Origin of the sequence: Limibacillus sp. MBR-115, from assembly GCF_040549425.1 — a bacterium.
Lineage (GTDB): Bacteria > Pseudomonadota > Alphaproteobacteria > Kiloniellales > CECT-8803 > Limibacillus > Limibacillus halophilus.
In genome coordinates this window covers 1-48,505 of record NZ_JBEPTJ010000012.1, presented here as the reverse complement: position 1 = coordinate 48,505, position 48,505 = coordinate 1, and the positions used below count along the sequence as shown (strand labels likewise).

Genomic DNA, 48,505 nt, shown 5'->3' with positions numbered 1-48,505 from the left:
AACAAGCACCTAGCCCACGCCTGCTCCACCGATTCCACCCCGACCTCGGCCAACCAGGAAGATCACGTCAGCATGGCCGCCCATGCCGCCCGGCGACTGCACCGTATGAACGCCAACCTGAACGTCATTCTTGGCGTGGAGGCCATGTGCGCCGCTCAAGGCATCGAGTTTCGCGCGCCGCTAAACACCAGCACCACGCTCCAGGGCGTGATGGGGCGACTGCGCAGCGAAGCGCCTCGCGTTACCGAAGACCGCTACTTGGCCGATGATATCGCCAGTGCTGCGGCGATGATCGCCGACGGTCGCCTCACCCACGACCTCAGTTTGCCGGAGCTTGGGGGATGAGCAGTTCCGTTTTCTTTGGCCAACCAACTCAGCAAAACATCGCATCCGCAGCATCGGCCTACAGCGAACCTGATCGGAGGACAGCATGACCAACCCTCGCCACAACGTCCGCGACATCTTTCCCGCAACCGGAACCGAGATCACCGCAAAAAGTTGGCTGACGGAAGCGCCGCTTCGGATGTTGATGAACAACCTGCATCCCGATGTCGCGGAGAATCCGCACGAGTTGGTGGTTTACGGCGGCATTGGCCGTGCGGCGCGCACTTGGGACGACTTCGACCAGATCGTCGCATGCTTGCGGGACCTGGAGGATACCGAGACCCTGCTCGTGCAGTCGGGCAAGCCTGTCGGCGTGTTCCGCACGCACAAGGATGCGCCGCGCGTGCTGATCGCCAACTCGAACCTGGTCCCGCATTGGGCAACCTGGGAGCATTTCAACGAGTTGGATAAGAAGGGACTGGCCATGTACGGCCAGATGACCGCCGGATCGTGGATCTACATCGGCACCCAAGGTATCGTGCAGGGCACTTACGAGACATTCGCCGAAGCCGGTCGTCAGCACTACGACGGCGACCTGACGGGCAAATGGATTCTGACTGCGGGCCTTGGCGGCATGGGGGGTGCGCAACCTCTGGCCGCGGTCATGGCAGGGGCTTGCTGTCTGGCCGTCGAGTGTGACGAAACACGGGCCGATTTCCGCATCCGCACCCGCTACTGCGACGCCAAGGCGCAAGACCTCGACGCCGCCCTGTCGATGATCGCGGACTGGACTGCCAAAGGCGAGGCGAAGTCGGTGGCCCTCATTGGAAACGCCGCCGAGATCTTTCCGGAACTCGTCCGCCGCATGAAGGCAGGCGATGCTTCGGTCCCCAATGGACGCCCAGATATCGTCACTGATCAAACCAGCGCCCACGACCCGGTCCATGGATACCTGCCTTTGGGTTGGAGCGTTTCGGAATGGCGCGCCAAGCAGGAAAGCGACCCCAAGAATGTTGAGAAGGCCGCACGCGCCAGCATGAAGGCGCACGTTGCTGCAATGGTGGATTTCTGGAACGCCGGCGTGCCGACACTCGACTACGGCAACAACATCCGTCAGGTGGCCAAGGAAGAAGGCTTGGAGAATGCCTTTGCCTTCCCGGGGTTTGTCCCGGCTTACATCCGGCCTTTGTTTTGCAAAGGCATCGGGCCCTTCCGCTGGTGTGCGCTTTCCGGCGACCCCGAGGACATTTACAAAACCGATGCGAAGATGAAGGAGCTGTTTCCCGACAACGGCCACCTGCACAACTGGCTCGACATGGCGCGCGAAAGGATTGCCTTCCAAGGCCTGCCGGCGCGCATCTGTTGGATTGGGCTCGGCGACCGGCACCGCGCCGGACTGGCCTTCAACGAAATGGTGCGCAAGGGCGAACTGAAGGCACCTGTCGTAATCGGCCGCGACCATCTGGATTCGGGTTCCGTGGCCTCGCCCAACCGAGAAACCGAAGCCATGAAGGACGGCTCCGATGCGGTTTCGGACTGGCCGCTGCTCAACGCTCTGCTCAACTGCGCAAGCGGCGCGACCTGGGTCAGCCTGCATCATGGCGGCGGCGTCGGCATGGGATTTAGCCAGCACTCGGGCATGGTGATCTGTTGCGACGGCAGCGAGGACGCCGACCGGCGCATCGGCAACGTTTTGTGGAACGACCCCGCCACTGGGGTCATGCGCCATGCCGACGCAGGTTATGACATCGCCATCGATTGCGCGCGTGAGCACAAGTTGAACCTGCCAGCGATCCTGAAGTGATGGTGAGATTGCGCGCTTGTCCCTGAAAGGCGGGAAAGTCCGGATCACAAGCCGGCTACTATGACTGTGGATCAGGGATCGTTCTGAGAACGCCGCTCGCGCGGACGCTGGCAAGCCCTGCCGCCGATACTAAGCCTGTAAAAGGTTGAGGTGCTTGAGGAAGGACTGCTTGACGCCATCGATATGTGCCGCCGTCAAGGCAGCGGCTTCCTCGGCATCACCTGTTTCGCAGGCTTCGAGAATGCCAAAATGCTCGCTATTCGCCTGCTCCATCCCATTGCTCAATACGAGCTGCGCTCTCAGATAGCGGTCCAACCGGTTCATCGCGTTGTCTGCGACTTCAAGATGAAATTTCAGCTTACTGGCGTTGTATATTTCCGAGTGGAACGCCCGATTCAGGTCGCCCCAACTCATTGGTTCGGTGGATTCGGAGAAGGAAACGCAGCATTCACGGGCTTTGTGCAAAACTTCCGGTGACAACAAAGGAACGGCACGGCGAATTATCTCCGGCTCGACCAACAATCGAAGATCGAACAGTTCTGTCGCCTCCTCGGCAGACAGTCCGGAAACGACCGCTCCCCTGTATCTTTGGGTTCTGACGAGACCTTGAACCTCGAGCCGCGATAACGCTTCACGAACGGGGATCCGGCTTACATTGAACAATCCGGCAATTTCATCTTGCCGCAATGCCTCGCCAACAGCCAGATCACCTTTGATGATTGCTCTTCGGAGCTCTTCGAAAACAATCGAAGATGCCGACGCCGTTTTTGAAATATCGACAGGATTTAGTTTCATCACCTATGGCCCTCTTTACGATCTAACAATACAGGATCCAAATGAAGAGAGGAACGGATCTTATATATTGATTATTGTATCCAATCTGCGAGACTAAGTGCGCATAATTTGCGAAATAGCAATGAACTGGGAGGATTCGATGCAACTCAAAAAATTGCTCACGCTAACAGCGATACTGCTGACAGCCGGCACCGTGGCTTCCGCCGACACCTTGGATGAAGTCATTGACCGCGGCACTCTGAGATGTGGCGTGGTTCTGGATTTCCCACCAATCGGATACCGAGACGCTAACAACGAGCCTGCCGGGTTCGATGTGGACTATTGCAAAGACCTCGCAACTGCTCTTGAGGTTGATCACGAGATTCTTCCATTGACTTGGGCTGAGCGCCTGCCGGTCATTGTGACGGGCCGTGCAGACGTCGTCTTCGGCGCGACATCGGATTCCTTGGCGCGCGCGCGCACGGTCGGCTTTTCCATCCCCTACGCCATCTACTACGCTCAAGGCGTTGTCGGCAAGGACACGGGCATCAAGACTTTTGAGGACATCCGCGGCAAGCGGGTCGCCGCCGCGGTCGGGACGGTGCCCGAACAGGAGTGGCTGAAGATCGCCAAGGAATGGGGCGAAGAGAACCTCTACCAAGGCTATCAGTCCGAAAACGAGGTCTTTCTTGCCGTCGCACAGGGCAAGGCCGATATCGGCATCACCACCAACACCGCGGTGAAGCCAATCACGGAGCAATACGAAAGCATTGTTGCCGGGCCGCGGATGCCCTGGACCACGGATTACACCTCGGTGGTCGCGAACAGGAAGGATGTCAGCTGGCTCAACTATTTGAACCTGTTCGTCACCCATCAGGTTCGCTCTGGGCGCTATCAGGAGCTTTGGGCCAGTTATGTCGGCGGCGAGGCTCCCGAGCTTCGCATCCCCGGCGTAATGTACTGATCACGTCTCGTTGTTACCCCCGCCTGAGGAATTAGGCGGGGGTAACTGACGCAGAGCCGCACAATGTTCGAGTACAATTTTCACTGGCGCCCAGTGATGAAGAACTTGCCCGACTTGCTCGAGGCAGGCTTGGTCACGCTTCAAGTCGCTTCCCTGGCCATGGTGTTGGGGATTCTGATCGGGCTGGGGCTGGCCTTGATCGGGCTCAATGCGAAGGGCCCTCTGCGCTGGTTCGCTTCCAGTTGGATCCAGCTGGCGCGCAATACCCCGGCGCTCTTCCAACTCTTCTTCTTCGGTTTCGGGCTAGGTGCGTTCGGCCTGCACCTGACCCCCTACACCATTGTCCTTTCCGCCTTGACGTTCAACTGCGCCGGTTACTTGGCCGAGAACTTCCGTGGCGGTTTTCAGGCCATTCCCCAAACGCAGATCAAGGCGGCCCGCTCACTCGGGATGACGGCTACTCAGGCCTACACGCGCATCGTCATTCCGCAAGTCCTGCGGATAGTCTACTACCCAATCACCAACCAAATGGTCTGGGCGGTGCTGATCTCGTCGCTGGGTATGTTGGTCGGTTTTCGCGAACTTTCCGGCGAGACACAGTTTTTTGCCTCTAGAACCTATCGAATCTTTGAGTACTTTGCCGTCACGGCCGTCATCTACTACGTGATCGTCAAGATCATTCTCCTGGCATCGCGCCTCCTCGCCACCAAGCTGTTCAAATATTAGGGGCGCGCGCAATGGAACCAACCATTCAGTTCTTCAGTGGCTTTAACGCAAACGACTTCGTGTTCCTAGCCGAGGCTGCCTGGCGCACCTTGCTGATCTCTGCCGTATCGATCGCGCTTGGGACGTTTTTCGGCGTCGTATTCGGCTGGATCCTTTACGAAGGAAAGCTACTGGCCACGGTTTTGCTGGCGCCGATCCTGGATGTTTTCCGCTCCGTGCCACTGATCATCCAACTGGTGCTGTTCTACAACTTCGCGCCGATTATCGGCCTCAACATGGACCCCTTCGCGTCGGGCGTTGTCGTCCTGTCGATCTACACGGCCGCTCTAGTGGCCAGTGTCGCGCGTGGCGGCATTGAAGCGGTCGGCACGCCAATGCGGCGCGCGGCGCGCAGCTTGGGCATGACCTACTGGCAAGACCTCCGGTACGTCGTTCTGCCAATCGGCGGGCGTGCGGTGTTCCCCTCCTGGGTAGGGGTTGCTTTGGGGGTGATGAAAGACAGCGCGTTGGTGTCGGTCCTGGGATACATCGAGCTTCTCAAGGCCAGCCAGATACTGATCACACGCACTCAAGAACCGTTTTTGATTCTGAGTTTCGCCGGCGCATTTTATTTCGCTTTGTCATATCCGGTCTCGCTCTATGCCGAGAAACTAGAGAAAAGGTGGGCGCAATGATCGAGATTGTTGATCTACACAAGAATTTTGGCGACCTCGAAGTGCTCAAGGGGATCAACCTCGAAGTCAAGAAGGGCGAGGTGCTATCCGTCATTGGCGCGTCGGGATCGGGAAAATCCACCCTGCTTTACTGCATCAACGGTCTAGAGCCGATCCAGAGCGGCTCGATCAGAGTCGACGGTGTCGAAGTGCACGCAAAAAGCACCAACCTGAATATATTGCGTCAAAAGCTCGGTATGGTGTTCCAGCAATGGAACAGCTTTCCGCATCTGACAACGCTCGAGAACGTCGCCGTTTCGCCAAGGATTGTCAGGGGGTTATCCAAGAAGGATGCCCGTGATCTGGCCCTCAAACAACTTGAGCACGTCGGGCTTAGCGATAAAATTCATAGTTATCCGGGTGCCCTCTCCGGCGGACAGCAACAGCGTTTGGCGATCGCCAGGGCGCTGGCAATGGAGCCGGACTATATGCTTTTCGACGAGGCTACCTCAGCCCTCGATCCGGAGTTGGTGGGTGAGGTGCTCGATACTATGCGTTTGCTCGCTGAAGAGGGCATGACGATGATTTGCGTCACCCACGAAATGGGCTTCGCAAGGGACGTTTCCGACCGCGTTGCCTACTTCCATGAAGGAATCATGGAAGAGATTGGGCCACCTCAACAGATCTTCAGCGATGCTCAGTCAGAGCATACAAGGAGATTCCTGTCCAAGATTCGTTAGAACGCCCGCGCGGCACCTCGGGCTTGCGGGCAACAGGCAGATTAATGGCAGCGGCGCGTATCGCTGAAAACAAAGTTAGCAAAAGAGGACTACGTGATGGACAACAAGATTTTCACGGGCTGCATTCCAGCGTTGATGACCCCCTGCAACGCAGATCGCAGCCCCGATTTTGACGCCCTTGTCCAACGGGGACGGGAGCTGATCGCCGAGGGCATGTCTGCGGTGGTCTATTGCGGGTCGATGGGCGACTGGCCGCTGCTGACCGACAGTCAGCGCCAGGAAGGCGTGACCCGCCTCGTCGAAGCAGGGATCCCGACGATCGTCGGCACCGGAGCAGTCAACACGGCCAGCGCCACGGCTCATGCCGCGCATGCCGCGCGTGTCGGCGCTCAAGGCCTGATGGTGATTCCGCGTGTCCTTTCGCGGGGCTCCTCGGTAGCGGCTCAGCGGGCGCACTTCGAGAGCATCCTGAACGCGGCCCCGGAGATTCCGGCGATCATTTATAATAGCCCCTACTACGGGTTTGCTACGCGTGCCGATTTGTTCTTCGAATTGCGCGCCAAACATTCGAACATGGTGGGCTTCAAGGAATTCGGCGGCGCTGCAGATATGCGCTACGCGGCCGAGAACATCACGTCGAAGGACGGCGATTTAATCCTGATGATCGGCGTTGATACCCAGGTTTACCACGGCTTCGTGAATTGCGGCGCGAAGGGCGCGATTACCGGGGTCGGAAACGCCTTGCCGAAAGAAGTGTTGCACTTGGTGGCGCTTAGCGAGAAAGCCGCGGCGGGTGACCCGGAGGCTCGCGTCAAGGCGCGTCAACTGGACGATGCACTGCATGTTCTCTCCACCTTCGACGAAGGCCCGGATCTGGTACTTTATTATAAGCACCTCATGGTTCTGGAGGGTCATGCGAACTATGCAACGCACTTCAACGAGACCGACGCGCTGACCGACAGCCAGCGCAAGTATCTGGAGCAGCAGCACCGCCTGTTCAGAGATTGGTATGCGGCCTGGGCCAGATGAAAAAACACGATGGCGGCGTCATAGCCCCGTCCGCGTCCAACCCGACCCGCTCGCACCTAGCTTGCGGACGACAAGCAAGGCACTCCACATGGCACAGCTGATCGTTCCCGCTGCGGTCGAAGGCCCGGTTTTGACCTGCTCCGATGGACTGAGTTTCTGGGGTGGAGTCGATCCGGAAACAGGCCGTGTTATCGATGCCCACCACGACCAACACGGTCAACTTCTAACCGGGTGTGTCGTCCTGATGCCTACCAGCCGCGGCTCCTGTACGGGCAGCGGCGTCCTGCTGGAACTCACCCTGAACGGCAATGCGCCTGCAGCGCTGGTCTTCAAGGAGGATGAGGACATCCTCACCCTGGGGGCGATGATTGCCGGGAGAATGTTCGAGCGCCCCCTGGCGGTCTTACGAGTCCCCGAGCGGGAGTACGAGGCCCTATCCAAGGTTCCATATCTTCGCATAACCGAAACCGCCGTCGAGGGCGATGGTATTTCCTTGCCGCTCGCGCCTCTGTCCGCGTCAGATCTGAACCTGACAGCGGGCGATCGCTCCCTCCTGAGTGGCGCACGCGGCCCGGCGGCGAAGTTCGCCATGGAGACATTGTGTGCCATGGCGGCCTTACAGGGTGCTGATCGGTTGATTGACGTGACCCGTGTCCACATCGACGGCTGCATTTATGCTAGTCCCGCCAACCTGCGTTTCGCCGCCGCAATGGCGGAGATGAATGCAAAGGTCGTCGTACCAACGACTATGAACGCGATCTCGGTGGACTACGCCAATTGGCGGAGCCAGAAGGTGCCGCCCGAGTTCGGGTTGCCGGCCAGTCAGCTGGCCGACGCTTATGTGCGGATGGGCGCACGGCCGAGCTTCACCTGCGCACCCTACCATTTGGATGACAAGCCGTTGGAAGGCGAGGACATCGGTTGGTCGGAGTCGAATGCGGTAATCTATGCCAACAGCGTGCTCGGCGCGCGGACGGCAAAGCATCCGGACTTCCTGGACCTCTTTATCGCTCTGACCGGGCGGGCGCCGCACGCCGGTGTCTATCTGGAGACGAACAGGGCAGCGCGCCGCAAGATCGAGGTTGAACTGCCCGTAGGATACGACGATGCCTTGTGGCCGCTGCTGGGATGGCTGGCCGGACAGCTATCACCCGATAGGATTCCGGCCCTGAAGGGCCTGGAAGCCACCGCGCCGTCGGAAGATGACCTGAGAGCCCTTTGCGCGGCATTCGGCACCACCTCGGCGGCACCGATGCTTCATGTGGCGGGAATCACTCCCGAGGGTAACCGTCCCGCAACGGACGATGCCGATTGTGTTCGTATTACCCGCGCCGATCTCGCCCGCGCCTGGAAGGGATTTAATGCCGGTGGTGGAGACGTCGATCTCGTGTCTTTGGGAAGCCCTCATTTTTCTTTGGCCGAGACTCGCAAGTTCGCCGCGCTTATGGAGGGCCGTCGGTGCCACCCCGCAGTTTCGGTGATCATAACCCTAGGTCGGGAGACCCTTGCTACGGCACGAGATCAAGGTCTTGCCGCCCGGTTGGAGAAGGCAGGCGTTCAATTGATCCCCGACATTTGCTGGTGTTCCATCTCTGAACCCGTTTTTCCGCCGCAAGCGCGCGTCTTGATGACCAACTCCGGCAAGTACGCTCATTACGCTCCAGGCCTCTGCGGCCGCGACGTGCGCTTTGGCGGCCTTGCGGACTGCGCACTTGCAGCCCAAAACGGCAAGGCGCCAGCCGACCTGCCAACTTGGCTGAAGTAAACGTCCGCCGGAACGCCGCCAATGCGGCCGAGCGGTCCTGCTTGAAGGCTTCGCGGGAGGGAATGTGACGGTCGAACAGGATTTCCTCCACCTTGCGGAGCGATAGCGGATATCGGATATACAGCATAACCATCAGGCGGATCACTTCCGGCGATGAGTTGAAAGAGCGGAACGGATTGTTCATCCGCTAAGGCTACAAACCCACCTCACGTCGGCTCAAGCAAGTTGGATCCGGCGTACAAAGCCGGAGTTCAGCACGAGGTCGGACATGGTTTTGATCCTTCGGGAACGGCGTGGGACGGCTGTGTCCGCGTTCAGTCCGCCTTGGGTGCTGCGGCCGCGCCCGCCAGCAACCCGCCGTCGACAGTCAGTTCCGTTCCGGTCATGTAGGCGGCCTCGTCCGAGGCGAGCAGAAGTGCGATGGCCGCGACCTCTTCGGGCGTTCCGAACCGGCGCATCGGCGTGTCCGCGACAAAAGCTGTCATGCGGGCTTCGCGGTCCGGTCCATTGCCCAGCATCGGCTCCCACATCGGCGTCAGGATGGCGGCGGGGTGGATCGAGTTGCAACGGATGTTGAGGCCCTGTTCGGCGCAATAGAGTGCAACCGACTTCGTGTGGTTTCGCACGGCGGCCTTGGACGAGGCATATGCGGCCGCCGCCGGGATCCCCACAAGGCCGGAACGCGACGATATGTTGATGATCGATCCGGCTCCCCTGGCGCGCATCGCACCGATCGCGTAGCGGCAGCCGAGGAAGGTGCCATCAAGGTTCACCGCATGGACGGCCCGCCAATCCGCCAACGTGGCATGCTCGGGATCGTGCGGACGGATGACTTCCTCGAAGCCAGTGATCCCAGCATTGTTCACCAGCACGTCGCAAGCGGGCCAAGCTGCAGCAAGTTCGGCCCAGTCCGCCTCTGATGCCACGTCGAGCCGCAGATGAACCCCGCCGATCTCCCTCGCAACCAACGCGGCGAGGTCTTCGGCCTTGTCAGTCACGACCACCCTTGCCCCTTCGCGGGCGAAAGTCCGCGCGATAGCCGCGCCGATCCCTCGACCGGCGCCCGTAACAATGCAAATTTTATCGTCTAATCGTGCCATAAAATTTAGCTGTGTCTGCATAACCGGTTGGTGCCGGCGTAGGCCAGCGTAGTATGACAAGGAGCTTCCGGTTTTCCGGGGGTTCCCATGCTGTCTACAGAGGCCAACCGCATTGTCGATGCGTTGGGCCTGATATCAGTGGCGCAACTTCAGCGTCTGACAATACCCATTATAGCGCTAAATGGCGGAGGAGGCAGTCAGGAGCGAACTCGTCTTTGCAAGAATCTCCCTGACACCAGGGGAAATTTTGCGCGAGCAGGGAACTGACTTGTGATTGCAGGGAATGCGGACGTTCCGCGCTTGTCCGTTGAATCCGATCCCCACAATCCAATTCGGAGCGGCGATTCGCCGTCTCGCCGCGAACATCGGCAGATGGCCCCTAGCCTATCTCTCCCCGTGGTCGTGGTGGAACCTCCACCAGTAGGACAATTGAACAATCTTACCTGCGCCGATAGCGTATCCGTCTAGAGGCTTGGAAACTGAAGGGGACGAGGCGGTCATGCCGGGAATGAGTGTTCTGATCGCGGGCGGCCGGGTGTTTACAGCGGACCCGGAAAGGCCTTGGGCGGAAGCGGTCGTGATCCAGGACGGCAAGATCGTCTATGTAGGCGATTCGGACGGGGCAACATCGGCGGCAGGGGTCGATAGCAAACGGATCGATGCAGCGGGCGGTCTGATTTTACCGGGGTTCGTGGATGGCCACGCTCATCTCGCGATGACCGGCGCGGCGATGCGCAAGGCGCAGCTGCGTGGCGCGGGAAGCCTTGAGGAGATCCGCCGTCGAGTACGCCAATGGGCCTACGAGAACCCCGATGCGCCAAGAGTTCTTGGCACCGCCTGGGTTCATGGCGATGTGCCAAACGGTCGGCCTGACAAGACAATGCTCGACGATATTGTCCCGGATCGGCCGGTGTACCTAGACGCGTTTGACTTCCACTCGACTTGGGTGAACTCGGCGGCGCTTGAGGAACTCGGCATCAATGACGAGACGCCCGATCCTGTCGGCGGCGAGATCGTGCGCGATCCCGAAACCGGCGAGGCTACCGGCTGGCTGCAGGAGACGGTGACGTCGAACATGGTTTGGCCGCTCCTGAACACCGTGTCGGAAGATGAACTCGACCAGCAGGTATTGGAAGCTCTCAGCGCGTTCGCTCGGGCTGGAATCACTTCGATTGTCGAGATGGCCCTCGAAGAGCAGGTGCTTGAATCCGTGGCCCGCTTGCAGGCGGCGGGCAAACTTTCGGCACGGGTCATTGGCCATATCATCATGTGGCGGACTGGGAACTTGGACGAGGAGTTGGCGCAGGTAGCGCGTGCTGCGGAACTCGCCGGGCAGCACCAGGGAGACATACTGCGGGTCACCGGCATCAAATTCATTGGCGACGGAACCATCGACGGCTGCACGGCAGCGCTGAGCCAACCCTATACCGACGGCACCAACTGCGAAGCAATCTGGCCTGCAAAGGCTCTGACGTCGATGGTCGCGGCGGCCGACAAAGAAGGATTGCAAGTTGCCATCCACGCCATCGGCGATGCGACGATCGACGACGCCATCAATGCGATCGAGAACGCAGCGAAGGTCAACGGAACGTCCGGTCGACGCCACCGGATCGAACACCTGGAGTACGTTCGGGAAGACCAGATTGTGAGGATCGGCAGGCTGGGCATCACCGCGTCGATGCAGCCGGTTCATGTCGACCCGGCTTACCTAGACAACTGGTTAGAGAAGTTGGGCCCTGAACGAGGCGCCAACGGGTTCGCGTGGCCGCTATACCTGAAGGCTGGTGCGCCGCTGGCATTTGGTACGGACACGCCGACGGCACCGTACGAGGCGTTACCGAACATGTACATCGCGTCGACCCGCAAGTCTCCTAGTGACGATGCGATCAAGCCGCATCGGCCCGATTGGGCTTTGCCTATAGAGGAGGCGATCCGCCACGGCACCCGTGAACCCGCCTGGTCGGCACACCTTGAAACCATCACCGGCACATTGAAAGCGGGAATGGCTGCGGACATTGTCGTGCTTGATCGAGATTTCTTTGCCGAAGGCCCGGGGGCTCTTCTGAGAACCGACGTTCGTCTCGTGATGATGGACGGCAAAGTCATCTACTCAGCTTAGCCCTCCGAACTCTGTCTGCCGCTAGAGCAATGGCCCGCTTCAGACGAATGTGAAAGTTGCAGAAGTTTACCGACATCCACGCCGCCTTCTACAACCTCTACAACAAGGGAACGCAGCCTTTCCTCTCGAGCCACTTTCAAGCTAAGCCGTGCTGCTGCTCTAGCCGAGTGGCGCGGCCTCATCGCTGCTTGAAAAGTAGCTCAGTCGTGCTCTATCGAGACTGGTTCGCGTTTATCTGACACCTCCCTAGCAACTGCCGATTCAACTCGAAGGGTGAGTTAACACTGTCAGTGCCCAGGACATTGGTCCAGGCAAGCTATCGCAAATCCGTCTTCCTCTGGACGGGTGTTCTCAGAGTGGGCCGAGCCGTCATTGCCCAGTAAGCTTCTCGTAGTTGTTTTGTGACCGGCCCTTCGACGCCATTGCCATAGATCCGATCATCGACGCGCACGACAGGTACAGGCCCGCCGCCGGATGTCGCCGTGAAGATTTCGTGCGCCTCCAGGAAATCGTCGAGGGGGACGTCGCGAATCTCCACCATGATTCCGGCCTCTGCTGCTGCTTCCAGCACAGTCATTCTTGTGATGCCTTCCAGGCAGTTCCGGGCAGGGGTGACCAGCTTGCCCTCCTTCACCGCGAAGACATTGAAGCCCGGGCCTTCAGCTACCGTCCCGTCGGCAGCAGTCAGAAGAACAGTGTCCGCACCCTGATCGTAGGCCTCGAACAGCCCGGCGGTAAAGTCCCCCCAGTGGTAGTTCTTTACGCGCGGATTGACGGCATCTTCGCCTATGCGCCGCACAGACTTGGCAACCCAAAGGTGAGCCCCTCGGGTCGCTACATCCTTTGGAATGACATTCACGTAGGGCACGCACCAAGCAAAAAAATGATTGCCGCAGAGACGTGGATCTCGGATGCCGGGAATCTCAGGAGCTCCCCGCGAACAGACCATAGAAACATAGGACCAGGTGAGCCCTGAAGCTGCGACGATGGTATGCAACGCACCGCGAATAGCCTCGCGATCTTCGGCGGGTTTTAGACGCAACGCGGCCATGGAGGCCTCAAACCGATCGAGATGATCCTCAAGGCGGAAGAACGCGTCATCGATCACCATGACCACATCGTAGGTGATGTCCGAATGCGTGAGCCCCCAGTCGGTGACACCGATGGAAGCCTCCCCGACGGGAATCAGTCGCCCGCGCTGCCAAGCCGCTCCCTGATGGAATTTCATGCTCTGCTCCTACTGGCCGCGAGGACAATGAGATCCTCAGCTAGGCATTGACACGATAACTCGGCAACACGAGAGCAATCGCTTCTCGCCATTTTATCCTAGGCAGCTTTGCAGGCACCAGCCCATACCGCGAATGCATTGGATCTTAGGATCTTGTAGCTGGGTCGACTGAGGAGATGACGTTGACAGTTGAAGGTGTTGTAGGTGGCGGCGTGAACGGATAGGCCAAGATCGGCGAAGGCTTTTGATAGGAGCGCAACCTATCCGTCACGATACTGGGCGGCGATGCGCCGCCAACCCTCCTACGGCAGCACCTCCAGCAGGGCATTCCGTTGAACTGGTCAACCCAACGTAAGGCCCATGATTCCTTAGAAAATCCGGCCTGAACGTCGCCTGGAACACAAGCCCCCCGAAAGCCAAAGCGCACCGCCAAAAGACATCGTAGAGAAAGACGGTCCTTTACCGCCCAAAAGAGCAGCCACTACTCAAAGGTCAGCGCCATCAACATCCACTCCGTGAAGCTGAAAGGCTGACTTGGCAAGATCAATCCCGAGGGCGCTTTCAGGGCAAAATGGCAAAGCTTGGTGAGCGTCCTTGAGCTTGGTGAGTTAAAGTGTGAATTCCCCCTCGATTGTATGGGATGCTATGCGCCTGTTAGGCATAGCCTCTGGGTAGTTAGGATACTCTTTATAGCGACATTGCCACACTTTTAACGATTCCTATTCTGGCCCTGATAAAGTACAAAATTAGCATGTCACAGATTCCCAGCAGGCCTTCCCTGAATGGCAACGAGCCTCACCCAATCGACGAACGCCTTTTCATCGGCGGGGTTCAGAAAGCTTTGCTCGTACTCCGAGCCTTCTATGACCAAACGCAAGCACTGAGTTTGAGCGAGATTGCCAAATCAACCGGTATCGGCAGAAGTGCGGCTCAGCGGTTCCTTTATACATTAAAGGTTCTAGGATATCTGAGGCAGGACACAGCAACGCGCCGATACACACTATCGCCGAAGGTCCTGGATTTTGGCTTTGCCTATCTGCGCAACGATGCTCTCATTGAAAAAGCCTTTCCCTACATCCTAGAAGCGAGCAAGACGACACGAGAGACCGTCAACCTCACGGAACTGGATGATACGGAAGTGATTTACGTCTCCCGGCTTCCTAGCAGAAACATAATCAGCGTCGATGTCGTGCTTGGCCAACGGCTTCCCGCCTACTGTACGGCGCCCGGACGTGCAATGCTCGCTGCCTTGCCAGATGAGATAGCCGCTGAAATTGTGAATCGCTCTCACCGAATCAAGCGAACTAAGTATACCATCATTGAGCCAGAAAAGATTCTGACGCAGCTCAATGTCATTCGCGCGAAAGGATACGCGATAAGCAATCAAGAGGCCTTCATGGGCGATATTTCCATCGCCGCTGCAGTCCGGAATCACAAAGGCGGCGTCATCGCAGCTGTGAATATTGCTGTGCCACATCCCAGGTGGTCGCCGAAAAAGGCAGAACAAACTTTTGCGCCCGTCGTCATGGAAACCGCACGAGCCATCGGAAAAACCCTGGGTGGTGCGTGACAACAGGATTTAACGCAGTTCCGCCGCTTCCAAGAGCATACGGCCGATAACGATATCCGCAAGAGCAACACCTGGAAACAAGAAGGCAATCCTTGCCTCGGCATCTACTCTGCCTGCAACCCGGCCCGTGGCTAAATCTCCCAGGTCGCCGGTGAAATCGGCCGCCTCAAAGGTTGGATTGCTCGCACGCAGCGTTAGGCTTTGCTGATTGTCGTCCGTGAAGGTCTGATCAAACCCTCGAAGGCAGTCGCTCCGCCAAGAACGGCCCAGGTCTACCATCGCTGCAAATGCGCCAGGCGCTAGGCGGTCCGCCCTTAGGAAGGGCTTGAGCCCGGGTTGTTCGGGGATCGAACTAACCACAATATCAGCGTCCGTTATGGCCTCGTCTGCCTCTTTGCAAAGCCGCGGCGCGATGCCTCGCTCCGACGCTTTCTCGGCAAAGACGTTCACGGCTTCCAGCCTGCGCCCGTAGATCGCCACTTGTTCGAGTGAAAATTCCGAAGCTAGAGCTTCTAGATGGGTCCAGGCCTGCAGCCCGCAGCCTATGACCGCGAGCCTACTAGCATCAGTTTTGGCTAGGTAGCGGGCCGCAAGTAATGTCAGGCCCGCAGTTCGCAATCCAGTCAGGTGGTTGGCTTCCATGACCGCTAGCGGTCGGCCGCTCTGCGGATCGGACAGCACCAGCAGAGCGTTGATATGTGGCAATCCCCGGGCGCTGTTACCAGCGGCTCCACCCACCCACTTAACGCCCGCCGCCATTCCCGGCACAAGAGCGGGCATGGCATGAAAGAAGGTATCATTCCCGACCGTCGTCAGTTTGGTTTTCGTAGGCATGGCAATTTTGCCTGCAGCGCGCAGCTTGAAAACGTCCGCCAGAGCGTCGGCAAGCTTAGGTGCGGGGGGTGCAAGCGCTGCCACCTCGGCCTCATTGAGGAACAGCAAGCGGGTCATCCTAAATTCCCAGGATGGCTTTCCACGGAATCGCCCTTCGATCCTCTGATGAGCCCGTGCGTCGCGAAACGCTCTGGACGAAAGGGATGAATATTGATCGGCGGCTCTTCCCCGGCGACCAGGGCGGAAACGATATTCGCCGTTGTTGCACTAGCCGTCAAACCTGTATGTCCATGACCGAAGGCAAAGATCACATCTCGGTTCAACTGGGAGCGGCCGATAACAGGCAAGGTGTCGGGTAAGGTCGGCCTTGAACCCACCCAATGGCGCGGTCGCGTCCGGTTGAGATTTGGAATATAACGAGTGGCAAGTCGCTCAAGCATTGCAATGCGGCGCCCGTTGGGCGCTTTGTCGATGTTCGTTGTAAACTCTGCCGTGCCTGCGACGCGCAGCCCCTGGGCCATGCTGTTGGCCGCCAGCTTTTCCTCGGCAAACATGATTGCGTTGTGGAGGGTAATTCCTGGCTCTGCGTACATGATGTGGTAGCCACGTTCGGCAACCAAGGGAAAGGCATGACCCAGGCCTAGCGCCAGTTGTGCCGACCAAACGCCCGCAGCCAGGACGAGGGTGTCGGCATTGATCGTCTCCTCTTCGGTGACGATTGAGACGCCTCTCTCTGCATTCTGCGAAAGCGCCCGAACTTCGCGTTGCAGGATGCGACCCTGTCGATGTTCAAAATCGGACGCCAGTGCCTTCACAAGACCACCAGGGTCTAGAGTTCGGCCGTGACCACTTAGAAGCACCCCGTTAGTAAAGCCAGCAGCGAGCGCAGGCTCTGCTTCGCGCAGCTCTCCCGCACTCAGTTCTTCGATCGACATGCCCAGTTCACGTCGCAGCTTCCAGACATTGCCGTCTTTGGCATAAGCTTCCTTGCGTCGGTATACATGCAGATAGTTACAGCGCTGAACCAATTGCTTGCAGTTAGCGGCTTCGGCTTGCGCAAGGTGATCTTCAACTGCCTTTACATGAAGGGCATGCAAAGCCTGCCCCACCTTCATGACCCGGTTCGGCGTGGCCGCTCGCTGTGCGGTAGCGAACCAGGGCAGCAGCGTCGGGAGACTGCGCCAATCGACTGCCAACGGGCCGTCGCGCGCTAAAAGCAATCCGGGGACTTGCTTCCAGGTCCCCGGGAGAATCTGTGGCACGCAGGAGCTTGTCGAGATGACACCCGCATTGCCATGAGAACAGGCCTCACCCGGCGAAAGCCTGTCGATCAGGGTCACCTGATAACCCTTCTCCTGAAGCCGTCGCGCTACGGAAACCCCTACGATTCCCGCACCCACCACCACAATCTTCTTTCCTTTGCCTGACCCCAGCATCGCTACAGCCTCTCGTCTTTTAAAGCATACCATTTCATCGCTGCGCGCTGCCCTAATCGCCTGAAGGCCGCCATTGGGTATTTCGGCAGGGCAGCGGTAAGAGGCGTCGGCAGCGACACCTGCTGGCCAGTGATTTTCTCGGCGATACGGCGTCCTGCATGCAAGCTGCAGGATACGCCGCTTCCGATGTATCCCAACGCGTAATGCAAGCTTTGATCATCTTCCGCCGTGGTGATATGGGGAAGGGAATCGGGGGTCAGGGCAACCCAGCCTCCCCAGAAATATTCGACTGAAGGCGCCTTCATGAAAGGAAACTTACGTTCGATAACCCGAAGAAGTTCTTGCCTGTGTGCCGCCATTTGGCGAGGCGTGGCTCTGACCGGCCCCTTACCCCCCAGCATGATGCGATCGTCCGGCAATCGCCGGTAGTAGTGCAGCAATGTGCGGGCATCACTCATGCAATCGCTAGTCACAAAATTCCCCGCCTGTTTTTCCTCCAGCGTCATTGGTCGGGTGACAACGATGTTGGACATGACAGGTAAAAGACGGTGGCGCAATTTTGGAAACAAACCCTCGACGGTATAGCCGTTGGTACTGATGACCAGGTGCCGAGCACGTACCAAGCCGCGGGGCGTAGAGATCACGTGCCTGCCTCCATCTTTATCCAGGCCAAGCGCAGGCGTATCGCGGAATATCACTGCCCCCTGGCCACGCGCCGCGCGGACGAGCCCATAGACCAGTTTCAAAGGATGCATCGCAAAGGATAGTGGCCATCTGAGGGCGCCATAGCCATCACCGCATGCAACATGTTCGGCAGCCAGACGCTTGGCATCCAAAAACTCAACAGCCATGCCATAACGGTTACGCAGTAAGTCGCCTTCTCGTTGGAGCGCGGCGACCCGCCCGGCCCGATGGGCAATCTTTAACCAACCTTCCGGCATCACATCGCAGTCGATGTCGGCTTCCTGAATTACATTACGCGCCGTCTCAAGGGCGGCAAGGGCTTCCGCAAACATCGCGTCCGCGATCTCAGCACCCCATTTCCTCTCCCAATCCGCGTGGGGAACCCGGCCAATAGCCGGACGCGCAAAGCTTCCATTGCGCCCACTACAGCCCCATCCCGGTTGGTTCGCCTCGATCACCGCAACGCTGGCAACCCGCAGCTTGGTGAGGTGATATGCGCAGGAAAGCCCTGTGTAGCCCCCGCCAATGATGGCTACATCGCAATCTAAATCGCTCTCTAACCGACCATCGTCATCGGGCGCTGTCCCCGCCGTCGCTTGCCAGTAGGTGGGTGTGACGGGTTGAGCGGTGGGTGGCCGACTCATCCCCAAAGGGTCAGGGTAGGAAGGAGCGTCGATCACCGCATCCTCTCGCCGCGCCGTCTTAGATATTCCGAAGTCAGGATAACAGCAGTCATGAAGACCAACACCATCGCCGCGACGGCAGCCAGTGCTGGTGAAACCTGCAATAGCGCGTTGTCCCACATCTGCCTGGGCAAGGTCGTCGTATCGCCCCCTGCAACGAAGAGCGCTATGGTCAGTTCATCAAAAGAAATGACAAAGGCGAACATGAAAGCTGCAATTAGGCCAGACTTGAGCAGAGGCAGCGTTACATGACGCAACGTGCGCGCCTTGTCGGCGCCTAGCGTGTAGGCGGCATGGTCAAGCCGTTCGTCATATTGCTTGAGCACGGCCACCATAGTGACCACAACGTAGGGGACCGCCAAAACAGTATGTCCTATCGCCAATCCTGCAGTGGTGGCGACCAGCCCGATGTCCGCAAAAAGATAGAACAAGGCAACCGCGATAATGATGTTGGGCATGATGATCGGCGACACCAGGAATCCGATAAGTGCGGTCTTAAAGCGTGCACGCCGCACAATATAGAAGGCAGCAGGGACACCGAGTAGCAATCCGGCCAGACCAGCAAGCGTCGCTACGACGAAGGACCTTATCGCCGCCTCAACCCAGAGCACATTGTCAAAGACCGACCCGTACCATTGGAACGAAAATCCTTCCGGGGGCCATCCGAGGAACTGCCCCTCGGTAAAACTAACTGGAATCACGAAGAACGCCGGACCCGCCAGGAAAAAGAGAATCAGCAGTACACCCATCCAGAGCATTCGGCGTCCTACATCCGGCCTGCGACGGTCGGCCCGAATCGGTCTGATCTTCTCAAGGATTTCGGCAAGGAGTTCACAAATGAACGCTGTACACTCGACCAGGAGAGAGCCGAGGCGGCGGCCAACCCAACCAATGGGATTGCGCCAGACCGAACCGTCCTGGCGCATAGCGCCTCCCGACAACGTCGACAGTCCTACCAAGCGATCGTAGATCAAAAAGATGACCAGCGCCACGAGCAGCAAGGCGACGGCTATGGCCCCGGCGAAGCTCCAGTTCAGCAGGTCTTTGATTTGGAAGATAATGAGTTGCGCAATCACTGTCTCCCGCTCGCTCCCGAGCAAGGCCGGGGTGATGAAGAAACCGAGCGCAGTGATGAAGACTAGGAGGCCGCCTGCCGCGACACCCGGCAATGACAACGGCAGGTAGACCCTCAAGAAGGCCTGGGCCGGGCGGGCCCCAAGAGTGGCAGCAGCCCTAGAAAGGTTGCGGTCGATGTTCTCCATGACGGACAGCATCGTGAGCACGGCAAGCGGCATCAGTGCATGCACCATACCGATCATGACACCGGTGAAGTTGTATAGCAGGCTGGGTGGGTCCGGCAGCCCCAGCGCCGACGCCAATTGGCTGACGGCGCCGTTTCGCCCCAACAGCACGATCCAGGCAAAGGTGCGCACCAGAAAGCTGGTCCAAAATGGCATCAGGACCCAAATTACCCAGAAATTCCTCTGGTTCTTCCCAAGCGTTGAAAGAAGATAGGCTACGGGAAATGCCGCCGCGATCGATATGAATGCTGTCCAGCCCGCGATTTTGAATGTGATACCTAGAACCCGACCAACGACAAAGGAATCCTGGAGTTTTAGATAGTGCTCGAAGGTGAGTTCGTTGCCCGAACCAGTCACACTGAGCGACAGCAAAAGCACCACCGGGAAAACGAATGTCACACCAAGGAACAAGATTACCGGAAGGATAGGCCAAAACTGCTGGGCCTTTCGAATTACGCTTCTGTTAGAACCAGTGAGACTTGCCATGACGGTCCTCCCTTCAATTATCGGGGAGGACAACAGCGCGCTCGGCGGACCACCCGAGATGAACATGACGGTCACCCGATTGTGCGCCAACCGGCCCGCTTGTCAGGGACTTTGCAATTATCTCCAATCCGCTGGCAGCTCTGCAGAAAGTCTGGGTCATGCCACCGGTCATGATCACATCCGTGACCCGCGCTTCAACCCGGTTGTCCAGTATCACGTCGACATCTAGGCTGACAGTTTCCGGCCGCACCATGACACTGACTTTCTGACCCTTAAGGAGCGAATGATCGCTAACTCCCAGGACACGCGTGCCGTCGGTCAACTCGACTGCGACTCTTTCCGAATCGCACCCGACAACCTGCCCTGCGAGCAGATTGGCTTCACCAAGGAAATCCGCGGCAAAGACTGACTGCGGCCTGAAGTATAGATCGTCGGGTGTACCAATCTGCTCTATACGACCATCGCGCATAAGGCAGATTCTGTCGGACATCACCAGAGCCTCTTCCTGATCGTGAGTGACATAAAGGACAGCGATGTTGTGCTCCTGGTGTAATCTCTTGATTTCGAGCTGGAGTTGGTCGCGCAGCTTCTTGTCAAGTGCGCCGAGTGGCTCGTCCATCAGGATCACCGAAGGTTCGTAGACCATGGCACGGGCCAGCGCGATTCGTTGTTGCTGACCACCGGATAACTGTCGGGGGTAGCGGCTAGCCAAATGTGGGAGTTGGACGACCTCAAGAACCTTCTCGACCGCCTCGCGTATCTTAGCCGCGGGCCATTTGCGCATCTTGAGCGCGAAAGCGACATTATCAAAGATCGTCATATGCGGAAACAGGGCATAGTTCTGAAACACCATGCCGATGTCACGTTTAAAGGGTGGTAGGTAAGTCGCTAGCTGCCCGTCGATTCGTATCTCACCACCATCCGGTTCATTCAAACCGGCAATCGTAAGCAGCAAAGTTGTCTTGCCCGAGCCTGACGGTCCTAGAAGGGTCAGGAATTCCCCATCCGCAAGATACAGATCCGCACCTTCGAGAGCGACAAAATCCCCATAGGTTTTGCGCAAAGCGCGCACTTCCAGCTTTTTCTGATCCTGTAGTGAGGTCATAGGCAGATTCCAGGTTTGACGCGTCAGTCGACAAGTGCTTGACGCAAGAAGCCTTGGGGGAAGCAGCAGCTCCGGTCGCCGTAGCGACCGGAGCTACCTGCATTTTATCTATCAGGAAATCAGGAGAGCAGCCATTCGTTGAAACGCTGCTCGGCCGCTTCCTTATGCTCGCCCCACCAACCCTGGTCGGCAAGGACCATACGTTCAATGTTCTGCGGAGCCGTCGGCAGAGACTTCGCCCGCTCAGCAGAAATAAAATTGTAGGCCTTCGGGTTCGTCGGCCCATAAGCGAGCTTGTTGGTGAAGGCTGCCTGGCGTTCAGGGTCGGCGCAATAGGAGATGAACTTCCGGCCGAGATCAGCCTTCGGGTTCCCCTTGGGAATTGCCCAACCTTCCATCGAATAGAGACCTTGGTTCCACTCTATGGACACTGGCGCACCACCATCAATGACGGTTTGTGCACGCCCATTCCAAGTTGGCAACATATCTACTTCACCAGTCTGCAGAAGTTGGCTTGTCTGGGCGCCACCTGTCCACCAGACATCAATGTGGCCTCTTATATCGTCGAGCTTGTTCAGAGCGCGTTCGATATCGAGCGGATAGAGATCCTTCGGATCCACGCCATCCGCCAACAGAGCAATCTCTAACGTGTCAATAGGGCTGCGGCGCAATGCCCGACGGCCGGGAAAGCCCTTCACGTCCCAAAAATCCGCCCAGGAGCGAGGCTCTTTACCCTTGAGGGTATCTTGCCGGTAGGCCAAGGTCGTCGCATAAACGTCCGTACCCATCCAGTTTTTGGCGCGAGCCTCAGGCATAATGTCCTGCATGTGCTCACCGGACCAATCCAGATCCTCTAGCAGATCACGCGCACCCAGCAACACTTGTCCTGCCAACGTGACAGTTACAACGTCCCAGGTATAAGACTTGGTCTCTACGATGGCCTGGATATGACTGGTGGGCTGATGTTCTCGCGCAATGTTCGCGACTGTGATTCCCGAGGCTTTTTCGTAGGGCCGGTAAAAAGCCTCCCCAAAAGCGTCCTTGAAGGGACCACCCGGATCCGCAACCGTGATGCGCTCGGCGGCAAGCAATTTGCTCGGCAAGCCCATGGCGCCCACTGATGCAACTCCCGCACCTGCAGCCAACAACAAATCCCTTCGCGTGACCTTCATATTTCCACTGTCGTACTTCATCGGCATGTTCTCCTCCCTAGTTGCCACTCTTCTACAATGGCGTTTCAATAAACTTCCGCAGGAGCCTTGAGCCGCGCCAAGGCCGCACCAACTCCGATTACGTCATTGACAACGATGGCTCCTGCGCGTTCTAAAGCGGCGCGCTTCCCGGGGACGTTTTCTTCAGGGGAACCAAGGATGGCGCCCGCATGCCCCATTGTTTTGCCAGCTGGTGCGTGCAGGCCCGCGATATAGGCCACTACGGGCTTTTTCATGTGCCGCGCGACCTCAGCCGCCTGCAGTTCACTCCGCCCCCCAATCTCTCCTATCAAGACCACTGCCGTGGTGTCTGGGTCTGCGTCGAATAGGTGCAACGCATCGGCATGGGACATTCCAATGATGGGGTCGCCACCAAGGCAAACGACGCTGCTTTGACCAAGGCCCTTCGCATTGAGAGAATCGATGACTTCATAGGTCAGCGTTCCACTTTTTGAGACGATTCCAATCGGCCCGCGCCGCAACAGTTTCCCATTGAGGTCCGAAAGATTTGCCAGCCCCGGGCTTATGCAGCCCGCAGCATTTGGTCCTATGAGATTCACCCCTCGATAAGCCGCATAAGCGGCAATGCGCGCGGCGTCTTGGACCGGGACGCCTTCGGCATAGACGACCATGGTTTTGATCCCGGCATCAATCGCCTCAAAGGCGGCCGCACACGCTTGCCCTGCCGGTACCGAAAGGAACGCGCAGTTAGCGCGGGCGATGGCAACTGCTTCATGGCACGAGGAAAATACCGGCAGACCGGAAACCGTTTCGCCACCACGCTTAGGCGAAACCCCGCCAACCAGAGGCGTGCCCTCAGAAAGGAGCTTATCCGCCAAGTTTCGCCCAGTATGGCCTGTAATGCCTTGAATCACGATCCGGCTATCGCCATTCACCAGTATCGCCATCAACTGCGCCCCTTATAATGCGTGACCGCCTCTATGGCCGCACTGAGGTCTTCGAATACTTCAAACCCTTGTTCAGTGAGCATGGCCCGTCCGCTTTCACTGTTACGTCCCTTGAGCCTGATCACGACCCGGCCCCGCAACGGCGCTATCTTTTGCGCTTCTACCAGCATCCGCGCCAGCTCATCGCAAAGCGCTGTATGCAGGTAAGCATTGAAGAACGTGATGAGGGGGTTAGCGTCGGATACCGCCTCGAAAACGCGGCCAAGCGCCTCGCCGCCGGCTAGCACTGACCCGCCTAGATCTACAACACCGCGTACCGACAGTCCCCTTTCGGATAGCAGATCAAGCGTGGCCATCATCAGACCGGCGCCGCTAACAACGGCCATGATCTCGCCGCCGGTGTTTATTTCGATTCCGGTTGCACCGGCAGAAGCGACGCCCGTTTCAAACGGGCTGCGGTCGTCCGCCGAATCTTGCTGCATTTGTTCCAACGCTTCTCGCCGAAAGGCTGCGTTATTGTCCAAAGTCACTTTGGCGTCGGCGGCATAGACCTCGCCCGATACAGTCAGCACCAAGGGATTGATTTCGGCCAGCGTCGCATCTTCAGCAACGACCAGAGCGTAAAGAGAAGTTAGAGCTTCAGCGACAGGCACCTCGAGGGTAGCACTCAAATCAAGATGCTTAACCGCCGCCCTCACATGGTATTCCCGCAGACCGACCAAAGGGTCAATCGGCAACCGAAGCAGTTCTCCTGAACTAGTCTCCTCTATGTCCACACCTCCATTGGGAGACGCCAGAATCACTAGGCTCTTGCGATCCCGGTCAAGGGCTATGGCCAGGTAAATTTCCCGCGCGATATCCAAACGCTGTTCTACATAGACACCCTTGCAGCGCTGGCCATCCAGAGTCAGATCGGTGAGTCGGGGCGCCATTTCCTCAACGGCTGCAATACTGTCGGCAAACTGGATAGCGCCGCGCTTACCGCGCTTGCCCGTCGCCATTTGGGCCTTGAGTACATAACCTCCGTCCCAGTCTGGTCGATTGGGCCAAAGAGTGCCGTACGGCACGGGAATCCCGTGCCGCGCGAAGAGCGCTTTACCCTGGTGTTCCAGAAGATCCATCGCTTCGTTGCTCCTCAGGCCGACTGCTTGCGCCTGGCACGGGTGGCAAAGAATTCTTCCATCATTCGCTGAGGCTCACCGCTGGCGTATGCTTCTTTCTGATTCCGGCTACCTGCTGCGACAGCGTCCTTAAATCCCGCGTCGGTCATTTCCGCAAAACGACGCTTGTTGAGCGCCATGGCAACCGGTGGTTTTGCCGCGAGTTCCGCCGCGACTTCACGCGCTTTTGCTGCGACTTGGTCTGCGGGCACGAGATGATGGATAAGGCCGATGCGATAGCATTCGTCGCCGTCCATCATACGGCCCGTCAGAGTCAGTTCGATGGTCCGGGAAAGACCCAGCATTTGGTTCATGAGCCAGGGGCCCAGAGTGCTAGCGATGCCCGAGTTGATTTCTGGTTGTCCCATACGGCTCGCAGCATGCCCAACTCGGATGTCGCACTGCAAAGCAACCTGGAACGCGGATCCGGCAGCCACGCCATTGAGCGCTGCAATCAGCGGCTTGTTCATTCCACGGATTGCTGCGTAAAGGTTGCGCCACTCTTCGACCCAGTCACCCGCGCGGGCAGTATCAAAAGATTTTGTCTCGTTCAAGTCCTGGCCTGCGGAGAAGGCCCGATCACCAGAGCCAGTCAGAATGACCGCCCGCACGGAGTCATCGGCGTTCATGGCATTCAGCGCCTTGGCCAGTTCCTTGCGCATCGGCGAATGCCAAGCATTGAGAACGGCCGGACGGTTCAAGGTGATAGTGCCAATAGCGTCTTTTATATCGGTTATGAGAAAGTCATACATCAATGTCTCCTATTGCCTCTAAGTGTTGGTTTGCTGACTGCGAGATCTAAGAAACTGCTCCATAGCGGCTTGAGGCTGGCCAGTCCTGATTGCTTCGGCCTGATATTTCGCCGCCTTTGCCTCTGCATCCCCAAGTCCGGAGCTCGCGAGGCTGTGCAAGAATCTGTGTGTCAAAGCCATCGCAGTCGGTGCCTTTTCCGCTATCTCGGCAGCCACCGTTCTGGCTTCGGCAACGAGCTGGTCAGGCTCGCTCAACCGATGAATCAAACCCCATTCCTGCGCCTCTTCGGCATGGAATATCCGCCCTGTGAGAACAAGTTCGCGCATACGTGATTGGCCGAGATGAATGCTTAGGAGATAGCTGCCGACGATCGCAGGGAGCCCCACATTTGCCTCAGCCATAAGCAACCGTGCAGAAGGCACCGCGATCCGGATATCCGCCATCAGGGCTAACTGCAAACCGGCGCCTGCCGCCGTTCCATTGATAGCGGCGACCATTGGCTTAGTGCATTGACTTACGCCCTCGAAAAATCGCCTCCACCCAGCCATCCAGCGATCACCATCGGAATGGCCCAACGCGGCGCTCTCATTCAGGTCCTGCCCGGCGCAAAAAGCCCTGTTGCCAGCACCGGTGATGACAATGGCGCGGATATCCTGGCTACGAGAGGCAAAATCCAATGATTCAACGATTTGGTCCCGCGCCGCTGCGTCCAACGCATTCAATCGCTCGGGTCTTGAGATCGTAACCCAAAGAAGGGAGCCCTCCTTGTTTGCTATCACGCCACCTTTCATTGGGCCCCTCATCTGTTAATAAAATATTGTATACCAATAATGTATATTGATTATCAATTTTGCTCACAAGCTATTAAAATCGTCAACAACCTTTTGCATGGTACCTGGTGCCGTCACCTATGGACGCTTCTCCGATTGCAAGGGAAGTGTTGTTAGACAAATTCGAACCGGCGTTGACTTACACAACTCGCGCCAAACGTCTGGCAATGAGAAGCACGCGCCATTCGGCGAGAGCGGCGGCGCGGTTCAGCTTGTAAATGGCTCAAGAGGAAAGGCTGCGTTGACGCTGGCATGTGTCCAGCCTGTTTGCGCGGTGAATGCGACCGCTAGCCCTGATGAAGTCCGCTTGCCGGGCCCCAAGCAGACAATTGAACTTTAACGCCCTGACTGCACCTAAGGCCCAGGTGCACATACATTGCCGAACGACGCCGTCAGCCAGCTTCGAAAGCGTTTCACGTAATCCAGATGGGCGGATTTATCCGGCACCACGACAAAATATCCCTGCTGCGCCGCAATTGTTTGTTCCAGAGGACACACCAGTTCATTGCGCGCAAAAAGATCGCGCAGCAGAAGCTTGTGCCCCATTGCGATACCGCCGCCAGCCCGCGCGGTGTCGATGGCCATGCTATAATGTGTGAAGAATTGGCCGTCGCCACCCAATGACCCTGCAACACCGGCCGTCGTCAGCCAACGCGTCCAGTCGTCGGACCAATAGGTATCGTGCAGTAGCAGGCATCGCGAAAGATCCTCGGCTCTGTGAATTGCCATCTTCTCCGCATAGTCCGGTGTGCATACAGGCGCCAGCGTATCGTGGCCCAGGTATGTCGCGGTCAATCCCTCGGTGTCCGTCGTCCCATAGCGAATCCCGAGTTGTGCGTCAGAGCGTGAGAAATCGACCATCTCCGCGTCCGCAGATACGACGATGTCAATGTGCGGCATGGACTGTTGAAAGCCGGGCATTCGGGGCACGAGCCAAATGGATGCGAATGCCGGTAACACTGTGATCTTGAGTTGGCCACGGACCCGCGATCCGGCAACGCGCTCCGTTTCCTTCTCGAGGATGTTTAAAGCGTTTCGGACCGCGGAATGATACCGGCGGCCCGCGGCTGTCAAGACCACCCGTCGACCAGATCTTCTAAACAATGAAACGCCCAGAAACTGCTCAAGCTGCTTTATCTGCTGGCTTACGGCACCTTTTGATACCCTAAGGTCATTAGCGGCCTGGACAAAGCTCTCGTGTTCCGCCGCGAGTTCAAAGTACCGGATCGTTCCCAAGGGTGGAATGGCGCGGACCATTGTTTAGTTTGCCTATTCAGTAGCGTAGTTTTTGATGATTGCACCGCGCTGAAAAGCCGTCAATGCTGATAGCCTCATTCAAGGACTATCGGGTGGTGGCGAAAATGAAACTGACCGATGCGCAGATCAAACAACTTGAGACGGACGGATTCATCATTATTCCGGAACGCTTCACTCAGGCCGAGGTTGCGGCAATCCGTTCCCGCCTTCCGCAAATCTTTTCGCAGCACCATGAGGCAAACATCATTGAGCGGAATTCCGGTGTCGTCCGCACAGCGATGGGTCTGCACCTGCGTGATGATCTGTTCGCTGCTCTTGTCCGACATCCCCGCCTGATCGGACCGGCGCAGCAGTTATTCGGCGAACCGATCTACGCTCAGCAGGTGAAGGTGAACGTGAAGGCGGCATTTTCCGGCGAGATGTGGCAATGGCACGCGGACTTCGCAACGCATCACGAGGAAGACGGGGTCAGAATGCCGCGCGCCCTCAACTTGCACATACTTCTCGACGAGGTAACCGAGTTCAACGGCCCGCTCTATTTTTTGCCCGGTTCGCACCGTGCCGGCGACCATGCAGCCAAGCTCGACAACAAGACGACAAGCTATACCCTTTGGGCGACCGACCATGCGCGCGTACGCGAAATGGCCGAACGCGGAGGCATCGTCGCCGCAAAGGGACGGCCAGGCACCATGCTCATATTCCATGACACGCTTATTCATGGTTCCCCGAACAACATGTCTCCATGGGACCGGTCGATCTTCTCGCTCATCGTCAACCCGGTATCGAATGCCTACACGGCCCCAACCCGGCCTGACTACAAGCATCATCGGGATCTTACGCCGCTCGAACCTCTCGCAGATGATTGCCTGGAAACCTATGTGAACAGACTAAGGGCGCCTGCGGCATGAGCCCGAACAACCTAAGAACCGAGCGCATGGATGATACCGCATCGGTCTACTTCCGCACTCCGCTCTCGTCCGCCGACCCTGACGTCGCTGCCCTCGTTGCATCGGAGCGAAACCGCCAGCATCAGCACATCGAGTTGATCGCTTCGGAGAATGTCGTCAGCCGGGCCGTTATGGAAGCGCAGGGCTCGATCTTTTCGAACAAGACAGTCGAAGGCTATCCCGGTGCCCGCTACCACGGCGGGGCCGAGATCGCCGATGCCCTGGAAACCCTGGGGTCACAACGCGCTTGCAAGCTTTTTAACGCTGCCGAGGTCAACCTGCAGCCTCATTCGGGTTCTCAAGCTAACTTGGCCGTTTTCTCGGCCCTGCTTCAGCCGTTCGACTCGGTGCTCGCTCTCGATCTCAAATCTGGGGGACATCTCAGTCACGGGGCGAAAGCTAACATCAGCGGCAAGCTGTTCACGATCCACACTTATGGCCTGCGATCGGATACCGGCTTCATCGACCTCGACCAGCTTGCTGACATGGCGCGCGCCAATCGACCGAAGTTGATCGTAGCGGGCGGATCGTCATACCCGCGTGCGTTAGATTTGAAGGCGTTTCGGCAGATTGCCGACGACGTTGGCGCTTATTTGCTTGTCGATATGGCTCATTTTGCAGGATTGGTGGCCGGCGGCGTTCTCGACAACCCCGTCGAGTTCGCAGACGTGGTCACGACCACCACTTACAAGTCTCTACGCGGCGCGCGCGGTGGCATGATCCTATGGAACCGTGACGACCTGAGCCGAAGGCTCCGCTCGGCGGTATTCCCCGGCGTCCAGGGCAGCCCGCTTTTGAACATGCTGGCGGCAAAAACTGTCGGGCTTGGCGAGGCATTGCAGCCGTCGTTTCAGCTATACGCCGAACTGGTGCAACGGAATGCCCGTGCGCTCGCCAATCAACTGGCGTCCGACGGTTTGAGCATCGTCACGGGCGGAACTGATACGCCCCTGATGCTCGTCGATCTGACGGACCTCGATATGGACGGACAGACAGCGAGCGACAAACTTGCCGCCATCGGGATCACCTGCAATAAGAATTTGATTCCGAACGATTCGCGCTCTCCTGCAACGACCTCGGGACTGCGGTTGGGTGTATCGGCAATGACTTCGCGCGGCATGGTCGAGGCGGACGCGCGTCAGATCGGGTCCTGGATCGCCGATTGCTTGCTTGGCCGAACTGTGTCGCCCCAAGCCGTGCGCCGCGACGTCAAAGCAATGGCGAGTGGCTTTGACTTCTACTAAGGAAAGTTGGCACTGAGATTCCTAAGGAAAGCAATGCGCAGGCATGGCCAGCCTAAGATCATTGTAACCGACCGGCTAATATCCTATGGGGCCGAGATGAAAGAGATCGGCAATATCGATCATCAGCTAACCGGCCGCTGGATGAACAACCGAGTAGAGAACTCACACCTACCATTCCGACGAAGGGAGCGGGCTAGCTTCGATTCCGCCGAATGCGAAGTCTTCAGAAATTCACCGCCGTCCACGCCTCCGTCAATAACCTCTTCAACACGGGAACGCAGCCTCTCAAGTCGAAAAATTTTCAAGTTCAACCGTGATGCCGCCCTCGACGAGTGGCGTGGTCTTTTCGCTGCCTGACGATCGGCTCGACTGGAGTATACTGAGAGTAGTTTGAATTAGTCTGACACCTCCGCAGCCATTGCTCAGAGAAAGCGACGGAACACACCGCTCACTGTCCCCACAAGCCATTGAGATTGCGGACAGAGTTCAGCGCACTACGATACCGACAATGTTGGGGCTGACTGCGTGGCGGTGGAGGCAGTCTGCTGCGAACCGACCTCTGCACGAATTTCCCTGATAACAGGGAAAATACAGGGAAATTTCGGTATTTAGCCGATTTTGAGACGATTCTAAGCGCGCTAACCGATTGTAGTTGCCATGTTTTTTCGTGAAATTCCCTAACCTACAGAACAGGGAATATCTTTCAATGAACAGGGAATTATATTTCAGGATCAGGGAAATGGCGGGCTCGCTTAAGAAAGTGCCTCTTTGTCTCATTTCTTCTAGATGATCGTTTCGGTATGCCATCCTTGCATCCGTCCACAATCTCTTCAACATGAGAACGCTACCTTTACTCTCGAATCACCTTCAAACTAAACCGCGCCGCCGCTCTCTCCGAGTGGCGCGGCCTCGTCGATATTGGCCTGTCGGCCCGGCATGATCGTGGGCTTAGAGCCAACAATAAAGCCGAGAACTCTCATCAGCCCGTTCGACGACGAAAGCGAAAGCAACAAGGCTTCAAGTCACCAGACTCCGCTCAACGGTTGCCATCCGTTCACGACGCCACCTACAACACCTTCAACTGTCAGCGTCATCTCCTCAGTCGACCAGGCTACAAGGTCCTAAGATCCAACGCATTTGAGGTGTGGGCTGGCGCCTGCAAAGCTGCATAGGATCCAACTGCGAGGGGTGGTTGCTCTCGTGTTGCCGAGTTAACCTGTCAACGCCCTCTCAACGCCTCCGTGAAGGACGCCACTTCAGAAAAATGTTCTCGTAAGCCGCAACCGCACCCACGCCAAGTGATGTAAAAACGGTGATGGATAGCAACGAGGCGAAGACAAGCGATGTATCAAGGTTGAACTGTGCGGAAAGGATCAGATATCCCATTCCGGTATTACCACCGATGAACTCTCCGACGATCGAGCCGACGAGAGCCAAGGGGAATGCCACTTTCAGCGCATCGGTTATATAGGGGATAGCATTCATGAGCCGTATCTTGAAGAAGATGCGCCATTTTGTCCCGCCAGCAAGTTTGGACAAATCAAGCACATCGGATTCGATTTCGTCGAGTCCAGTTAGAGAATTTACGAAGATTGGGAACAGTGCGAGCAGGAAGGCCAACAGAATCTTGGATTCAACACCTAGCCCAAACCAGATCACAAAGAGCGGCGCAATCGCAACCTTTGGAATACCATTGAAGGCCGCGAGAACTGAAACGATGACGTTGCGTAGGGAACGAACATAGACAACAAGCAACGCCAGCAGGACACCGGAAAAAAGTGCCAGTGCCAAACCAACCAACGTCGAAAAGCCAGTCCTGCTCAGATGATGTACTTGCAATGGAAACGTCTGCCAAAACCGCTCAGCAATCGCCGACGGAACAGGCAGTACATATTCCGGCAGACCAGCAAAATGCACGCCATACTCCCATATCAGCAACGCCAACACGATACCGAGTACCCCTTTGGCCGGGCCTGCTAATTGAGTCACGATCTTAGGAAGTAACCTGTCGTACATATTATTCGCTCCAATTGGACTGAATCTCACCGCCCAGCCTCTCGGCCAGTTCCGTGAAACGACTCCCGCGCATGGTTTCGCGTGTCCTCGGTCGCGGAAGGTTGATCTCCACTACATCCTGAACTCGGCCAGGTCGCGGACTCATGACAATCACTGTGTCGGACAAAAGGATTGCCTCGGTGATGCTGTGCGTCACAAAGAGAACCGTATTCCGGCTGTGAGCCCAGATCTTGAGCAGTTCGAATCCCATCCGTTCCCGGGTTATCACGTCAAGCGCACCAAACGGCTCATCCATAAGTATCAGAGCTGGGTTGAGCAGGAGGGCCCGACAGATACCCGCGCGCTGCTGCATTCCCCCCGACAACTGGTGGGGGTAGGAATTCTCAAATCCAGTAAGTCCCGCGAGCGCGATAAGCTCCATCGCTCTTTGACGGTACTTCTCGGGTTTTGCGCCACTCATTTCACAGGTCAACAGTACGTTGTCCAAGGTTGTGCGCCACGGCAGCAGCACAGGCGATTGGAATACCATACCGGTGTCTTTTGCCGGGCCGGAAACAGGCACACCACCAATCAGGACTTCCCCACACGTTGGCTCCGACAACCCTGAAACCACACGAAGCAATGTGGACTTTCCACAACCGCTTGGGCCTATGATCGAGACGAATCGATTCGCCGGAATGTCAAAGCTAGCGTTATCGACGGCCACGACGTCGCCGAAATGCTTGCTGACACCTTTAATTTCTATGTTAACTGACATTTGCGCCTGTCCTTGTGTTCCGCTGTACGCGGCTCGCCGACGGAACGTCGGCCATGGAACTGCTGGCCCCTTATCCAAGAGCCAACAGTTTCACGTCTGTGAGTTCAACTATTGAGCGGGAATAGCGGGCGCGAAGGTATCACCGACAACCGGTGGTGTTTCCAACTTCATCGCCTCGGCCATCAGATCGATCGTGCGTTGCAGACGGTCATCGGTCGCGGTGCCATACCCGTGCTGCTTAACATAGTCTGTGTTGATAGCCTTTATGGACTGCCGCCACTGGGCAAGAGTCGTCTCGTACTTCAGCGCAGCATTGTGCTTGACCATAATCTCAGCGGTTTCTTCGGGATGCTCGATTGCATATTCAACAGCCCGCTTGGTCGCTTCAGCGAAACGGCGCGCCTCCTCAGGCTTCTCGTTCAGCCTGTCTGCCTTCGCTATCAGCAAATATCCGAATACGTCGTAGCCCCAGTTCGCGAAGGACGAAAAATACACCTCCCTAGTCTGGCCAATCGTGCGCTGAAGGGATGGCACGTCCCCATCAATCGACGCCGTCATGAGATCTGCCTGGCCGCCAGCAAGAAGCGATAGATAAACACTGGGATCGGCTGTTTCCCAATGTACATCGGCAGGGTTCAAATTGTGCTGCGCGTAGATAATCGGCAGGATCACACGTGCGCTGTCTGTCTGCGACGCGACGATCTTTGCCCCTTTAAGAGATTCCGGGGTTTCATAGGGCTTGAGCGAAGCGAGGCCGCTCGTAGCGGTATCCATAAAAACCATAAATCCCTTGACTTTGGCGCCCTTGGCGACCGCCTGCACCACCGGGCCAGCGTCCGCCATGCCATAGTCAGCCTGACCAGCATCTACAGCCGCGACGACAAAGCCGCTACCGGTGGCCGGTGAGATTCTAATGTCAAACCCAGCCTCCTTATAGAATCCCTTTTCAAGCCCGACGAAGTAAGGGGAGTGACGCCCATGGAAAGCGTAGTTCGTTAAGAACTCGATCTTCGTCAAACTATCTGCAGCCGCCGGAACCACAGCTGCCATCCAAAGTGCCGCCAAAGCGGCGAAGTAGAATACTCGCTTTGTAACATACTTCATTAGATCCTCCCTATTTCGACTCGTGGAACTACTTGATTGCGCCGTGTGCACTTGGGTCCGTGACGTAGTCCTCAAGTCGCACGGCCCCAACTCCTGGAATCCGCTTTCGCTCAAACTCAGCACGACGTGAGAATGGCGCTGTTGCATCAATACCGACTCGCCCCCAGTGGTCCTTGTCGGGATCGCGGTAAAATGTTGGCGTATCGGGAATGACAATCATGTCCTTGTCGGGCCTGCTTCGTGTTAGCGTTGCCCACATGACATCGTCCATGCTGTAGATATCAACGTCCTCATCGACGACGGTGCAGACCTTCGCCCACGTAGGATCTGCGCCCATCACAGCCATCAGAACCTGGCGCGCATGCCCTTCGTACTGCTGCTTGATTTTCACCACCGTGTGTAGCACAAACGGCTGGCAGGTGACATCGACGATGCCTGGAAGGATGGCGCTGATCTTCTGGTAAATGTTGGCAGCCACTGAAAGCTCGAGGGTCAGAACTTCCTCAGCTGAACCACACAAGATGCTGTGAAAAATAGCGTCTTTACGACGTGTGACGCCAAGCACCTCGAAGACAGCATTTAAACCGACAGGTGTGTAATACCCCATGAATTCGCCGAAAGGCCCTTCCTCGCGTCGCTCATTCGGCAGAAACCGACCTTCAATGACGATCTCCGTGTGCGCTGGCACCATCAGGTCTATGTGCTTGCATTTACGTAGAGGAATGGGTTTGCCTGCCAACTGTCCCGCCACCTTGAGTTCATCGACATCGTAGGGCAGCGGCGCCGCCGCCGAGAGGAACGCGGTCGGCGGCGTGCCAATTATCATTGCTGCCTCCAGGTACTGCCCTTTCTGCTCGGCTTTCTCATGATAAAGCGTAAGGTGATGCCGGGGCGCGAGCCGACACCGCAACTCATCGTCATTGACATACATAGAGCGGTGAAACGAGAGGTTGCCCACACCAGTTTCCGGGTCCTTCGCAAAGAACATCGCCGACGTGAAGTATGGCCCAGCGTCCTTTTCCGAATAGATAATCAGGGGCAGGTCGCTCATCTTGCAGTCGACGATTTCCGGGATTTCTACAGGTTGGACATTACCGCTTTCAGACTGAGCGCCAAGAGTAGCGAGCTTGCTCCATTGCCTGCAGAAGTCATCCGGCTCAATGCCGAGAATCTCCGCAATTCGTTCGCGTGCGCCATAGAGATTAGTGACCACAGGAAGTGTCGTTCCCGCCACGTTGTGAAACAGGATCGGTTTACCCCATCGCTTATGCGCCGCAGCCGTCACAGCGGCAAGTTCGTGCTTAGGGTCAACTTCACGATCTATCTCAACGAGTTCGCCACGTTGCCGCAGCCGCTCAATATACTCACGCATTCAATCACCTCGATCCGCTTCTTGATTCAGTGGTATCCGCAAATTCGGTCTCCACCGCCATGCGCGCTCAACGACCGCACCCGGTGGTGGGCTGTAAGTCTTTGCCGACTTCAAGCCCTTCGCCTTTCAATTTCTGATGTTGTTCTGATTGGTTCCGATGGTTCGTTCCGGGCGGCCCGTTCTGTAGTTTGGTCCAATCCAGATTCGCCCCACCGCGCTATGCGGCCCGTATCCAAGCCGAACAGATCAAGGGCTCGCCCAATCGAATGGTCGACGATGTCATCAACCGTCTGCGGTCGCGCATAGAAGGCAGGAACTGGCGGCATGACGATGGCGCCCATTTCCGTGACTTGGGTCATCGCACGCAAGTGTCCCAGATGCAGCGGTGTTTCTCTGAGCATCAGAACCAGCCGTCGGCGCTCTTTCAACACCACGTCGGCTGCCCGTGCTAGCAGACCGGTTGTGACGCCGCTTGCAATTGCCGACACACTACGTATCGAACAGGGTGCCACCAGCATGCCATCTGTACGAAAAGAACCGCTTGAAATCGCTGCTGCGATGTCATCCTCGCGGTATACCACCGAGGCTAAGTTTGTTACCGCCGAAACTTTGATAGGTAATTCGTGAGCCAGGGTAACTTGTGCTGCGCGGGTCATGACAAGGTGGGTCTCAACTCCGATTTCACGCAACAGCTCTAACGCGCGGACGCCAAGGACAACCCCGGATGCGCCACTGATTCCAACAATAATGCGACGCGTTCTCTGCGGATGCAGATTATCTGCGATCACAGGTTCCCCTCCCCACCCGACCGTCTCGGAGCGCATAAAACGGCCCGAGTCATCTGTTGCATATTTTGCAACACTGTTGCATTTAATGATACTATTATAATATCCACTGTCAACGCCAATCTGTTTCCGTTAACCACTACCGGACCTACAACGAAGACGATGGAGTCAAACAAGATGGCACCCCTTGCAGGCATGAAGACCGTCCGACATGCAATCGTCGTACTTCGCTGCTTTTCAGTGGCTGAATCTCTACTTGGCGTGAACGAGATCGCACGCCGCACGGGCCTACATAAGAGTTCCGTATCGCGCCTCGTCGCTACGCTGGAAGAAGCTCATCTTTTAGAACGGGACACCGCAACCAAACGATTGCGCCTTGGCGATGGGCTGTTGACGATCGCAGCGCCCTTATTCAGCAAGATGGGATTTTTGAATGCGGTCCGCCCAGTGCTTGAAAAGCTCTCGCAGACAACTGAGGAAACAGCATATTTCAACATCTGGGACGGCAGTGAAGCTGTCGTCGTCGATCAGGCGGTTGGGCCCAACGCGGTCACGCACTTCGCCCCATTGGGGATGAGAAACCCCGCGCACTGCACTGCAACTGGGAAAGTACTTTTGGCCTTTGCTTCAGAATCCGAGGTCGATGCCGTCTTATCGGTTGGCCTGCACAAGTATACGCCCAGCAGCGTCACGGACCCGGTTACACTGCGAGAACAACTCGCGGATATCCGTGCGAATGGCGTTGCTCTAAATATCGGTGAACTTGCCAGTGATGTCGGCGCAATCGCCGCCATCGTCCGCAAAGAACATGGTGCCATAGCAGGTGCCATCGCCGTCAGTGTACCCCTTTACCGGTTTGGCAGGGACCGCCAAGAAGAACTTCGTAAAATGGTCTTGGAAGCCGCAAAATCCCTGTCCCAGCGTTTAAGCTAAGCAAGACGCTTCGGTGCTGATTAACTGCACAAGGCATCTTCGAGCACCGAAAAGCCCTCATTAATCATTAGGAGAATCCAACGGCCCGCGAAGGCCGATTGTCTCGCCCCAGCGCTGCAAGGTGCCAACATCGATTCCAAACAAATCCAGTGCTCTGCCGACACTATGATTGACGATGTCATCAATGGATTTTGGTTTGGTGTAAAAAGCAGGGAGCGGCGGCATGATGATCGCTCCCATTTCGGTAACCTGGGTCATACTGCGCAGATGACCCAAATGAAGTGGCGTTTCGCGCACCATGAGAACAAGCCGGCGGCGCTCTTTCAGAACGACGTCGGCCGCCCGGGAAAGCAAACCCGAGGTAACACCGCTAGCAATTTCCGAAAGGCTTCGGATCGAACAGGGCGCAACAAGCATCCCCAGCGTGATGAAAGAGCCGCTCGATATGCTTGCCGCTATGTCATCAGCCTTGTGAATGACATCGGCCAACTGGTGCAGATCGGCCGCTTTCATATGGAGTTCTTGGGCAAGAGTAATCTGCGCGGAACGGGTCACGACAAGGTGAGCCTCGATATCCGTTCCGCGCAGCATTTCCAAAGCGCGCACACCATAGATGGCACCTGAAGCACCGCTGATGGCTACAATCATTCTACGTGGAGGCGCCTTTTTCATGGGCTGAGTCTCCGACCTAGTCCGGCTTTAATGGATAAAGTCGTTGGTGTAATAGGTAGTGACGTCCTCCACGGTCGTATTGAGGCCGCCAAACTCCTTCATCAGAGCCTGGGTCGCTTCCCAACGCTCTTTGACGGAAAAGCCCACCGTGTCTCCCTCGGACCCTTTCGCATGCAGCAACGCAGCGGTTGCCTTCAGTTTTTCGACTTCCACTGCCTTCTTTCGGCTGGGTGAACGTTTTAGAAGCGCGTCGATAGACTCTTCGGGATTTTGGAGAGCGTAGTCGTAGGCCCGCAGGGTCGCTTTCACGAATGCGGCAACGATTTCGGGTGAATTCTCGACAGTCTCTGTATGGGCGGCAATTCCGTCACCCATCGTATCAACACCAAATGATGCATAGGTGAAGTGGTTCAGCTTAACTTCGGCCGCATCGGAAAGGCTAAGAAGGCTGTCATTGGGAAATCCTGTGATAGCCTCCGTACGCTTGGCTAGGAAGGTCTGGTTTCGCGTACCGCCATCGGAAGCAATGATCTGCACTTTCGATGAGTCGATGCCGTTCTTCGCAAGCAAGGCGTACAGCATCGTGGTGGTCATGTCGCCCTGAAGGGTCGCAACCTTCTTGCCTACGAGATCAGCAGGCTCCTTAATGTTCTGCTCAGGCCAGCTGATCAGTGCATTGGGGCTGGTTTGGTATAGTTGAGCGACCTGCTTGATGGGCATGCCTTGCGCCACGCCAAGCATCAACGACGGCGGGTCGATGATCGCGAAGGTATCCTGTTGGGCCGCTACGAGCTGCATGGATGACGTAACGCCCTTACCTTCCAAGACCTCAACGTCGAGACCTGCTTCTTTGTAGAACCCCTTGTCCACTCCGAGTAGATAGGGCGAGCGGTGGCCGTTGTAGCTGAAGGCCAGTCGGACGGTCACCTTCTTCAGTTCCTCCGCATTGGAAGGTGCTCCAAAGGTAATTACCCCTGATAAAGCCACCGCAACGGTTGCAGCTATGACAATCATTCTGCGTGTTAGTCTCATAAGTTCCTCTCCTATTCGCTAATTGTTAGTACGCTTTCAGAACCCCATGTTGCTCGAACAGATGACGCACTCGCGCCACTGTGTTCACAAACTGCTGGGATTCCATCGTTCCAGGCCGCCTGGGATGTGGCAGGTCGGTTTTGATAATTTCGGCAATACGCCCCGGACGCGGCGTCATCACTACGACGCGGTCCGCCAGAAGGACGGCTTCCTGGATATCGTGCGTGATGAAGATCACGCTTTTCTGTGTTTCGAGCCAGATTTGGTGAAGCTCCATCACCATCTGTTCACGAGTCAGTGCATCGAGTGCACCAAATGGTTCATCCATCAACAGGATCGGTGGTTCGTGAATCAACGCCCGGCATATGGAGACACGCTGGCGCATGCCACCTGACAGCTCGTAAGGAAACTTTTTCTCGAATCCACCTAGACCGACTTTATCCAATAGAGAACGCGCTCGGTCCTCATAAGCTTTGCGGTCAAGCCCGCGCATTTCTGGCTGGATGAGCACATTGTCAAGCACGCTGCGCCAATCCAGGAGAACATCCGTCTGGAACACAATGCCCAACTCAGTCACGGGCTTTGTGATTTCATTGCCATTGGCTAAAATCGTTCCATTGGTCGGAAATGCCAGCCCAGACGCCATAGACAAGAGCGTGCTTTTACCGCACCCACTTGGACCTACAATGGAAATGAATTCACCCTCTGCAATTTGCAGGCTGAAATCTCGCAGTGCTTCAATCGGACCGCTCGAGGTGTGATAGGATTTACTGACATTCTGGAATTGGAGCGTATCAGCCATCAGCTTTTCTCCTTGCCGTGGCCAGAGGTGCGGTGTGAGACATGCCACGGGAGCAGTAAACGTTCGGCAAGATCGACCACTGCGAACAGCGCTATCCCGACAAGGCTCAGCACGACGAGAATTGCGAATGAAAGGCCTACGTCCAGCGTCCCGTTCGCGACGATAAGTTGGTAACCAAGCCCACTGTCTGCGGCTACGAACTCACCAACCACGGCACCGACCACCGCCAGTGTGCTGGCGACTTTCAGCCCAGCGAAAATATTTGGAAGGGCGCCGGGCAGCTGAAAGTTGAGAAATATTTTCCGCCGTGGGGCCCCCATTGACCGCGCCAGCCAGATCACCTCTTTAGGCGTCGAGCGGAACCCTATTAGCGAATCAATGACGATTGGGAAGAAACAGATCAGGAATGCGATCACAATCTTCGGAAAAAGGCCGAAGCCGAACCAAACAACGATAAGCGGGGCAATTGCGACCTTCGGAATCGTCTGAGACGCGACTAGAATGGGATAAAGCGCCCGCTCCAGCGTACGGAATTGGGCTAAGATTGCTGCTAGTGGAATGCTGACGACGATAGCCAGCGCAAACCCAACCACTACCTCATTTGCGGTTACCAAAGTGTGCATCAGCAGTAAGCTGTGATCCGCAACGATGCGCACAAAGATGGCCGAGGGTGGGGGCAGCAAATAGCTTGGCACCTCGCCAATTCTCACAACGGCTTCCCATAACAGAAGCAATCCCAATGCCAGAAGCGTGCTATCCAGAGACGACGGCCAACGCCACCATCTAGAATTCGATTTGTTTGGGGCCTCGGATGTCATTGAAGCGCCTCCAATGCTGAGATCAATTTGAGGTTCTCAGCGTGTCCGCGTAGCGAGACGCGGAGCACGTTATGTTTCTCAAGCCCACGGAAGGAAGTTGCATCCGCAACGACGATCCCATTGGCTGCCAGCTCGGCCGCGGCAACTCCTGGATCACGGTCGCCAATGTCCAGTAGCAGCATGTTTGCGTTGCCGCCCCTGATCGACAACCTGGGGATGGACGCGACCCTTTCCAGAAACCAAGCGACTTCATTGCGGAATTGGGCTTTGCAGGCCGGCAGGAAGGTAGTGTCCGCAAGCGCGGCCGCAGCAGCGCACACCGCTGATGCGGCCATATTGAATGGTGGCCGGCCTACTTCTGCCACTCGGACCAGCGAAGACGGGGCAACCGCATATCCGATTCGAAGTCCGGCCAATCCGAAATACTTTGAGAAAGTACGCAACACCACGATGTTATCATGCTTGCGTGCGAGAGGAACTGCGCCATCCTCGGAGGGGTAGATCAACGCTTCGTCGATGATAAAAATGGTATCGGGGTGACGCCTAGCCATTCGTTCGATGTCGTCATTCGATACAGTCGCGCCCGTCGGGTTGTTAGGCGTACAGATAAAAGCAAGCGCAATATCGGAAGCGGTCAATTCACGTGCGATTGCTGCCGTACTTATTTCCTCTGGTGGATCATTCTCGACAACGACAAGGGTACAACCTCTAAGCCGTGCTTCGAGCTCATAGCGGGGAAAGGTAGGAATGTGGATTAGGACCTTATCACCTTCGCTAGTCCAAGCCTGGAGTAGCAGCTTAATGACGTCATCCAACCCCGCTCCAAAAAACAAGCACTCTTCCGACAGCTCGTGCCGTGCCGCCAACGCACTCCGGAGTCGCTGGAAATTGATATCAGGATAAAGGTTTGACCGTTCTAGCGCTGCACTTGCGGCGGCGATTGCCGAGGGTGGCGAACCAAGTGGATTGACGTTTAGCGAGAAGTCGATGACCGCTGACGCCTCAAGCCCGTACCGTAAGGCAATGGTCTCTACCGACGTCTCAGCCTCGTATAGGCGCAGCGAGGCGAGCTCTCTACTCTGACTGTTAAGAGTCATGATGATAGCACCTTGCCAAATCCTGGGTGAATTGTGGGCGCGCCCAACGCCCGTAGAATTGCCCAAAGTGTGACTTGGTTGCTGCTGAGCACCGGTTTCCCAAGCTCCCGTTCCAGTCTGCCAATCACTTCTAGTGCGCGAAGGTCGGTGCAGCTCAGAAACAGCGCTTCGCTGTCGGGCGTGTCGGCTTGATGCGCGAGCTGGACGATTTCTTCAGTAGGCACTTCGCGGATCGCTGATCCCGAAAGGCCCAGTCCCACAACCGAACGGACATCGATTCCGTGGCTGGCGAAGAATGATCGCTCGGCCTCATTGATCTCGTCACGGTATGGTGTTGCAAGTGCAAGTTTCGTCACGCCCAAGTGGCAAAACGCATCAATGATCGCGCGCGATGTGGCGACCACAGGACACCCTGCAATACTGGCAATTCGATCAACCTGGTTTTGCAGTCCAGCTTCGCCGTCAACAAAGCTGCCACTCGTACAGGCGAACGCAATGACGTCAGGCGATAGGTCAGCAAGCAACGAAGCCGCCGACTCGACACACTCGTTCATCGCGCGGAGCCCCTCAGGCGTGGTCGAAGTAAGCGGCACCCGTGTCGTATGGAAAGTGAGCCCTGCAGGCGCTATCCAGGCGAAATCAGGCTCGACCACCGCGTTGACGGAAGGCACGATCATCCCGACGCGACGACCTGCTGGTCGAACCCGCATTTGTGTCACTTCGTCTGCCATGAGTTCTGATATCCGCTGATGTTCGCGCCTTCGCGCTGGCTGAGCAGGACGATTGAGCGCAGTAAGTCAACTAGACACGCGTTGGCGTGCGCATCGGTGCCATCCACATAAAGTCTGTGTTGCCCGCCAACGGGATCAATCGCACCGGCTCGCACACAAGCCTCGATCAAACGTTTTTCATGCTCTCCGTCGTGGAACGCGTCGCTGTTGCCGACCAAAGCGGCAAGGCAAGCGGCAATACCGTATGCCCCCCAATTCGAAATGTTGGCAACGACCGTGATATCCGCTTTCTGGCGTGCCGCAATTACGTCACCAAGGGGAACGTCAGTTGCGACAATGTCAGCAACCGCACCCATTCCGAGCTCGTTTCCGAGATCGCCGACACCGATAGTCGGAATTCCGACCTTCCGTGCTGCAGCAAACAGAATATCGGTTTTGGCAGTGAAGGATGAAATCTCGAAGCCACCGCCGCCGTGGTAGTGACCATCTTCACCGGCGCCTGGCCGCTCAATCGCAATCAGAGCTTTGGGCTTGTGTCGGTCAAGTAACTCCTGTGCGGCGCGGACTGCCTCAGCCTCATCAACCGGAAAACCCGAGAGTCCGTAACGGTGGCGCCCGGAATCCAGTTGGCCGTCCGAGGCTGGCACTAATCCCGCCGCAGAGAAACAGGCTTCCATACAAGGGACAATCGAGTCTTCTGAAATGCCAATGGGAACGGCTCCGAGTCCAACTGACAAGGCACGGGCCATCACCGCGGCACCAATCGGCCCATCGGTTTCCGGCAAGCCATAATCACGCATGATGAACCCACTCAAAACCAGCACCCGGTCGCCTCGAGATACCTTTTCCTTCAGGAGATTTGCCGCAGCCAGAGTTACCGATCCACCCGCCAGTTTTCGGGCGGCGGCATGAAGCTTGGGCAGCGGCAGGCCTTTGAGAATTGTCCAGTTGGAAATAGGTGCGGTGACAAGATGATCGACCGCATCGCCGATACGTTTTGGATCAAGAATTGTGGTCTGCATTTATATAGTCCTCCAACCGGATTTCCGCTTCACCGGGAAACCGGCGGCGCTCAAAAAGTTGCTGCATGGCGATTGGCGCAGTGGCATCAATCCCGACTTTGCCTCGGTGCACGTCACGAACGTCCTCGCGTGTGTAACTTGGAACACGAGGCACGACGTAGATGCCGGTTTCTGGCGTGCAGCGGGTCTGGATAGCCCAGAGGACATCGGCTGCATCGAAGGGGTCGACGTCCTTGTCCACCACCACCACCACTTTAGTCCAAGAGTACCCGCCTAGCGCCGCCAACATGGCATTCTTCGCCTGATCTTCATTCTGCTTGTCGATGGAGATGACGCATCCGAACACGTAGCCAGGCGTGGCGATATCGCGGATTTTCGGGACGAAGCTGGAGACCTTCTTATAAATCTCCGCCTGAATCGGTACGCCAACGAGGTTCAGATCTTCAGTGCCCCCGGCAAGGATAGCGTGGTACATCGCATCACGCCGCCGCGTGATTGCAGTGACCCTGAAAACATGATTTTTCATGACGGGAACGTATCCGTCAGTGAATTCTCCAAAGGGGCCTTCGTCCTCGCGAACACCGGCCACAACCTCACCCTCAATCACAATCTCGGCGTCGGCTGGAACATCGACAGGGATTGTCTTGCAGCGGGTCACGCGCAGTGATTTACCCTGCCATGCGCCCGCCACTTCAAGTTCGTCGGCCTCATAGGGCACCTTGGATGCGGCGGAGAACATCAGGCCCGGAGGTGCGCCAATGACGATAGCACAAGGTAGGTTCTTCCCCTTTGCCTCGGCCTCGGCGTGATAGCGTCCTAGATGCTGAGGCGGCATCATCCTGACGCGCAGCTTGTTGCCTCCCGCAAGTTGACATCTGTTCCAAGACGCATTGTATGCGCCGGTCTCAGGATGCGGCGCCACCAGTACACCCGCGGTTATATAAGCTCCGCCGTCATGTTCGGAAAAAACGATCTGTGGGAGGTCTCGGGCGACATCGATGCCGTCACCAATCTTCACAACTTCCTGCACTGGAGCCACGTCAACATGCTCAACAGGCAATCCCTTAGCTTCCAACGACACCATTGTGCGCAGGAGATCGCTTTCGGCTAAACCGAGTGATTGAGCGACTGTCTTACGAAAACCGAAGACATTAGTGATGACCGGAATGTCAGAACCCTTAACTTCGCGGAACAGAAGTGGCCAGTTCGGACCCTTCTGCATGCGACGCATGACAGCCGTCAGTTCATGACGTGGATCGACCGAGCGGTCGACGAAAGCCACCTCCCCGCTGCGCTGCATAACTTCCACAAGTTGTCGAAAAGTCTCAAAAGCCGGCATATCTTCCTCAGTGAAAAAAGGATGTTGGCGTGTTGCCAACGCTGTTGGTTAAATATACTATCCTTTGTTGACGCCACTGCTGTCAATAAAAAATCCGTGGAAAGGTTGAGGCTTTGAAAAGAAATCCATCCCCAGAAAAAAGCGCGCGGACGGTACACGCAGTTAAACACCTGACAGATATCCTGCGCTGTGTGTCTAAATCATCCGACCCTATCGGCGTGAACGAGGTTGCTCGCCAAGTCGGTCTCGACAAGAGCTCGGTTTCCCGCCTCATCGCTTCGCTGGAACAAGAGCGATTACTGCAGAAGGGTCGAGATGGCGGGATACGCCTTGGGTTAGGGCTGTTGGCAATCGCCGCGCCGCTGATGCGCGATCTTGGGTTGTCAACTCGGGTACGGCCAAGTCTGGAAGAACTGGCAGAGCGTACCGGGGAAACTGTTAATCTCAGTGTATGGAGTGGAAGCGAGTCGGTGAGCATTGCGCAGGCGCTTGGATCGAATGCAATTACCCATTTTGCTTCGCCTGGACAGACAAATCCGGCCCATTGCACGGCATCTGGCAAGGTGCTTTTAGCTTTTGAACCGCCCGAGGTAGTAGAGCATGTCCTCTCGCAACCGCTCGAGAAATACACCGACCGCACCGTGGTCGACCCCAGAATTATACGCCAGCAGTTGCAAGAGATACGGGCAAGGGGATATGCGGTTAACCATGGTGAGTTCGCTTTAGATGTCTGCGCGGTAAGCGCGGCTGTGTGCGATCTCGACGGAAGCCTGGTAGGTGCCCTGACCGTCACCATTCCAGCGTACCGATTCGACCAGGATCGCCAAGCCGCGGTTCTCACCTCGACACTGTCCGTTGCAAATGATCTGTCCGAGCAATTCGGCTTTCGTGGTAAAGCCTTTCGCAGTGCGCTTTGACACATCCGCCCTATCGAGCGGTGATGCTGAATGGAACTGTCGCTGTCTGGTTGATCGGATGATGATGCAGGATGCAGATTCTTCGACCTGAAGTCACAATCCTTCCCGCAGCGACTTCACCGCTGCGCGATAAGCGGCTGTAATCGATTCCTTTGCCACGTGGCGTCCATCGCGCACCAAATGCCGGCCTGCGGACCATACATCACACGGCATGTCGTTGCCGCCCGCAAAGGCGAAACTGTCGAGCACGGTGTCGCCCTGCAATCCCTCGAGATCTGGGTGTCGCATATCCAGCGCCAACAAGTCGGCCCACTCGCCCTGGGCGATTGTTCCGCTACCGCGCCCCGCCGCTTGCGCGCCTCCCTTGGCTGCCGCCTCGAAGATTCGCCGCCCTGTGGATTGTTCGGCGCTGGCCAAAGCTGCGCGGGTATGGTCGCGAAGCCTCTGTGACGTATCGAGTTGACGCAACTCCTCGGCCAGCGAAATACGAATGTTGCTATCCGACCCAATTGCGATAGCGCCTCTTGAATCAAACCATCGCACCGCGTCGATAATACCATCGCCTAAGCTTGCCTCCGTCAGCGGACAAAGACCGGCGACTGCCCCTGTTCGGGCCAACCCTTCAATTTCATGGGGTTGCATCTGAGTGCAATGAATTAGACACCAGCGCGGGTCGAGATCTAGATGATCAAGTACCCATTCTACCGGCCGGGCACCATAGGCAGCCAAAACTTCATGGACTTCGGCCTGTTGCTCGGCCAAGTGCATATGGATAGGACCGGCCCCAGCCAAAGACGCCGTAGTTGCTAAATCTTCAGCAGCGACTGCGCGCAGTGAATGTGGCGCCACGCCCAATACAGCGTCTGAGGATAAATGGGTCAGCCCATTTCCCGCCGCTTCTAACAGACGTGCAAACCTTGAGGGATCGTTGCCAAATCGACCCTGTCTAACTTCGAGCGGACGACGGCCACAACCCGCGTACTGATAGTGCACTGGCAATAGCGTCAGACCGATTCCGCTCGCGGCTGCGGCGGCTGCGATCCGTTCGGACATCTCGCCCAGGGCTGCATAAGGCGTGCCGTCCGGTTGATGGTGAAGATAGTGGAACTCGATACTGGCACCAAATCCGGCCTCTAGCATTTCCATTTGAACAAATGCAGCGATGGCTTCCAGGTGATCAGGTGTGATCCCGTCCAAGAAGCGATACATCAAGCTGCGCCAAGTCCAGAAGCTGTCGCTCACATCCCGGCCGCGCTTTTCGGTCAGACCGGCCAAGGCTCGCTGGAAGGCATGCGAATGGCAGTTGGCCGGAGCAGGAACTAGTACATCCACCTGAGCCCCCAACATCGGCTGCCCAGTCAATACCGACGCAATTCGCCCATCAGCAGCGATATTGACAGCCACATCCGTCGCCCAACCCTTTGCCAGCAGCGCCTGGCGGGCCCATATCGTCGTCATTTCACTTCCACCTTGACAGATTTATTATGTATATACATAAATCATATACAATCATATCAAACAAGGTTTTTCACAGTGCTGCTGAGTAACGCAAAAATTGCCACGATGACAGGCTCCAACCGCTACGGGCTCATTGAGAACGGAGCCATTGTTCTCTCCGGAGATTCAATTACCTGGGTGGGGCCAGTGGCTGATCTTCCCAGTCACCTGAAGGGTGGTGAAATTCGCGATCTTGGCGGTCGTCTGGTCACTCCCGCATTGATCGATTGTCACACGCATGCTGTGTTCGGTGGTAACCGTGCACGTGAATTCGAAATGCGCTTGGAAGGCGCTACTTATGAAGAGGTTTCACGCGCTGGCGGCGGGATTGTTTCAACCGTAAAGGCTACGAGGGCTGCCCCAGAAGAAACCCTATTGGTTGAAGCGCTCGCCCGAGTCGATGCGCTGATCGCGGAAGGTATGACGACGATCGAGATCAAATCCGGCTATGGGCTCGATCTAGAGACAGAACTGAAGATGTTACGCACCGCGCGTTCGATCATGGCGAGGCGCGCAGTCCGTGTGATAACGAGCTTTCTAGGAGCGCACGCAATTCCACCTGAGTATGCAGGCCGTGCGGACGCCTATATAGACGAAGTCGCGATCCCAACGCTCGAAGCTGCCCATCAGGAGGGACTCGTCGATGCGGTAGATGGATTCTGCGAAGGCATAGCGTTTGATACCGCACAAATCGGACGGATATTCGATAAGGCAAAAGCACTCAACTTGCCTGTAAAGCTGCATGCGGAACAGCTTTCTCATTTCGGAGGCACTGCGCTCGCCGCGCGCTATGGCGCGCTTTCTGCAGATCATCTGGAACATGCAACTGATGACGACGTAAAAGCACTGGCTGCCTCAGGCACAGTAGCCGTAATACTGCCCGGAGCCTTCTATACCATTCGCGAAACCAAAGCGCCGCCGATAGAATTCTTACGAGCCCACGGCGTACCGATGGCACTCGCCACCGACTGCAATCCTGGATCCTCGCCGCTCACTTCTCTTCTATTGGTCATGAACATGGGATGCACACTCTTTCGCATGACCCCGGAAGAAGCTTTGGCTGGCGTTACCCGCAATGCTGCTCAAGCGCTTGGCTTAGATGACGTAGGCACGATCGAGACGGGCAAGCGCGCTGACCTCGCCGTTTGGAATGTGGCCGACGCGGCTGAGCTTTCTTATCGGATCGGGTTTAACCCGCTCCATAGCCGTATTTTTGGAGGAACCACATGACGCTCACGCTCGTGCCCGGTCAGGCGACACTGGAGACGCTGGAAGCGATCTGGCGTGGGACAGGCCCCATACGGCTCGATGGTTCGGCCCGCGCAGGCATTGAGGCCGCCGCCAAGTTGGTCCGTGACGCGGCGGCAGGCGATGCCGCTATCTATGGCGTGAACACCGGCTTCGGCAAACTTGCCAGCGTCAAGATCGCGGCAAAGGACACGGCGAAGCTGCAACGCAATTTGATCCTCAGTCACTGCTGCGGCGTGGGCCAAGCGCTCGACCAGGCGACGACACGGCTGATGATGGCTCTGAAGCTCCTCAGCCTGGGACGCGGCGCTTCGGGCGTGTCTTGGGAGACGGTTCGCTTGCTGGAGGAAATGCTGGCCGCGGGGGTCATGCCCGTCGTCCCCGATCAAGGTTCGGTCGGCGCCTCCGGTGATCTGGCGCCGCTGGCGCACATGGCTGCGGCCATGCTGGGCGAAGGCCGGGCAGCCCATGACGGCGAGGAGCTCCCGGCGGCGGAGGCCCTGAAGCGCGCCGGACTGACGCCTATCGTGCTCGGACCGAAGGAAGGTTTGGCGCTCATTAACGGCACCCAGTTTTCGACGGCCTGCGCGCTCGTTGGCCTGTTCGGCGCCTGGGCCAACGCCCGCGCCTCAGTCGTCACGGCGGCTCTTTCCACCGACGCCATCATGGGCTCCACCGCTCCGTTGGTGGATGCGATCCACACGTTACGAGGTCATCCGGGCCAGATC

The 48,505-nt window shown here is 57.0% G+C and carries 45 protein-coding genes and 1 pseudogene; 18 read left to right on the top strand and 28 right to left on the bottom strand.

Features of this window, described 5'->3' with window-relative positions:
- The coding region (locus ABIE63_RS17150) for an aromatic amino acid lyase (RefSeq protein ID WP_354506515.1) at positions 1–345 on the top strand (345 nt) is incomplete at its 5' end.
- A gap of 85 nt (positions 346–430) precedes the next feature.
- Entirely contained in the window at positions 431–2,128 is a 1,698-nt protein-coding gene (gene hutU, locus ABIE63_RS17145) for a urocanate hydratase (protein ID WP_354506513.1), read from the top strand.
- Between the two features lie 129 nt (positions 2,129–2,257).
- Here the strand turns inward: hutU and ABIE63_RS17140 are convergent, their stop codons facing one another.
- Positions 2,258–2,923: a GntR family transcriptional regulator gene (locus ABIE63_RS17140; RefSeq protein ID WP_354506511.1), complete on the bottom strand. Its 666-nt coding sequence runs from the start codon at positions 2,921–2,923 to the stop codon at positions 2,258–2,260.
- A gap of 139 nt (positions 2,924–3,062) precedes the next feature.
- Here ABIE63_RS17140 and ABIE63_RS17135 point away from each other — a divergent pair, with 139 nt between their 5' ends.
- From ABIE63_RS17135 to ABIE63_RS17110, 6 genes are all read left to right on the top strand, one after another.
- Positions 3,063–3,866 carry a transporter substrate-binding domain-containing protein gene (locus ABIE63_RS17135; protein ID WP_354506508.1) on the top strand — a complete coding sequence of 268 codons (804 nt, stop codon included), beginning with the start codon at positions 3,063–3,065 and terminating at the stop codon, positions 3,864–3,866.
- A gap of 96 nt (positions 3,867–3,962) precedes the next feature.
- Positions 3,963–4,592, top strand: coding sequence for an amino acid ABC transporter permease (locus ABIE63_RS17130; protein WP_354506505.1), 630 nt, complete (start codon positions 3,963–3,965; stop codon positions 4,590–4,592).
- An 11-nt stretch (positions 4,593–4,603) separates the two neighbouring features.
- The gene (locus tag ABIE63_RS17125) at positions 4,604–5,266 is read left to right on the top strand and encodes an amino acid ABC transporter permease (RefSeq protein ID WP_354506502.1); all 663 of its coding nucleotides are present in this window, start codon (positions 4,604–4,606) and stop codon (positions 5,264–5,266) included.
- Positions 5,263–5,985: an amino acid ABC transporter ATP-binding protein gene (locus tag ABIE63_RS17120; protein WP_354506499.1), complete on the top strand. Its 723-nt coding sequence runs from the start codon at positions 5,263–5,265 to the stop codon at positions 5,983–5,985. The genes ABIE63_RS17125 and ABIE63_RS17120 overlap by 4 nt, the downstream gene beginning before the upstream one ends.
- 96 nt (positions 5,986–6,081) lie before the next feature.
- Positions 6,082–7,014: a dihydrodipicolinate synthase family protein gene (locus tag ABIE63_RS17115; RefSeq protein WP_354506496.1), complete on the top strand. Its 933-nt coding sequence runs from the start codon at positions 6,082–6,084 to the stop codon at positions 7,012–7,014.
- A gap of 88 nt (positions 7,015–7,102) precedes the next feature.
- Positions 7,103–8,779: an aconitase X gene (locus ABIE63_RS17110; RefSeq protein ID WP_354506493.1), complete on the top strand. Its 1,677-nt coding sequence runs from the start codon at positions 7,103–7,105 to the stop codon at positions 8,777–8,779.
- Positions 8,780–9,093: 314 nt separating this feature from the next.
- Here ABIE63_RS17110 and ABIE63_RS17105 read toward each other — a convergent pair whose 3' ends face one another.
- Entirely contained in the window at positions 9,094–9,879 is a 786-nt protein-coding gene (locus ABIE63_RS17105) for an SDR family oxidoreductase (protein WP_354506490.1), read from the bottom strand.
- A gap of 508 nt (positions 9,880–10,387) precedes the next feature.
- On the opposite strand from ABIE63_RS17105, the gene ABIE63_RS17100 reads away from it, so the two are divergent.
- The gene (locus ABIE63_RS17100; protein ID WP_354506487.1) at positions 10,388–11,998 is read left to right on the top strand and encodes an amidohydrolase; all 1,611 of its coding nucleotides are present in this window, start codon (positions 10,388–10,390) and stop codon (positions 11,996–11,998) included.
- Between the two features lie 316 nt (positions 11,999–12,314).
- Here the strand turns inward: ABIE63_RS17100 and ABIE63_RS17095 are convergent, their stop codons facing one another.
- On the bottom strand, positions 12,315–13,226 hold the full coding sequence (locus ABIE63_RS17095) for an aminotransferase class IV (RefSeq protein WP_354506484.1): 912 nt from the start codon (positions 13,224–13,226) through the stop codon (positions 12,315–12,317).
- A 751-nt stretch (positions 13,227–13,977) separates the two neighbouring features.
- Between ABIE63_RS17095 and ABIE63_RS17090 the strand changes: the two genes are divergently transcribed.
- Complete coding sequence (locus ABIE63_RS17090; protein ID WP_354506481.1) at positions 13,978–14,796, top strand: IclR family transcriptional regulator C-terminal domain-containing protein; 819 nt, start codon at positions 13,978–13,980, stop codon at positions 14,794–14,796.
- 9 nt (positions 14,797–14,805) lie between these two features.
- Here the strand turns inward: ABIE63_RS17090 and ABIE63_RS17085 are convergent, their stop codons facing one another.
- From ABIE63_RS17085 to ABIE63_RS17035, 11 genes are all read right to left on the bottom strand, one after another.
- The gene (locus tag ABIE63_RS17085) at positions 14,806–15,747 is read right to left on the bottom strand and encodes an ornithine cyclodeaminase family protein (protein WP_354506478.1); all 942 of its coding nucleotides are present in this window, start codon (positions 15,745–15,747) and stop codon (positions 14,806–14,808) included.
- On the bottom strand, positions 15,744–17,066 hold the full coding sequence (locus ABIE63_RS17080) for an FAD-binding oxidoreductase (protein WP_354506476.1): 1,323 nt from the start codon (positions 17,064–17,066) through the stop codon (positions 15,744–15,746). Before ABIE63_RS17080 ends, ABIE63_RS17085 begins: the two co-directional genes overlap by 4 nt.
- A 2-nt stretch (positions 17,067–17,068) precedes the next feature.
- Positions 17,069–18,430: an FAD-binding oxidoreductase gene (locus ABIE63_RS17075; RefSeq protein WP_354506473.1), complete on the bottom strand. Its 1,362-nt coding sequence runs from the start codon at positions 18,428–18,430 to the stop codon at positions 17,069–17,071.
- Positions 18,427–20,220 (bottom strand): ABC transporter permease subunit, encoded by a 1,794-nt coding sequence (locus tag ABIE63_RS17070; protein WP_183414563.1) that lies wholly within the window; start codon positions 20,218–20,220, stop codon positions 18,427–18,429. The genes ABIE63_RS17075 and ABIE63_RS17070 overlap by 4 nt, the downstream gene beginning before the upstream one ends.
- Before the next feature lie 13 nt (positions 20,221–20,233).
- The gene (locus tag ABIE63_RS17065; RefSeq protein WP_354506470.1) at positions 20,234–21,325 is read right to left on the bottom strand and encodes an ABC transporter ATP-binding protein; all 1,092 of its coding nucleotides are present in this window, start codon (positions 21,323–21,325) and stop codon (positions 20,234–20,236) included.
- 119 nt (positions 21,326–21,444) lie between these two features.
- The gene (locus ABIE63_RS17060) at positions 21,445–22,518 is read right to left on the bottom strand and encodes an ABC transporter substrate-binding protein (protein ID WP_183414565.1); all 1,074 of its coding nucleotides are present in this window, start codon (positions 22,516–22,518) and stop codon (positions 21,445–21,447) included.
- 44 nt (positions 22,519–22,562) lie between these two features.
- Complete coding sequence (locus tag ABIE63_RS17055) at positions 22,563–23,444, bottom strand: succinate--CoA ligase subunit alpha (protein WP_354506467.1); 882 nt, start codon at positions 23,442–23,444, stop codon at positions 22,563–22,565.
- On the bottom strand, positions 23,444–24,565 hold the full coding sequence (locus ABIE63_RS17050; protein ID WP_354506464.1) for an ATP-grasp domain-containing protein: 1,122 nt from the start codon (positions 24,563–24,565) through the stop codon (positions 23,444–23,446). The genes ABIE63_RS17055 and ABIE63_RS17050 overlap by 1 nt, the downstream gene beginning before the upstream one ends.
- Positions 24,566–24,579: 14 nt before the next feature.
- Positions 24,580–25,356, bottom strand: a complete 777-nt coding sequence (locus ABIE63_RS17045; protein WP_183414568.1) for an enoyl-CoA hydratase/isomerase family protein — start codon at positions 25,354–25,356, stop codon at positions 24,580–24,582.
- Positions 25,357–25,374: 18 nt separating this feature from the next.
- Positions 25,375–26,148 (bottom strand): enoyl-CoA hydratase/isomerase family protein, encoded by a 774-nt coding sequence (locus ABIE63_RS17040; protein WP_354506461.1) that lies wholly within the window; start codon positions 26,146–26,148, stop codon positions 25,375–25,377.
- A 393-nt stretch (positions 26,149–26,541) separates the two neighbouring features.
- On the bottom strand, positions 26,542–27,444 hold the full coding sequence (locus ABIE63_RS17035; protein WP_354506458.1) for a LysR substrate-binding domain-containing protein: 903 nt from the start codon (positions 27,442–27,444) through the stop codon (positions 26,542–26,544).
- 62 nt (positions 27,445–27,506) lie between these two features.
- On the opposite strand from ABIE63_RS17035, the gene ABIE63_RS17030 reads away from it, so the two are divergent.
- The 4 genes and pseudogenes from ABIE63_RS17030 to ABIE63_RS17015 form a co-directional block, all read left to right on the top strand.
- Complete coding sequence (locus ABIE63_RS17030) at positions 27,507–28,352, top strand: phytanoyl-CoA dioxygenase family protein (RefSeq protein WP_354506455.1); 846 nt, start codon at positions 27,507–27,509, stop codon at positions 28,350–28,352.
- Positions 28,349–29,635 (top strand): serine hydroxymethyltransferase, encoded by a 1,287-nt coding sequence (gene glyA / locus ABIE63_RS17025; RefSeq protein ID WP_354506452.1) that lies wholly within the window; start codon positions 28,349–28,351, stop codon positions 29,633–29,635. Before ABIE63_RS17030 ends, glyA begins: the two co-directional genes overlap by 4 nt.
- A 6-nt stretch (positions 29,636–29,641) precedes the next feature.
- A complete protein-coding gene (locus ABIE63_RS17020; RefSeq protein ID WP_354506449.1) occupies positions 29,642–29,992 on the top strand; it encodes a DDE-type integrase/transposase/recombinase in 351 nt (116 codons plus the stop codon).
- A 599-nt stretch (positions 29,993–30,591) separates the two neighbouring features.
- Positions 30,592–30,696: pseudogene (locus ABIE63_RS17015) on the top strand (IS6 family transposase); the annotation flags it as partial.
- A 169-nt stretch (positions 30,697–30,865) separates the two neighbouring features.
- Here the strand turns inward: ABIE63_RS17015 and ABIE63_RS17010 are convergent.
- The 5 genes from ABIE63_RS17010 to ABIE63_RS16990 all read right to left on the bottom strand — a co-directional run bounded on the left by ABIE63_RS17010 (position 30,866) and on the right by ABIE63_RS16990 (position 35,672).
- On the bottom strand, positions 30,866–31,651 hold the full coding sequence (locus tag ABIE63_RS17010; protein ID WP_183414573.1) for an ABC transporter permease: 786 nt from the start codon (positions 31,649–31,651) through the stop codon (positions 30,866–30,868).
- Between the two features lies 1 nt (position 31,652).
- Positions 31,653–32,408, bottom strand: coding sequence for an ABC transporter ATP-binding protein (locus ABIE63_RS17005; RefSeq protein WP_183414574.1), 756 nt, complete (start codon positions 32,406–32,408; stop codon positions 31,653–31,655).
- 108 nt (positions 32,409–32,516) lie between these two features.
- Positions 32,517–33,512, bottom strand: a complete 996-nt coding sequence (locus ABIE63_RS17000; protein ID WP_183414575.1) for an ABC transporter substrate-binding protein — start codon at positions 33,510–33,512, stop codon at positions 32,517–32,519.
- A 28-nt stretch (positions 33,513–33,540) separates the two neighbouring features.
- Positions 33,541–34,884, bottom strand: coding sequence for a UbiD family decarboxylase (locus tag ABIE63_RS16995; RefSeq protein WP_354506444.1), 1,344 nt, complete (start codon positions 34,882–34,884; stop codon positions 33,541–33,543).
- 110 nt (positions 34,885–34,994) lie between these two features.
- Positions 34,995–35,672, bottom strand: a complete 678-nt coding sequence (locus ABIE63_RS16990) for a UbiX family flavin prenyltransferase (protein ID WP_354506441.1) — start codon at positions 35,670–35,672, stop codon at positions 34,995–34,997.
- Positions 35,673–35,846: 174 nt separating this feature from the next.
- On the opposite strand from ABIE63_RS16990, the gene ABIE63_RS16985 reads away from it, so the two are divergent.
- Positions 35,847–36,602, top strand: a complete 756-nt coding sequence (locus ABIE63_RS16985) for an IclR family transcriptional regulator (protein WP_183414578.1) — start codon at positions 35,847–35,849, stop codon at positions 36,600–36,602.
- 60 nt (positions 36,603–36,662) lie between these two features.
- Here ABIE63_RS16985 and ABIE63_RS16980 read toward each other — a convergent pair whose 3' ends face one another.
- Genes ABIE63_RS16980 through ABIE63_RS16945 form a run of 8 tightly spaced genes read right to left on the bottom strand, consistent with a single transcriptional unit; the run spans position 36,663 to position 44,115 of the window.
- Positions 36,663–37,274, bottom strand: a complete 612-nt coding sequence (locus ABIE63_RS16980; protein ID WP_183414579.1) for a UbiX family flavin prenyltransferase — start codon at positions 37,272–37,274, stop codon at positions 36,663–36,665.
- Between the two features lie 27 nt (positions 37,275–37,301).
- Positions 37,302–38,306, bottom strand: a complete 1,005-nt coding sequence (locus ABIE63_RS16975; protein ID WP_183414580.1) for an ABC transporter substrate-binding protein — start codon at positions 38,304–38,306, stop codon at positions 37,302–37,304.
- Positions 38,307–38,331: 25 nt separating this feature from the next.
- Positions 38,332–39,108, bottom strand: a complete 777-nt coding sequence (locus ABIE63_RS16970; RefSeq protein WP_183414581.1) for an ABC transporter ATP-binding protein — start codon at positions 39,106–39,108, stop codon at positions 38,332–38,334.
- Positions 39,108–39,926, bottom strand: a complete 819-nt coding sequence (locus ABIE63_RS16965; protein ID WP_183414582.1) for an ABC transporter permease — start codon at positions 39,924–39,926, stop codon at positions 39,108–39,110. Before ABIE63_RS16965 ends, ABIE63_RS16970 begins: the two co-directional genes overlap by 1 nt.
- Positions 39,923–41,023: a histidinol-phosphate transaminase gene (locus tag ABIE63_RS16960; protein ID WP_354506434.1), complete on the bottom strand. Its 1,101-nt coding sequence runs from the start codon at positions 41,021–41,023 to the stop codon at positions 39,923–39,925. The genes ABIE63_RS16965 and ABIE63_RS16960 overlap by 4 nt, the downstream gene beginning before the upstream one ends.
- Positions 41,020–41,754 (bottom strand): aspartate/glutamate racemase family protein, encoded by a 735-nt coding sequence (locus tag ABIE63_RS16955; protein ID WP_183414584.1) that lies wholly within the window; start codon positions 41,752–41,754, stop codon positions 41,020–41,022. Before ABIE63_RS16955 ends, ABIE63_RS16960 begins: the two co-directional genes overlap by 4 nt.
- Positions 41,739–42,776, bottom strand: coding sequence for a DUF4392 domain-containing protein (locus ABIE63_RS16950; protein ID WP_354506431.1), 1,038 nt, complete (start codon positions 42,774–42,776; stop codon positions 41,739–41,741). The genes ABIE63_RS16955 and ABIE63_RS16950 overlap by 16 nt, the downstream gene beginning before the upstream one ends.
- Positions 42,757–44,115 carry a UbiD family decarboxylase gene (locus tag ABIE63_RS16945; protein ID WP_354506429.1) on the bottom strand — a complete coding sequence of 453 codons (1,359 nt, stop codon included), beginning with the start codon at positions 44,113–44,115 and terminating at the stop codon, positions 42,757–42,759. Before ABIE63_RS16945 ends, ABIE63_RS16950 begins: the two co-directional genes overlap by 20 nt.
- A 113-nt stretch (positions 44,116–44,228) precedes the next feature.
- Here ABIE63_RS16945 and ABIE63_RS16940 point away from each other — a divergent pair, with 113 nt between their 5' ends.
- Complete coding sequence (locus ABIE63_RS16940; RefSeq protein ID WP_221205652.1) at positions 44,229–45,032, top strand: IclR family transcriptional regulator; 804 nt, start codon at positions 44,229–44,231, stop codon at positions 45,030–45,032.
- 93 nt (positions 45,033–45,125) lie between these two features.
- Here the strand turns inward: ABIE63_RS16940 and ABIE63_RS16935 are convergent, their stop codons facing one another.
- Positions 45,126–46,490: a formimidoylglutamate deiminase gene (locus tag ABIE63_RS16935; RefSeq protein WP_354506426.1), complete on the bottom strand. Its 1,365-nt coding sequence runs from the start codon at positions 46,488–46,490 to the stop codon at positions 45,126–45,128.
- Positions 46,491–46,595: 105 nt separating this feature from the next.
- Here ABIE63_RS16935 and hutI point away from each other — a divergent pair, with 105 nt between their 5' ends.
- Together hutI and ABIE63_RS16925 are read left to right on the top strand one after the other, a co-directional pair.
- The gene (gene hutI / locus ABIE63_RS16930) at positions 46,596–47,759 is read left to right on the top strand and encodes an imidazolonepropionase (RefSeq protein WP_354506423.1); all 1,164 of its coding nucleotides are present in this window, start codon (positions 46,596–46,598) and stop codon (positions 47,757–47,759) included.
- The coding region (locus ABIE63_RS16925) for an aromatic amino acid lyase (protein WP_354506420.1) at positions 47,756–48,505 on the top strand (750 nt) is incomplete at its 3' end. The genes hutI and ABIE63_RS16925, both read left to right, overlap by 4 nt.

Excerpts from the sequence above, each read along its gene's own strand:
- ABIE63_RS17000 (WP_183414575.1), bottom strand. The coding sequence starts at position 33,512 with ATGAAGTATGTTACAAAGCGAGTATTCTACTTCGCCGCTTTGGCGGCA.
- ABIE63_RS17010 (WP_183414573.1), bottom strand. The coding sequence starts at position 31,651 with ATGTACGACAGGTTACTTCCTAAGATCGTGACTCAATTAGCAGGCCCG.
- ABIE63_RS17045 (WP_183414568.1), bottom strand. The coding sequence starts at position 25,356 with ATGTATGACTTTCTCATAACCGATATAAAAGACGCTATTGGCACTATC.
- ABIE63_RS17125 (WP_354506502.1), top strand. The coding sequence starts at position 4,604 with ATGGAACCAACCATTCAGTTCTTCAGTGGCTTTAACGCAAACGACTTC.
- ABIE63_RS16980 (WP_183414579.1), bottom strand. The coding sequence starts at position 37,274 with ATGAAAAAGGCGCCTCCACGTAGAATGATTGTAGCCATCAGCGGTGCT.
- ABIE63_RS16970 (WP_183414581.1), bottom strand. The coding sequence starts at position 39,108 with ATGGCTGATACGCTCCAATTCCAGAATGTCAGTAAATCCTATCACACC.
- ABIE63_RS17080 (WP_354506476.1), bottom strand. The coding sequence starts at position 17,066 with ATGCTGGGGTCAGGCAAAGGAAAGAAGATTGTGGTGGTGGGTGCGGGA.
- ABIE63_RS16985 (WP_183414578.1), top strand. The coding sequence starts at position 35,847 with ATGGCACCCCTTGCAGGCATGAAGACCGTCCGACATGCAATCGTCGTA.
- ABIE63_RS16960 (WP_354506434.1), bottom strand. The coding sequence starts at position 41,023 with ATGACTCTTAACAGTCAGAGTAGAGAGCTCGCCTCGCTGCGCCTATAC.
- ABIE63_RS17140 (WP_354506511.1), bottom strand. The coding sequence starts at position 2,923 with ATGAAACTAAATCCTGTCGATATTTCAAAAACGGCGTCGGCATCTTCG.
- ABIE63_RS16965 (WP_183414582.1), bottom strand. The coding sequence starts at position 39,926 with ATGACATCCGAGGCCCCAAACAAATCGAATTCTAGATGGTGGCGTTGG.
- ABIE63_RS17055 (WP_354506467.1), bottom strand. The coding sequence starts at position 23,444 with ATGGCGATACTGGTGAATGGCGATAGCCGGATCGTGATTCAAGGCATT.
- ABIE63_RS17040 (WP_354506461.1), bottom strand. The coding sequence starts at position 26,148 with ATGAAAGGTGGCGTGATAGCAAACAAGGAGGGCTCCCTTCTTTGGGTT.
- ABIE63_RS17130 (WP_354506505.1), top strand. The coding sequence starts at position 3,963 with ATGAAGAACTTGCCCGACTTGCTCGAGGCAGGCTTGGTCACGCTTCAA.
- ABIE63_RS17005 (WP_183414574.1), bottom strand. The coding sequence starts at position 32,408 with ATGTCAGTTAACATAGAAATTAAAGGTGTCAGCAAGCATTTCGGCGAC.
- ABIE63_RS16995 (WP_354506444.1), bottom strand. The coding sequence starts at position 34,884 with ATGCGTGAGTATATTGAGCGGCTGCGGCAACGTGGCGAACTCGTTGAG.
- hutU (WP_354506513.1), top strand. The coding sequence starts at position 431 with ATGACCAACCCTCGCCACAACGTCCGCGACATCTTTCCCGCAACCGGA.
- ABIE63_RS17070 (WP_183414563.1), bottom strand. The coding sequence starts at position 20,220 with ATGGCAAGTCTCACTGGTTCTAACAGAAGCGTAATTCGAAAGGCCCAG.
- ABIE63_RS16950 (WP_354506431.1), bottom strand. The coding sequence starts at position 42,776 with ATGCAGACCACAATTCTTGATCCAAAACGTATCGGCGATGCGGTCGAT.
- ABIE63_RS17100 (WP_354506487.1), top strand. The coding sequence starts at position 10,388 with ATGAGTGTTCTGATCGCGGGCGGCCGGGTGTTTACAGCGGACCCGGAA.
- ABIE63_RS17060 (WP_183414565.1), bottom strand. The coding sequence starts at position 22,518 with ATGAAGTACGACAGTGGAAATATGAAGGTCACGCGAAGGGATTTGTTG.
- ABIE63_RS17110 (WP_354506493.1), top strand. The coding sequence starts at position 7,103 with ATGGCACAGCTGATCGTTCCCGCTGCGGTCGAAGGCCCGGTTTTGACC.
- ABIE63_RS17050 (WP_354506464.1), bottom strand. The coding sequence starts at position 24,565 with ATGGATCTTCTGGAACACCAGGGTAAAGCGCTCTTCGCGCGGCACGGG.
- ABIE63_RS16945 (WP_354506429.1), bottom strand. The coding sequence starts at position 44,115 with ATGCCGGCTTTTGAGACTTTTCGACAACTTGTGGAAGTTATGCAGCGC.
- ABIE63_RS17115 (WP_354506496.1), top strand. The coding sequence starts at position 6,082 with ATGGACAACAAGATTTTCACGGGCTGCATTCCAGCGTTGATGACCCCC.
- ABIE63_RS16935 (WP_354506426.1), bottom strand. The coding sequence starts at position 46,490 with ATGACGACGATATGGGCCCGCCAGGCGCTGCTGGCAAAGGGTTGGGCG.
- ABIE63_RS17035 (WP_354506458.1), bottom strand. The coding sequence starts at position 27,444 with ATGGTCCGCGCCATTCCACCCTTGGGAACGATCCGGTACTTTGAACTC.
- ABIE63_RS16975 (WP_183414580.1), bottom strand. The coding sequence starts at position 38,306 with ATGAGACTAACACGCAGAATGATTGTCATAGCTGCAACCGTTGCGGTG.
- ABIE63_RS17105 (WP_354506490.1), bottom strand. The coding sequence starts at position 9,879 with ATGGCACGATTAGACGATAAAATTTGCATTGTTACGGGCGCCGGTCGA.
- ABIE63_RS17030 (WP_354506455.1), top strand. The coding sequence starts at position 27,507 with ATGCTGATAGCCTCATTCAAGGACTATCGGGTGGTGGCGAAAATGAAA.
- glyA (WP_354506452.1), top strand. The coding sequence starts at position 28,349 with ATGAGCCCGAACAACCTAAGAACCGAGCGCATGGATGATACCGCATCG.
- ABIE63_RS17120 (WP_354506499.1), top strand. The coding sequence starts at position 5,263 with ATGATCGAGATTGTTGATCTACACAAGAATTTTGGCGACCTCGAAGTG.
- ABIE63_RS17135 (WP_354506508.1), top strand. The coding sequence starts at position 3,063 with ATGCAACTCAAAAAATTGCTCACGCTAACAGCGATACTGCTGACAGCC.
- ABIE63_RS17065 (WP_354506470.1), bottom strand. The coding sequence starts at position 21,325 with ATGACCTCACTACAGGATCAGAAAAAGCTGGAAGTGCGCGCTTTGCGC.
- ABIE63_RS17095 (WP_354506484.1), bottom strand. The coding sequence starts at position 13,226 with ATGAAATTCCATCAGGGAGCGGCTTGGCAGCGCGGGCGACTGATTCCC.
- ABIE63_RS17085 (WP_354506478.1), bottom strand. The coding sequence starts at position 15,747 with ATGACCCGCTTGCTGTTCCTCAATGAGGCCGAGGTGGCAGCGCTTGCA.
- ABIE63_RS17090 (WP_354506481.1), top strand. The coding sequence starts at position 13,978 with ATGTCACAGATTCCCAGCAGGCCTTCCCTGAATGGCAACGAGCCTCAC.
- ABIE63_RS16955 (WP_183414584.1), bottom strand. The coding sequence starts at position 41,754 with ATGGCAGACGAAGTGACACAAATGCGGGTTCGACCAGCAGGTCGTCGC.
- hutI (WP_354506423.1), top strand. The coding sequence starts at position 46,596 with ATGACAGGCTCCAACCGCTACGGGCTCATTGAGAACGGAGCCATTGTT.